The 57,671-nt window shown below is 49.8% G+C and carries 50 protein-coding genes and 2 pseudogenes (1 of these 52 running past the window's edge); 39 read left to right on the forward strand and 13 right to left on the reverse strand.

All coding sequences use genetic code 11. The annotated features are described in order from the left end of the window. Positions 1 to 256: 256 nt before the first annotated feature. From ACW9SV_RS04925 to ACW9SV_RS04940, 4 genes and pseudogenes are all read left to right on the forward strand, one after another. A pseudogene (locus ACW9SV_RS04925) lies at positions 257 to 1,405 on the forward strand (M16 family metallopeptidase); the annotation flags it as partial. A gap of 447 nt (positions 1,406 to 1,852) precedes the next feature. Further along, positions 1,853 to 3,193 (forward strand): annotated as a pseudogene (locus ACW9SV_RS04930) (M16 family metallopeptidase); the annotation flags it as partial. 153 nt (positions 3,194 to 3,346) lie between these two features. Further along, entirely contained in the window at positions 3,347 to 4,243 is an 897-nt protein-coding gene (locus tag ACW9SV_RS04935) for a DUF2268 domain-containing putative Zn-dependent protease (protein ID WP_479555624.1), read from the forward strand. A 122-nt stretch (positions 4,244 to 4,365) separates the two neighbouring features. Next, positions 4,366 to 5,031, forward strand: coding sequence for a hypothetical protein (locus ACW9SV_RS04940; RefSeq protein ID WP_479555625.1), 666 nt, complete (start codon positions 4,366 to 4,368; stop codon positions 5,029 to 5,031). Positions 5,032 to 5,474: 443 nt separating this feature from the next. Here the strand turns inward: ACW9SV_RS04940 and ACW9SV_RS04945 are convergent, their stop codons facing one another. Continuing rightward, positions 5,475 to 7,739 carry a TonB-dependent receptor gene (locus ACW9SV_RS04945; RefSeq protein ID WP_479555626.1) on the reverse strand — a complete coding sequence of 755 codons (2,265 nt, stop codon included), beginning with the start codon at positions 7,737 to 7,739 and terminating at the stop codon, positions 5,475 to 5,477. A gap of 402 nt (positions 7,740 to 8,141) precedes the next feature. Between ACW9SV_RS04945 and ACW9SV_RS04950 the strand changes: the two genes are divergently transcribed. The 12 genes from ACW9SV_RS04950 (at position 8,142) to ACW9SV_RS05005 (ending at position 20,021) form a co-directional block, all read left to right on the forward strand. Continuing rightward, positions 8,142 to 8,705, forward strand: a complete 564-nt coding sequence (locus ACW9SV_RS04950; protein ID WP_479555627.1) for a Crp/Fnr family transcriptional regulator — start codon at positions 8,142 to 8,144, stop codon at positions 8,703 to 8,705. Positions 8,706 to 8,771: 66 nt separating this feature from the next. Beyond that, positions 8,772 to 9,098 (forward strand): DMT family transporter, encoded by a 327-nt coding sequence (locus tag ACW9SV_RS04955; RefSeq protein WP_479555628.1) that lies wholly within the window; start codon positions 8,772 to 8,774, stop codon positions 9,096 to 9,098. 127 nt (positions 9,099 to 9,225) lie between these two features. After that, positions 9,226 to 9,726, forward strand: coding sequence for a DUF1579 domain-containing protein (locus ACW9SV_RS04960; protein ID WP_479555629.1), 501 nt, complete (start codon positions 9,226 to 9,228; stop codon positions 9,724 to 9,726). Positions 9,727 to 9,928: 202 nt separating this feature from the next. Continuing rightward, positions 9,929 to 10,309 (forward strand): RidA family protein, encoded by a 381-nt coding sequence (locus tag ACW9SV_RS04965; RefSeq protein ID WP_479555630.1) that lies wholly within the window; start codon positions 9,929 to 9,931, stop codon positions 10,307 to 10,309. 66 nt (positions 10,310 to 10,375) lie between these two features. Then, the gene (locus tag ACW9SV_RS04970; protein ID WP_479555631.1) at positions 10,376 to 11,764 is read left to right on the forward strand and encodes an AGE family epimerase/isomerase; all 1,389 of its coding nucleotides are present in this window, start codon (positions 10,376 to 10,378) and stop codon (positions 11,762 to 11,764) included. 13 nt (positions 11,765 to 11,777) lie between these two features. After that, the gene (locus ACW9SV_RS04975; protein ID WP_479555632.1) at positions 11,778 to 12,779 is read left to right on the forward strand and encodes a glycosyl hydrolase; all 1,002 of its coding nucleotides are present in this window, start codon (positions 11,778 to 11,780) and stop codon (positions 12,777 to 12,779) included. 114 nt (positions 12,780 to 12,893) lie between these two features. After that, a complete protein-coding gene (locus ACW9SV_RS04980) occupies positions 12,894 to 15,401 on the forward strand; it encodes a glycoside hydrolase family 9 protein (RefSeq protein WP_479555633.1) in 2,508 nt (835 codons plus the stop codon). Positions 15,402 to 15,902: 501 nt separating this feature from the next. Next, on the forward strand, positions 15,903 to 16,355 hold the full coding sequence (locus tag ACW9SV_RS04985; protein WP_479555634.1) for a hypothetical protein: 453 nt from the start codon (positions 15,903 to 15,905) through the stop codon (positions 16,353 to 16,355). A 77-nt stretch (positions 16,356 to 16,432) separates the two neighbouring features. Continuing rightward, positions 16,433 to 16,858: a hypothetical protein gene (locus ACW9SV_RS04990; RefSeq protein ID WP_479555635.1), complete on the forward strand. Its 426-nt coding sequence runs from the start codon at positions 16,433 to 16,435 to the stop codon at positions 16,856 to 16,858. A gap of 794 nt (positions 16,859 to 17,652) precedes the next feature. Continuing rightward, complete coding sequence (locus ACW9SV_RS04995; RefSeq protein ID WP_479555636.1) at positions 17,653 to 17,973, forward strand: hypothetical protein; 321 nt, start codon at positions 17,653 to 17,655, stop codon at positions 17,971 to 17,973. Positions 17,974 to 18,041: 68 nt separating this feature from the next. Next, positions 18,042 to 18,470, forward strand: coding sequence for a hypothetical protein (locus ACW9SV_RS05000; protein WP_479555637.1), 429 nt, complete (start codon positions 18,042 to 18,044; stop codon positions 18,468 to 18,470). Positions 18,471 to 18,602: 132 nt separating this feature from the next. Next, positions 18,603 to 20,021, forward strand: coding sequence for an SDR family oxidoreductase (locus ACW9SV_RS05005; protein WP_479555638.1), 1,419 nt, complete (start codon positions 18,603 to 18,605; stop codon positions 20,019 to 20,021). 54 nt (positions 20,022 to 20,075) lie between these two features. Here ACW9SV_RS05005 and ACW9SV_RS05010 read toward each other — a convergent pair whose 3' ends face one another. Beyond that, on the reverse strand, positions 20,076 to 22,091 hold the full coding sequence (locus ACW9SV_RS05010; protein ID WP_479555639.1) for a cation:proton antiporter: 2,016 nt from the start codon (positions 22,089 to 22,091) through the stop codon (positions 20,076 to 20,078). 339 nt (positions 22,092 to 22,430) lie between these two features. On the opposite strand from ACW9SV_RS05010, the gene ACW9SV_RS05015 reads away from it, so the two are divergent. The 5 genes from ACW9SV_RS05015 to ACW9SV_RS05035 all read left to right on the forward strand — a co-directional run bounded on the left by ACW9SV_RS05015 (position 22,431) and on the right by ACW9SV_RS05035 (position 27,123). Beyond that, positions 22,431 to 23,750 carry a gluconate:H+ symporter gene (locus tag ACW9SV_RS05015; RefSeq protein WP_479555640.1) on the forward strand — a complete coding sequence of 440 codons (1,320 nt, stop codon included), beginning with the start codon at positions 22,431 to 22,433 and terminating at the stop codon, positions 23,748 to 23,750. A 124-nt stretch (positions 23,751 to 23,874) separates the two neighbouring features. Beyond that, positions 23,875 to 24,912 carry a hypothetical protein gene (locus ACW9SV_RS05020; protein WP_479555641.1) on the forward strand — a complete coding sequence of 346 codons (1,038 nt, stop codon included), beginning with the start codon at positions 23,875 to 23,877 and terminating at the stop codon, positions 24,910 to 24,912. A gap of 395 nt (positions 24,913 to 25,307) precedes the next feature. After that, positions 25,308 to 26,003 carry a DsbA family oxidoreductase gene (locus ACW9SV_RS05025; protein ID WP_479555642.1) on the forward strand — a complete coding sequence of 232 codons (696 nt, stop codon included), beginning with the start codon at positions 25,308 to 25,310 and terminating at the stop codon, positions 26,001 to 26,003. Between the two features lie 27 nt (positions 26,004 to 26,030). Continuing rightward, positions 26,031 to 26,711 (forward strand): type 1 glutamine amidotransferase domain-containing protein, encoded by a 681-nt coding sequence (locus ACW9SV_RS05030; RefSeq protein WP_479555643.1) that lies wholly within the window; start codon positions 26,031 to 26,033, stop codon positions 26,709 to 26,711. 7 nt (positions 26,712 to 26,718) lie between these two features. Then, entirely contained in the window at positions 26,719 to 27,123 is a 405-nt protein-coding gene (locus tag ACW9SV_RS05035; protein ID WP_479555644.1) for an ACT domain-containing protein, read from the forward strand. Between the two features lie 127 nt (positions 27,124 to 27,250). Here ACW9SV_RS05035 and ACW9SV_RS05040 read toward each other — a convergent pair whose 3' ends face one another. The 4 genes from ACW9SV_RS05040 to ACW9SV_RS05055 all read right to left on the reverse strand — a co-directional run bounded on the left by ACW9SV_RS05040 (position 27,251) and on the right by ACW9SV_RS05055 (position 33,097). Beyond that, positions 27,251 to 29,881: a glycoside hydrolase family 3 C-terminal domain-containing protein gene (locus tag ACW9SV_RS05040; RefSeq protein WP_479555645.1), complete on the reverse strand. Its 2,631-nt coding sequence runs from the start codon at positions 29,879 to 29,881 to the stop codon at positions 27,251 to 27,253. A gap of 298 nt (positions 29,882 to 30,179) precedes the next feature. After that, positions 30,180 to 30,860, reverse strand: coding sequence for a TetR/AcrR family transcriptional regulator (locus tag ACW9SV_RS05045; RefSeq protein ID WP_479555646.1), 681 nt, complete (start codon positions 30,858 to 30,860; stop codon positions 30,180 to 30,182). 13 nt (positions 30,861 to 30,873) lie between these two features. Then, positions 30,874 to 31,506, reverse strand: a complete 633-nt coding sequence (locus ACW9SV_RS05050; RefSeq protein ID WP_479555647.1) for a carbonic anhydrase family protein — start codon at positions 31,504 to 31,506, stop codon at positions 30,874 to 30,876. A gap of 28 nt (positions 31,507 to 31,534) precedes the next feature. Further along, the gene (locus ACW9SV_RS05055) at positions 31,535 to 33,097 is read right to left on the reverse strand and encodes a SulP family inorganic anion transporter (protein WP_479555648.1); all 1,563 of its coding nucleotides are present in this window, start codon (positions 33,095 to 33,097) and stop codon (positions 31,535 to 31,537) included. Positions 33,098 to 33,593: 496 nt separating this feature from the next. On the opposite strand from ACW9SV_RS05055, the gene ACW9SV_RS05060 reads away from it, so the two are divergent. Together ACW9SV_RS05060 and ACW9SV_RS05065 are read left to right on the forward strand one after the other, a co-directional pair. Beyond that, complete coding sequence (locus ACW9SV_RS05060; RefSeq protein WP_479555649.1) at positions 33,594 to 34,154, forward strand: cupin domain-containing protein; 561 nt, start codon at positions 33,594 to 33,596, stop codon at positions 34,152 to 34,154. Between the two features lie 122 nt (positions 34,155 to 34,276). After that, positions 34,277 to 36,307 (forward strand): S9 family peptidase, encoded by a 2,031-nt coding sequence (locus tag ACW9SV_RS05065; RefSeq protein WP_479555650.1) that lies wholly within the window; start codon positions 34,277 to 34,279, stop codon positions 36,305 to 36,307. Between the two features lie 166 nt (positions 36,308 to 36,473). Here the strand turns inward: ACW9SV_RS05065 and ACW9SV_RS05070 are convergent, their stop codons facing one another. The 3 genes from ACW9SV_RS05070 to ACW9SV_RS05080 all read right to left on the reverse strand — a co-directional run bounded on the left by ACW9SV_RS05070 (position 36,474) and on the right by ACW9SV_RS05080 (position 38,367). Beyond that, positions 36,474 to 37,103: a hypothetical protein gene (locus ACW9SV_RS05070; RefSeq protein WP_479555651.1), complete on the reverse strand. Its 630-nt coding sequence runs from the start codon at positions 37,101 to 37,103 to the stop codon at positions 36,474 to 36,476. A 166-nt stretch (positions 37,104 to 37,269) separates the two neighbouring features. Continuing rightward, entirely contained in the window at positions 37,270 to 37,860 is a 591-nt protein-coding gene (locus ACW9SV_RS05075) for a Crp/Fnr family transcriptional regulator (RefSeq protein WP_479555652.1), read from the reverse strand. Positions 37,861 to 38,232: 372 nt separating this feature from the next. Next, entirely contained in the window at positions 38,233 to 38,367 is a 135-nt protein-coding gene (locus tag ACW9SV_RS05080; RefSeq protein ID WP_479555653.1) for a hypothetical protein, read from the reverse strand. A gap of 33 nt (positions 38,368 to 38,400) precedes the next feature. On the opposite strand from ACW9SV_RS05080, the gene ACW9SV_RS05085 reads away from it, so the two are divergent. The 3 genes from ACW9SV_RS05085 to ACW9SV_RS05095 all read left to right on the forward strand — a co-directional run bounded on the left by ACW9SV_RS05085 (position 38,401) and on the right by ACW9SV_RS05095 (position 39,871). Then, positions 38,401 to 38,832 carry a hypothetical protein gene (locus ACW9SV_RS05085; protein WP_479555654.1) on the forward strand — a complete coding sequence of 144 codons (432 nt, stop codon included), beginning with the start codon at positions 38,401 to 38,403 and terminating at the stop codon, positions 38,830 to 38,832. Between the two features lie 64 nt (positions 38,833 to 38,896). After that, positions 38,897 to 39,484: a c-type cytochrome gene (locus tag ACW9SV_RS05090; RefSeq protein ID WP_479555655.1), complete on the forward strand. Its 588-nt coding sequence runs from the start codon at positions 38,897 to 38,899 to the stop codon at positions 39,482 to 39,484. 42 nt (positions 39,485 to 39,526) lie between these two features. Then, positions 39,527 to 39,871 (forward strand): TfoX/Sxy family protein, encoded by a 345-nt coding sequence (locus tag ACW9SV_RS05095; protein ID WP_479555656.1) that lies wholly within the window; start codon positions 39,527 to 39,529, stop codon positions 39,869 to 39,871. A gap of 110 nt (positions 39,872 to 39,981) precedes the next feature. On the opposite strand, the gene ACW9SV_RS05100 is transcribed toward ACW9SV_RS05095, so the two are convergent. Next, entirely contained in the window at positions 39,982 to 41,697 is a 1,716-nt protein-coding gene (locus ACW9SV_RS05100; protein WP_479555657.1) for a serine hydrolase domain-containing protein, read from the reverse strand. Between the two features lie 61 nt (positions 41,698 to 41,758). Further along, a complete protein-coding gene (locus ACW9SV_RS05105; RefSeq protein ID WP_479555658.1) occupies positions 41,759 to 42,649 on the reverse strand; it encodes a LytR/AlgR family response regulator transcription factor in 891 nt (296 codons plus the stop codon). A gap of 410 nt (positions 42,650 to 43,059) precedes the next feature. Here ACW9SV_RS05105 and ACW9SV_RS05110 point away from each other — a divergent pair, with 410 nt between their 5' ends. The 8 genes from ACW9SV_RS05110 to ACW9SV_RS05145 all read left to right on the forward strand — a co-directional run bounded on the left by ACW9SV_RS05110 (position 43,060) and on the right by ACW9SV_RS05145 (position 50,458). Continuing rightward, on the forward strand, positions 43,060 to 44,058 hold the full coding sequence (locus ACW9SV_RS05110) for a PDDEXK nuclease domain-containing protein (protein ID WP_479555659.1): 999 nt from the start codon (positions 43,060 to 43,062) through the stop codon (positions 44,056 to 44,058). 169 nt (positions 44,059 to 44,227) lie between these two features. Continuing rightward, positions 44,228 to 45,091 (forward strand): hypothetical protein, encoded by an 864-nt coding sequence (locus ACW9SV_RS05115; protein WP_479555660.1) that lies wholly within the window; start codon positions 44,228 to 44,230, stop codon positions 45,089 to 45,091. A gap of 101 nt (positions 45,092 to 45,192) precedes the next feature. Beyond that, positions 45,193 to 45,729 (forward strand): hypothetical protein, encoded by a 537-nt coding sequence (locus tag ACW9SV_RS05120; RefSeq protein ID WP_479555661.1) that lies wholly within the window; start codon positions 45,193 to 45,195, stop codon positions 45,727 to 45,729. Positions 45,730 to 45,820: 91 nt separating this feature from the next. Next, a complete protein-coding gene (locus ACW9SV_RS05125; RefSeq protein WP_479555662.1) occupies positions 45,821 to 46,558 on the forward strand; it encodes a HEAT repeat domain-containing protein in 738 nt (245 codons plus the stop codon). A gap of 57 nt (positions 46,559 to 46,615) precedes the next feature. Next, positions 46,616 to 47,197: a Crp/Fnr family transcriptional regulator gene (locus ACW9SV_RS05130; protein WP_479555663.1), complete on the forward strand. Its 582-nt coding sequence runs from the start codon at positions 46,616 to 46,618 to the stop codon at positions 47,195 to 47,197. Positions 47,198 to 47,351: 154 nt separating this feature from the next. Next, entirely contained in the window at positions 47,352 to 48,227 is an 876-nt protein-coding gene (locus tag ACW9SV_RS05135; RefSeq protein WP_479555664.1) for a pirin family protein, read from the forward strand. A 213-nt stretch (positions 48,228 to 48,440) separates the two neighbouring features. Then, positions 48,441 to 49,040, forward strand: a complete 600-nt coding sequence (locus ACW9SV_RS05140; RefSeq protein WP_479555665.1) for an NADPH-dependent F420 reductase — start codon at positions 48,441 to 48,443, stop codon at positions 49,038 to 49,040. 374 nt (positions 49,041 to 49,414) lie between these two features. Further along, positions 49,415 to 50,458: an MAC/perforin domain-containing protein gene (locus ACW9SV_RS05145; RefSeq protein ID WP_479555666.1), complete on the forward strand. Its 1,044-nt coding sequence runs from the start codon at positions 49,415 to 49,417 to the stop codon at positions 50,456 to 50,458. A 291-nt stretch (positions 50,459 to 50,749) separates the two neighbouring features. On the opposite strand, the gene ACW9SV_RS05150 is transcribed toward ACW9SV_RS05145, so the two are convergent. Further along, positions 50,750 to 51,556, reverse strand: coding sequence for an SDR family oxidoreductase (locus tag ACW9SV_RS05150; RefSeq protein WP_479555667.1), 807 nt, complete (start codon positions 51,554 to 51,556; stop codon positions 50,750 to 50,752). 24 nt (positions 51,557 to 51,580) lie between these two features. Beyond that, the gene (locus tag ACW9SV_RS05155) at positions 51,581 to 53,389 is read right to left on the reverse strand and encodes a glycoside hydrolase family 15 protein (RefSeq protein ID WP_479555668.1); all 1,809 of its coding nucleotides are present in this window, start codon (positions 53,387 to 53,389) and stop codon (positions 51,581 to 51,583) included. 344 nt (positions 53,390 to 53,733) lie between these two features. On the opposite strand from ACW9SV_RS05155, the gene ACW9SV_RS05160 reads away from it, so the two are divergent. From ACW9SV_RS05160 to ACW9SV_RS05180, 5 genes are all read left to right on the forward strand, one after another. Continuing rightward, on the forward strand, positions 53,734 to 54,315 hold the full coding sequence (locus ACW9SV_RS05160; protein WP_479555669.1) for a hypothetical protein: 582 nt from the start codon (positions 53,734 to 53,736) through the stop codon (positions 54,313 to 54,315). Between the two features lie 71 nt (positions 54,316 to 54,386). Next, positions 54,387 to 55,019 (forward strand): DUF5025 domain-containing protein, encoded by a 633-nt coding sequence (locus ACW9SV_RS05165; protein WP_479555670.1) that lies wholly within the window; start codon positions 54,387 to 54,389, stop codon positions 55,017 to 55,019. A 130-nt stretch (positions 55,020 to 55,149) separates the two neighbouring features. Beyond that, positions 55,150 to 55,740 carry a hypothetical protein gene (locus tag ACW9SV_RS05170; RefSeq protein ID WP_479555671.1) on the forward strand — a complete coding sequence of 197 codons (591 nt, stop codon included), beginning with the start codon at positions 55,150 to 55,152 and terminating at the stop codon, positions 55,738 to 55,740. A 265-nt stretch (positions 55,741 to 56,005) separates the two neighbouring features. Then, positions 56,006 to 56,515, forward strand: coding sequence for a hypothetical protein (locus ACW9SV_RS05175; protein ID WP_479555672.1), 510 nt, complete (start codon positions 56,006 to 56,008; stop codon positions 56,513 to 56,515). 80 nt (positions 56,516 to 56,595) lie between these two features. Further along, positions 56,596 to 57,671, forward strand: partial view of a serine hydrolase domain-containing protein gene (locus ACW9SV_RS05180; RefSeq protein ID WP_479555673.1) — the 5' portion only. The gene runs 118 nt beyond the window's last position; 1,076 of the gene's 1,194 nt are visible here — the first part of the coding sequence; its start codon is at positions 56,596 to 56,598; its stop codon lies beyond the right edge, outside the window.

Genomic DNA, 57,671 nt, shown 5'->3' on the forward strand with positions numbered 1-57,671 from the left:
AGAAAAACTGGCAGAAAGCAGGGACCCCTGTAATAATCTACGCCCCACAGCGACTCATTCTGCATCTTTAACAAATCTCTGTTGCCTTGTACCTTCCGTTGAGCCTCCCTTGTTTTCACTTACCGCAGTGAACCTTTTTTAAACAAGGATTGTGCAACAGGTTCCTCGGTAATATCCTCTAAACCGCATAACAAACCCTAACAAACCTATCTTCATGTCAAAAAAGAGCACACTGGCCATTTTGTTGGCCGCCGCGATGCTAACCCAAGCACAGGCGCAGACAAAAGCCACTCCGGCCAAGAAAGCCACCACTACCACTAAGTCGCAGCAAGGTACCCGCAAACTGGAGACCGTTACCCGCAAAAGCGGCGAACTGGTGATTCCTTACGAGAAGTACCAGCTAGCCAACGGCCTTACAGTGATTGTTCACGAAGACCATTCTGACCCAATCGTGCACGTAGACGTGACCTACCACGTAGGCTCAGGCCGCGAAGAGGTAGGCAAGTCGGGTTTCGCGCACTTCTTTGAGCACATGATGTTCCAGGGATCAGACAACGTAGCCGATGAAGAGCACTTCAAGATTGTATCGGAGGCCGGCGGAACCCTAAATGGAACCACCAACCGTGATAGAACGAACTACTTTGAGACTGTTCCTTCCAACCAGTTAGAGACGGCGTTGTGGTTAGAGGCTGACCGTATGGGCTTTTTGCTGGATGCCGTAACGCAGCAAAAGTTTGAGGTACAGCGCGAGACCGTGAAAAACGAGCGTGGCCAACGCGTAGACAACGCCCCTTACGGTTTGTCTTACGAGAAAGTAAGCGCCGCTTTATATCCGTATGGTCACCCGTATTCCTGGACCACCATTGGGTACATTGAAGACCTGAACCGGGTAAACGTAGATGACCTGAAGAACTTCTTCCTGCGCTGGTACGGCCCTAACAACGCCACGCTTACCGTGGGTGGCGACGTAACCCCAGCCCAAGTGGTGAAACTAGCCGAGAAATACTTCGGCTCTATCCAGCGCGGACCAGAGGTGAAAAACCAGAAACTGCCGGCTCCGGTACTAGCCCAGGACCGTTACATCTCTTATGAGGATAACGTGCGTTTCCCATTGGTGCAAATGACCCTGCCAACCGTGCCGGCCAATCACCCAGATGAGCCTGCATTGGATGTGCTTTCTGACATCATTGGCGGTGGCAGAACGTCTATCATCTACCAAAACATGGTAAAAACGCAGAAAGCCAATCAGGCCGGTGCGTACCACTCTACTTCAGAGTTAGCCGGTGAATTCACGCTTTCAGCGCGGGTGCTGCCTACCCAGAACCTGGCTGATGCCGAGAAACAACTGCGCGAGGCCATTGCAGAGTTCGAGAAAAAAGGCGTGACCGATGAAGACATCGCCCGTTACAAAGCTTCTTATGAGGCCAGCATTATCAACCGTCTGTCCAGCGTATCTGGCAAGACCTCTACCCTGGCCGCTAACCAGTTTATGACCGGTAATGCGAACCACCTCGTGAAGGAAAGACAAGCGGTAAACGCGGTGACCAAAGCTGATGTGATGCGCGTGTACAATCAGTATGTGAAGGGCAAAAAAGCCGTTATCCTGAGCGTGGTACCAAAAGGCAAGTCTGAGCTGATTGCCAAAGCCGACAACTTTAAAGTTGACCCAAGCGGTTACAAAGCCCCGGCTGACCAATACTCTGGCTTGAAATACGTAAAAGCCAAAGACACTTTTGACCGTAGCAAGCGTCCAGCCGCGGGTGCCGTTCCGGCCATCACCGTGCCTCCGTTCTGGAAAGAAAGCCTGGCCAATGGCATCAAAGTAATTGGTGCCAAGTCTGACGAAGTACCAACCGTGACCTTGCTGTTCACCCTGCAGGGCGGACACAAATTGGAGGCCAATGATCCGTCTAAAGCCGGTATCGCTTCATTGACCGCTTCTATGCTGAACGAGTCTTCGCAAAAACTTACTGCCGAGCAAATCAGCACCGAACTGGAGAAATTAGGTTCCTCTATTGGTTTCGGTAGCGGGGCAGAAAGCATGACTGTATCGGTGTCTTCTCAGGTGAAGAACCTGGATGCCACTTTGGCCCTGTTGGAGGAGCGCATGTTCCGCCCTCGTTTTGACGCCGCTGAGTTTGACCGCATCAAGAAACAGCGCCTGGAAGCCATCAGAAACCAGAGCACTCAGCCTACCGTGGTAGCCGATAACGTGTACAACAAAATGCTGTACGGCGAAGGCAATATCCGCGCGATTCCGGTGGTAGGTACTGTAGCCACCGTAGAAAGCATCACCTTGGATGACGTGAAGAAATTCTACGCAAACTACTTCTCGCCCAGCGTGACCAACCTGGTGATTGTAGGTGACGTGGAGAAAACTCAGATCATGCCTAAACTGGCGTTCCTGAACAAGTGGACTCCAAAACAAGTGACTATGCCGTCTGACTTCAAAGCGGCCAGCATTGACAAGACCAAAATCTTCATCGTAGACAAAGAGAAAGCCGCCCAGTCTGAGATCAGAATCGGGTACATGGCGCTTCCGTACGATGCCACTGGTGAGTACTACAAGGCCAACCTGATGAACTACGTGTTGGGCGGGGCCTTCAACAGCCGCATCAACCTAAACCTGCGCGAAGACAAAGGCTACACCTATGGCGCCCGTTCTGGCTTCTCCGGCACCGAGGAGGCTGGTCCGTTCACCGCTTCGGCTGGCGTTCGTTCCAACGCGTCTGATGCCTCTGTAGTGGAGTTCATGAAAGAGATCAAGCGCTTTAGAGAAGAAGGAATCACCGATGCTGAATTAGCCTTCATGAAGAACGCCATCGGGCAGTCTGATGCCCGCCGTTATGAGACTTCGTTCCAGAAAGCGGCCTTCCTGAACAACATCCTGCGCTACAACCTGACGCCTGACTACGTGACGAAGCAGAACGAGATCCTGCAGAACATCACCAAGGAGGAAATCAACGCGCTGGCTAAAAAGTACCTGCCGGTAGACAACATGAGCATCATGCTGGTGGGCGACAAAGCCGCCATCAAACCAGGCCTGGAGAAACTAGGCTACGAGGTGGTGGAACTGGATTCTGACGGAGGCCCAGTATTGGCCAAAGCAGATGCGCCGGCTACCCCGGAAGTGAAGAAAGAAGAGCCTGCCAAAAAAGGCCGCAAAGCCAAAGTGCAAGGCCGCGTTTTCTAAGCTAATCCTCACCGGTTTACCTGCATAAAGTAAATTCATTTTAAAGGCGTTTTCGGGAAAGCATCCCGGAAACGCCTTTTTTTATTACCTATTGTTAATACAATATATAATTGTAATTTATCTAACCTTCTCTAACAAGTTTAATTCTAGTTTATGAGGATTCCGTTGGGATTGTTTTTCGTTTTTTTATCAACCTTCTGCAAGGCACAAAATTTGACAACCCAAATTCCTAACGATCCAGACTCAGCTGTCATCGTCTATAAAGACATAATCAATTTTTGGAAAGCATTTGACCGGAGTAGCCAAGAGGGAAGCCAGGCGTTTGAAAAGTACTACATCAGACCTGGAAGCAATGGTGTAAAGCATTTTATTGACCATAATAGAATAGTGAATGCAGATTCCCTTTTTGGAACGGTTCAAAGAAAGCGGACGGATTATCTCAGGGTTCGTGACCAAACCCTAAGTATAGAGAAAGCAGTGCCACAGTGTAAAGCAGCTTATTATGCCTTTGAGTACCTATATCCTAAGGCAAAATTCCCACCGTTGTATTTCGTTATCGGACGGTTTAACACTGGAGGAGTTTCCCTTAAGACTGAGCAAATAATTGGCGCTGAAATGAATGAGCTTTCAAATATCCCTTATTTAGTTGCTCACGAACTTGTTCACGCAAACCAGAATATTCCATACAAGTATAAAATCTTGCTGGAGCAATGTATTATAGAGGGAAGTGCAGATTTCCTGGGGGAATTGATTTCCGGGAAAGTTGCTTCTCAAGAACCTTACAGATATGCAGAAGGCAGGGAAGCAAGCCTGAAGAAGGACTTTCTGGGAGACATGGAGTTAGGCGAAAATGATGATTTTGCGAATTGGTTATATGCCGGGAAAAGAAAGGATGACAGACCTGCGGATATGGGTTACTATATTGGTTATGCCATTACCAAAGCATATTATGAAAAAGCGGCCGACAAGAAGAAAGCGGTTTATGACATCTTGAACATTCAGGACTGCAAAGAATTCCTAAAAAAGAGTGGGTATCAATTTGATAAATAAAACCTCAAGCAATAGAAGTTAAAGCACACCAAAGCGCGCCCTAGCCTAGGCATATAATTGAAACCGAACGGGTAACTTCTATCTTATTTCAGAATTAAAGAGTACCTAAGCTGCACTCTGTTATGGCAAGACTTCTCCTTTTCTGCGCCTTTGTTTTTCTGGTGGCCGGGCTCAACGCCTGTTCCTCAGACCCGGCTTTGCAGTTTGAGCAGCCACAGCCTTTGACCGGCACGGAAGAAGCATCCTTCCCGAAGGCGCTTTGGGGACAGTATTTCAACGCCCAGGACTCCACCACCCTCCTGCTCACGTCCTCGGCGCTGGTCCAGAAAATGCAGTTTGTTTCGCCCGCGGCGATTCAGGAGCTAACAGATGACTCTATTCCCTACAGACTGGAAAATGGCCGGCTCTTCCGCAAAGATCTCCCCGAAGGATTGCCCATCGTGCGCCGCACCCCAGACTCGCTTTACCTGCAGGTGACCATCCTGGATACGCTTTTCGCACAAAACGCCACCCACCAGCTACGGTCCTTCAAAGGCATGTATTTCCTGAACCAACAGATTGAGCCCAACCGCTGGAAGGTTTTCTGCCTGAGCAGCCAGGGCCGCAAGCACATTAGGCTGCAGTACCTGGACGACTCTGTGGACCGCGCGAAACTGGAGGAGATAATCCCCCTGCGCGAAACCGACAAAGTGTTCCTGGCCAATCCCTCCCCAAAGGACCTCCGCAAGTTTCTAAGGCAAGGCGGCTTCCGGCAAAGGGAAACCTACACCCGCGTGGCCCAACTTTAGAAAAGTTAATCTGTTTTCCGCTTCGCTGTCTTGCCAAAAAATTCCTCTAACTGGTTTTAAAGCCGATTTAAAGAAAACAGGCTAAAAACCTTCACGCAGTTGCATTCCCGCTGGCGCGAGCTTGCAGCTTGTGTCCGCACGCATTCCCAATCCTCTAGTGTTCCTTGCTTTTAAGAGTCTTGGCATGCTGGTCAACTTCAATAAAGCTCCCCACCAATTGTCATCTTGGAAAGACCTTGTGGGCGAAGAAAAGCAGTGATTTACCGCCATTACTGTTGGCCCACAAGATCCTTTCAGGATGACAGAAGAGAAAAGTTTATTTTCTGGCATGCGTGCGGAGACGAGCTGCAAGCTCGCACCAGCGAAGGTTTGTCTTAACCTGCGTGAGTGATTTGCTACAAGAGAAGCCTGCTTCGCTTTCGGTCTATTTTTCAGAAAACACCTTAAAAGCTCTTACGCAGTTGCAGGCCCGTATAGAAGTTGCGGCCGGGCGCGGCTTGGAAATAGCGGTTCCCGAAGGCGTTCAAGTCATTGCCCAAGCTGTAATCACGGTCAGTGGCATTCTCTACTCCACCGTACACATCCAGGTGCCAGGTCTTCGCGAACGTGCGCCGGAAACCTGCTCGGCTGCCCAGGATAAAGTAATCTGGCGCATAGACCATATTGGCATCGTTCAGGGGGATTTCATCTGAGTAGTTGGTGGTGGCATTGAGGTAAAGGCCTAGTTGGCTTTCCACGTCAAGACCAGCCACCGCCACGTGCGGCGCGGTGCCGGTGAGGCGATTACCCGAGAAGTCGTTCTCATTCTGCTGGTAGTTCAGGAACCGGAAACGATTGTAGGTGTAGGTTCCCCAGAGCCGCAGTAAGCTGAGCGCCTCTTTGGGTGCCTGCACAAGCGCATATCCGGCTGCTACTTCCACACCCTGCTGTCTGGTGGTGCCGGCGTTTGCGAACACGGCTACGCCGGAAGGGGTGGTGCGGCTCACGATGGTTTCCTTCAGCTTGAAATGGAAGGCAACCACATCATACGTGAAGCGCTGGTTGAACAGGCCTCCTCTTACCCCAGCTTCATAGTTAGTTCCGCGCTCGGGTTGCAAAGAAAGGTTGATGCTGGCATCTGACGGACGCACCTCGGCCTCGGTGGGTGGCGAGAACCCGGCGCTCACGCTAGCGTGCGCCGACAACGAGGGTGAGATCACTTTCACCAGGCCTACTCGGGGAGAGAACTGCGCATCAATCTTGCGAGTCTGCTCATAATTTGGGTTGGTAGCGGCCTCTGATACCCGGGCGATGTCATAGCGCAAGGAGTTTAGGCTGGCTCCCAAGGTAAGCAGGAAGTTGGAAGGCAAATCCACTTCGGCCTGGCCAAAGACAAAGCCTTCTTTCACGGTTACTTCATCGTCATAATTCAAAGGACCGGGGGTACCGGCGTTATTCACGTATTGGCGCGCGTTGATGAAGCGGCGCTGTCCTTCGGCGCCCAGAGTGAAGCGGGTGGGCAGGCTGGCGACCTCGGTGCGGTACGTGGTGCGGGTACGCGCTCCGAAACTTTGGTTCACGTTCCGCTCATAATCGGTGACGAAGGGGTGGTTCAGGAAGCTGAACACGCCGAACAGAGAGGTGGTGTTGCTCCAGCGTTCGTTGAACTGATAGTTATGCACAAAGCCCAGGTTCAGCCCTTCCACATTAAGTGAGGCGTTCTGGTCTTTGTTCAGCTGGCGCGCTGCCCGCGGGTTGGCCGCAAACTGTTCCCGCGTAAGGGCACCAGGTAGCTCATAGAACAGGTCAGAGTACAAGGCGTGAAAAGAGAGGGTTTGCTTCTGGTTTGGGAAAAACTGCCCCGAAAGGAGCACGTTCTTGCGGTCCAGGGCACTTTGCTCTCGGTAGCCGTCCAGTGTCTGCCGGTCGTAGCGCAGAAGTAGATTCGATTTCTCGGAGGCCACGCTGGCGGCGGCAAATCCCCGGCGCAGGCCGTAAGAACCTACTTGCCCACCCGCCATGACACTGCTTTCTATGGGTTTTGCCGTTTCCAACAGAATGGTGCCGCCCGTACCGGCACCGTACACACTTCCGGCTGGACCTTTGATGACTTCTATGTTCCCGATCATGCCCGGGTCCAGCATGTTCAGCGGAATGGTACCGTTTGCTTCCACCAGCGGCACTTCGTTCAGGTAGACCTTCACGTTTCGCACGCCATAAGGTGCCCGCAACGAACTTCCCCTGATGGAGATGCGGTAACTGGCAGTAGCCCGCTCTTCCATGCGCACTCCGGGTAGAGTATTGAGGGCCGGCACCAACGTAGTTTGGGAAAACCGTTCCAAGTCACGAGTAGACAGTAGTCCGATGGCGCCAGCGGTTTCCTGCAACGGTCTCCGGGTCTCGTAACCCCTCACCACTACTTCCTGCAGGTTCACAGCCAGAGGCTCTAACAAGATCACCAACTGCTTCCGGCTCTGCGGTACCACCAATTTCTGCAAGCGGTGGCTTGTGACGCGCTGCACCAGTAGCGTATCAAAGCGGGAAGCCAATACAATCCTGAACTGCCCCGAAGCATCCGTTAGAACCTGGCTCCCGGTGATGGCCTCACTTACCAAGGCACCCTCCAATGGTTGCTGGCTACGCGCATCCAGTACGCGTCCGTTTACAGTTACTTGCGCAAAAGCGGGCAGAAAAGAGATTAGGAGAAGAAAAGAGAAAAGATATTTCATGGGTAAAAAGAAAGAAAGACACAGGGCTTAGGAGTTCAGGAACAACCCTCATCCTACTCGTGCCTGGCATTTGGTACGTTGCTTACGAAATCTGCGACTAACAGACGGTACAAACCTATGAAAAAAGTATCATCCGGTTTTCAGCCATTGGGTTGGAGAGCACCAACTGTCTTATGCCCGAGGAAGAGGCTTAACTCAGCGCCCTCAATGTCCACTTCTACATACTTTGGGTGATAACGGCTTATCTCCTCTTGCAAAAGCCAGTTCTGTTATCTGTTAAAATCAGTGATAAACCGTATGTTTAAAGATATAGAAGCTCGGTAACTGGAGTGCTTCTGTTTAGAAAGTGGGCCGCTGCATCCAAGAGGTTGTTTCGTGAAATGTATAGTCAAGCAGAAATGAATGAATTTAGACCAGATTATTGATAACATCTTTTTGCTCCCTAATGCCTCAAAATCTGCCCTCAAAGAGAATTTTGTAGAAGTACAGTACCCGAAGGGTTCCATTTTGTTGAGAGCCGACAAGGTTGAGAAGAACATCTATTTTATTAAACAAGGGATTGCCAGGGCTTTTTCAAACCTAGGAGACACCGACATTACCTTTTGGTTTGGCAGTGAAGGGGCTCCTATTCTTTCCATGAGAAGCTATGTTGAGAACAGGAAAGGATATGAAAACATTGAGCTGCTGGAAGACTGTATCTTGTTTGAATTGAAAACCGCAAACCTGAAAAAGCTCTTTCTTGAAGACGTGCATATCGCAAATTGGGGGCGGAGATTTGCTGAGCAAGAGCTGATCAAAACAGAGGAACGCCTCATTTCAAGGCAGGTCCGGACCGCATCAGAGAGATACAGGCAATTGATCAAAGATCATCCAGATCTAATCCAAAGAGTTCAGCTAGTACACATTGCCTCTTATTTGGGCATCACCAGAAACAGCCTGAGCAGAATCAGGGCAGAAATTGTTTAGTCTTTCGTTTTTTACCATTTGGTAAATGTACCGCCAGCCTAAATCCAGACCTTTGTCGAAAAAAGTATGAACTGGATTATTCTGATCATTGCAGGAATGTTTGAAGTAGCTTTTGCTTCCTGTTTAGGAAAAGCGAAAGAAACCACCGGAAGTACCATGTATATGTGGTATGGTGGTTTTTTAGTTTCGTTGACAATGAGTATGTTACTGTTGATGAAAGCTACCCAAACCCTACCAATAGGTACCGCTTATGCCGTCTGGACAGGGATTGGTGCGGTAGGCACGGCCATCATAGGAATACTGGTTTTTAAAGACCCAGCCACCTTCTGGAGAATCTTCTTTCTTGCCACCCTTATAGGTTCTATCATTGGCTTGAAGTCAGTATCTCACTAGATTTAAGCTCCACATTTACCTTGTATGAGCCCCAGCCAACAGATGGCCTCATGCACAAGGAAAATGAGCAGCGCATAAAGGCACCTTCAAAATGCTATAACTGTGTAAACTATATAAGATTACTATTATGAGCGAGAAACTTGAAACTTCAAAAACATCGGGTGCCCATTACCAGCTAAGTAGGTTAATAGGGGAATGGGAAGGCACTACCAAAACTTGGTTTGACCCTAGCAAATTAGAGGACGAATCGCCGGTAAGCGGAACAATGAAACCCATATTAGATGGAAGGTTCATCCTGCATGAATACAAAGGCAGCTTTGGTGATCAACCTATTACGGGCATGGCCATTTATGGCTACCACCTGGAACTAGGTAAATTCCAAAGTGCCTGGATTGACTCCTTCCATAACGGGTCGGCCATTATGTTTTCAGAAGGCCAGAAAGCCGCAAAAGATATGTCTGTCTTGGGCAGCTATGCTTACGTGACGCCAGAAATGGAACAGCACTGGGGATGGCGAACAAGTATTGAGTTCCCCAGCGATGAGGAAGTAGTGATTACCGCCTATAACATCTCTCCGGATGGCCAAGAGTCCAAAGCCACTGAAACTGTTTACAAAAAGGTAAATTAACTCCGGAGTAAAAGCCGATCTCAAACCCTGTAAGGCATCAAACACCTTTACCTTTTTCGTTCGTGGAGAAGAAAAACTCCAGCTTCTACCTATGCGGACAAAGGGGCGAACAGTAAGAGAAAGGCGGTAAAGTAGGTACACTGGTAACCTTTCTCGAAAAGAAGTCTTCTGTAGTGATTTAGATATCCTAAAACCTCAAACTATGCAAAGGAAAGCGTACACCGCTGAAGGAGCCGTTTCTGTTGGGCCCTACTCACATGCCGTTGAAGCCGGAGATCTGGTTTATTTATCTGGCCAAACTCCCATAGATTCAACTACCGGAAAGTTGGTACAAGGAGACATTGGGGCACAGACAGAGCAATGCTTTAAGAACCTGTTTGAGGTACTACGTTCCGCCAACTTAACGCCCGAGCACGTGGTAAAAGTAAATGTATTCTTAACAGACATGGCCAACTTTGAAGCCATGAACCAAGTGTATGCTCAGCAGTTTTCAGCGCCTTTTCCGGCCCGTACCACTATTGGCGTAGCAGGGTTGCCCTTGGGTGCGCAGGTTGAGATAGAAATGATAGCCAGAAGAAGCTAACAGAACCCTTCTGGCTATCTAAAATGGTGTTATATTTATAGGAAATAGTCTTTCCACTTCTTTCCTATGTCGCTACTTTACGGTCTCAGGGTTCTGCACTTTTCTCTGGTTTTGATAGCGGTTTCGCTGCTTTCGTTTACGGCCCTGGGCAGGCAAAATCGGGCGAAAATAGCGGCAGAGATAGAGCAGTCCATGCGCACTAAGTTGCTGAACGTGTGGTATCCCAGAAACATAGACAAGCAGCATGGCGGCTTCCTGAGTTCTTTCGCCTATGACTGGCAACCCACCGGATCTCAGGACAAAATGATCGTTACCCAGGCGCGCCATACCTGGTCCAACGCCATCGCCTCACAGCTTTACCCCAAAGAAGCGCATTATAAAACGGGGGCCCGTCACGGCTTCGCTTTTCTCCGCAATGTTTTCTGGGACAAGAAGAACGGAGGCTTTCACACGCTGGTAAACCGGCAGGGCCAGGTTATCCGCCGGGGGGTTGCGGAGAAGGAAGCCTACGGAAACGCCTTTGCGTTGTATGCCTTATCGGCGTACTACAAAGCTACCGGTGACAAAGAGGCCCTGGCACTGGCGCAGGAAACGTTCCGGTGGTTGGAGAAGCAAAGCCATGACCCGGTCCACAAAGGCTATTTCCAACACCTTAAACTGGAGGGAACGCCCATCGTTCGGCCCGATACCATTCCCTCCACGGCAGACCTGGGCTACAAAGATCAGAACACCTCCATCCATTTACTGGAGGCTTTCACCGAACTCTACCAAATCTGGCCCGATCAACTGGTACGCCAGCGGCTGGAGGAAATGCTATTCCTGATCCGGGACAAAATTACCACGCCGCAAGGGTACATGGTGCTATTTTTCCACCCTAACTGGACGCCCGTCTCTTTCCGGGAAGCTGATAAAGAAACCATTCTGCGGCACCGCTACCTGGACCACGTGTCCTTCGGGCATGATGTGGAGACCGCTTACCTCATGCTGGAAGCCTCGCACGTGCTGGGCCTGAAAAACGACACCACCACGTTGCGGGTAGCCAAACGGATGGTGGACCATGCGCTGCGCACTGGCTGGGACACGGAGAAAGGCGGCTTCTATGACGAGGGTTATTATTTCAAAGGAGACACCCACCTCACCATCATCAAAGACAGCAAGAACTGGTGGGCCCAGGCCGAGGGTCTCAACGCGCTCCTGCTCATGGCCGATCTCTTCCCCCAAGACCAGATGCAGTATTACCAGAAATTTGAGACGCTCTGGCGCTATATCAACACCTACCTCATTGACCAGGAACACGGCGGCTGGTACGCGGGCGGCCTGGACAAAGAGCCCCAGCAGAAGACGGCCCTGAAAGGCCATATCTGGAAAGGCAACTACCACCAGCTCCGCGCCATGGCCAATTGTGTGGCGCGTTTAAAGCACGAAAACCATAAAATACCCCAAAAACAGAAATAGCGATACTACCTGTATGAGAAAAACCTTACTCTTTTCTTTCCTGATCTTCAGTCTGCAATGCTTGGGCCAGGGCTTCGCGCCGGTGAACCCCAATGCCACGCCCGAGGCTAAAAAGCTTCTTGCGTATTTATATGAAATCAATGGGAAGTACCTCCTGTCTGGGCAGCACAACTACAACGAGACACCCAACAAGTTCTCAGAAATGGTGGTCGCCCGCACCGGCAAACAACCGGCCATTTGGGGGACTGACTTTATCTGGCGCGGCACCCAAGACCCCGGCGCGGAGATCGTGCAAGAGGCCATTCAGAAACATCAGCAGGGGCATATTGTCACGCTGATGTGGCACGCCGGTCGGCCCATTGACACGCCTCCTTTCCGCTGGAAAGAAAGCATCCAGGGCGAACTCACGGATCAGCAGTGGAAAGAACTCACCACGCCCGGCACCGCGCTGCACAAGGTGTGGTTGGCGCAGGTAGACCAAACCGCCGAGTACCTCAAGCAACTGCAGGCGGCCAACGTACCGGTGCTTTGGCGTCCATACCACGAGATGAACGGCGTCTGGTTCTGGTGGGGCGACAAGAAAGGCAAAGACGGCTACCAGAAACTCTGGACCATGCTCTATGACCGCTACACGCACCACCACAAACTCAACAACCTGCTCTGGGTCTGGAACGCCAACGCCCCGCGTGACATCCCCAAAGACGAGGCCTTCTCCTACCACCTCTTCTATCCTGGCGCCAAATACGTAGATATTCTGGCCACCGATGTCTATAATTTCGATTACGAGCAGAAAGACTATAACGAGCTGCTGGCCCTGGCCAAAGGCAAACTGATCACCCTTGGGGAGGTAGGCGAACTCCCCAAACCCGAAATCCTGCAAGTACAGCCCAAATGGTCCTGGTTTATGGTATGGGCCAACTGGATAGAAACCCACAACACCCCTGAGCGGGTGAAAGAAGTTTACAACCTACCCCAGACCCTGACTTTGGATGAACTGCCTGCTACCAAAAAGTAAGCCCCTATCAAAGGATTCTCTCTTGACGGGAATGCATACCCTCGCCTTAATCAAAGCCTGCGTTTACGCACTTATTTTCAGAAAACAGACCCGAAACGAACCTTCTAAAACCCAATGATCAAAAAACTACTCAAAAGAGCCTCCTGCCTGACAACTGTGGCGGTGCTGACCCTGCAAGCACCCGATGCGCTCGCCCAGGCCAACACCAGCGGTGGCTTACGACTGAACGAACTAGAATACCTGGAGATGCCAGGCTTGAACGTGATGTTGGCCCACGACTTCTACCCCGAAAGCCACCAAGGCGGCGTGGGCATTATCCAGAACGGCTTGCGCATTGGTACCAACGGCGATCTTCGCCTAGAGCCTACGCCCGGTCAATGGCAACCAGTGCCCAAGGTAGGTCCGCGGGTGGTGGACAAAGCCACCCAAACCATCAGCGTGCGGATGCAGTACCCAGACCCTGACAAAAACCGCAAAGGCTTCAACCCCATCATCTACCCCGATCTGAATTTCGCCTACGAGGTGAAGGTGCGGCCTGAGGGCAAGAACTTCCGCATCATCGTGGATTTAGACCAACCCCTGCCCGATGCCTGGATTGGCAAAGTGGGCTTCAACTTTGAGTTGTTTCCGGGCATTTTGTTCGGGAAGAGCTATTATATGGATAAGCAGTTCGGCATTTTCCCGCGTCAACTGAACGGCCCCGGTTTTTACGATGCCTCCAAAGAATACCAGACCACGCCGCTGGCAACGGGTCAGCAACTGACCATTGTGCCCGAAGACCCTCGGCAAACGCTCACCATACAGAACGTGACTGGTGAAAGTCTACAATTGATTGACGGACGGGCGCAGCACAACAACGGCTGGTTTGTGGTTCGGTCACTGGTGAAGAAAGGCGCTTCTAAAGGCGCCATTGAATGGCTTGTATCGCCTAATGCCATCGTTGGTTGGAAGTATGATCCGGTGGTGCAAATCTCGCAGGTGGGCTACCATTCCAAGCAGCAGAAAGTGGCTGTTATTGAGCTGGACAAAACCGAAACGCAGCGCCATCCGGTGACCTTGTACCGCATTAAGGAAACCGGCGGGCTGGAGAAAGTGCTAGAAACGCAGCCCAAAGAGTGGGGCAAGTTCCTGCGCTACCATTACCTGCAGTTTGATTTCACTAAGGTAGAGCAGCCGGGCATGTACAAAGTGCAGTACGGCACTTATGAAACCAGTCCGTTCCAGATTAGTGACCAAGTATACAAACGGCACGTATGGCAATCGGTGATTGAGACGTTTTTGCCGGTGCAGATGTGCCACATGCGCGTGAACGACCGCTACAAAGTATGGCACGACGCCTGCCACCTGGACGATGCCCGCATGGCGCCCCTCAACCACAACCACTTTGACGGCTACATCTCCGGACCTAGCACCTTGACCAAATTCCAGCCCGGTGAGCACGTGCCCAACCTAGCCGTGGGCGGCTGGCACGATGCTGGTGACTATGACATGCGGGTTGAATCTTTAGCGGATGAAATACGGATTTTATCGCTCGCTTTTGAAGAATTCAAGGTAAAGTACGACAACACCAGCATTGACCAGAATCTGAAAATAGCCGAACTGCACCGCCCTGACGGCAAGAACGACATCCTACAGCAGGTAGAACACGGCGCCCTTTCCATCGTAGCCGGTTACCGCAATCTAGGCAGATTGTACCGCGGTATCATTGAACCATCTTTACGCCAGTACACCTTGCTGGGCGAGGCCTCCACCCAAACCGATGAAGTAGTATTTGATCCTGCCAAGGCTCCTAAGCCACTCCCGGAGATCGGGCAGAAAGGCGCCCCGGATGACCGTTGGGTGTTCACCGAGGAAAACCCCGGCCGGGAACTGCAAGTGGCTTCCTGCTTAGCCGTAGCTTCCCGCGCCCTGAAAGGCTACAATGATTCTTTGTCTACCCACTGTCTGCAGATTGCCCAGGAACTGTGGGACCGCACCATAGAGAAAGACAAAATGCAGCGCGTGAATGCCGCCGCCGAGTTGCTGCTGTCCACCAAGGATAAGAAGTACGCCAACTGGCTCGTAGACAACACCCAGGACATTACCAAAAACATCGGCCGCACGGGCTGGGTGATTGGCCGCACCTTGCCGCTCATCAAAGACAAGAAATACAAAGCCTCGGTGTTGGCGGCAGTGGCCAGCCACAAGAAAGTAGTAGAAGAGCAGGAGAAAAAGACCCCGTACGGTATGCCATATGAGCCCGACATCTGGGGTGCCGGGTGGGGCATTCAGAACTTCGGGGTACAGCAGTATTTCCTGCATGCCTCCTACCCCACCATCTTCCCGAAAACCTACATGCTGCACGCCATGAACTTCGTGCTGGGCGTGCACCCGGGTTCCAACGTGTCGTCCTTCGCCTCGGGCGTGGGTGCCAAATCGTTGACCACCGCCTACGGAAACAATCGCGATGAATGGTCTTACATCCCCGGAGGCGTGGGTTCAGGCACGGCCCTCATCCGTCCAGACTTCCCCGAGTTGCTGCACTGGCCGTACCTCTGGCAACAAACCGAATACGTGATCGGTGGCGGTTCTTCTGATTACATGTTCCTGATTTTGGCCGCAGACCATTTATTGAGCAAATAACCTTTCATATCTTTCTACCACAGAAAAGCCCGGAGACACGTCTTCGGGCTTTTCTGTTTTGCGGCTGTTTTCTAAAAAACGAGTAAGAAACCAAACATCGTACAAAACACTCTTGCTAAATGTGAGTTTTTGATACCTAGCTTTGATGTACCCTCCTGCTGGCACGTCTTCTTCCCTCGGCATGCACAAAAAGCAAAAGTGGAAAGCTGTTTTAAACACCTTTTCATCAAACAAGCTCTAAAACAGGTGCTAGCCTTTACTTAGTTTTAAGTAATTAACAGATTATCAGCTAAATATAACTAACATCCAAAAATATTTAGGTATATTCAATGATCAATTTCAACCTCCCCCTCTGGTTCATCAAACGAGTTAAAACAGCCCACAATCCCTCCATCAGCTGCTTTTAACCCGGTATTTCCCTATGACTCAGGCATTCTCTACAAAACAATCGCAGAGAAACTGAAAACAGCATTTCTAAGAGTAGGCATTGACCAGATCACCATGAAAAAGATTATCCTCGCCATGACCTTATTGTTCCTGGCTTCAACTTGTTATAGCCAGACAATCATAACTCCTAAGCCTACCCAGGAGACTCCTCCCAAAGGCACGAAAGAGTATTACCTCTACAAAAGCAAAGTAAAGAAGATAAAAGGCTTGATTTTTACCCCGGTAGGAGCAGGCCTCATAGTACTTGGGGCAGGGATGGCTTGGGCAGAAACAGCCAATGCCATTACTACTATCGGTCAGGATGAAGCAAATGGTACTGCTGCCGGATTTGTGGTAGTAGCAGGACTAGTATCCATGATTGGTGGCACTATCTCTTTTATTTCCGCCGGTCAAAATAAGAGGAAAGCCAGGTCTTTGGCGGTAGGGTATGAACAGGTTCCCTCACTACAACCAGGAAATGCCATAACCAAGAGAGTGCCCACCGTGGGCTTAAAGGTTGCTTTTTGAAGTTTCTATTTCAAGGTAGGTTAAGATAGAAAGGTCTAAACAGTATTTTGAAAGACTAGGCGCTTAAAGACCGCATTATGAAAACAATTATCTTTTCTATAGCTCTTCTATTTTTAGCCTCTACTACTTACAGTCAAACTCAAAAAGGAAGGACGCTTGCTCAAGAGTATTATTTGCAGAAAAGTAAATCAAAAAGGTCGGGCGGCTGGACCCTTACCGGACTTGGCTTGGGATTGATGGGCGCAGGGATAGTAGCCGCCACCAGTAGCTCCTCCCTCTTTGGCAGTTCTAGAGATGGGGAAGGTGATATTCTCTTTGGGGGCATACTGGCAACTACTGGGTTTCTTTCTCTGGTTGGAGGTGGCATTTCCTTTATCTCTGCCGGACACAACAAAAGGAAAGCGATGTCTCCCGAGTTCAGCCATACTTCAATTCCTGTGCCCCAACATGGGGCATTAATGACCACGACGGTCCCCACAGTGGGTGTAAAGGTTAAATTTTGAAGCTTCTACTTCAAGTTGAAGAACGCTAGAGAGAACTTGACATTTCCCAGGTATGAAAACCATCTTTCTTTTCATAGTTCTTTGCCTTTTGACTATGGAAGCCCATAGCCAGGTAGCCCCAGATTCCACTCTCCGAGATGTGTACACCCCTTCTCAGGAACAAAAATTAGCCAAAAGTAAGTCGCAGAGAACCTTTGGCTGGATTCTGTTAACCGGAGGTGTAGGACTGATAATTGCAGGAGGTTCCACTTATGATTTGAATATTAACTTATATGGAGGAAAGGCAGATAAGGTGGACAACACACTTCCGGGAGCACTACTAGTGGCGGGTTTAATCTCCACTATTTCGGGGGTGGTTCAACTAAGAATTGCAAGTCGTAGTAGGGAGGATGCCTTGTCTTTGATACTACACCAAGAGAGAATTCCTACTCCTCAACAGAGTGCTTTATCTTCAAAGGCGGTTCCAACAGTGGGCTTACAGGTAAGATTTTAAAGGTGGAACATCTAGAAAGGTGATATAAACAATGTAAGAAGTGCGACACGACAGAAAAGCGAATCTGCCAAGGTTAACTATGATTTGATACCTCTTACCCCAATAAGAGCTTGATAGCCAAAATACCCTCACCGGTAGGTATTGAAATTGCTTCTGAAGCTTCCCCCTGGGCTTAAACATTGTTTATACACCTAACAGGCATGCCATGAAATCTATCCTCTTCTCCACGGTTCTTCTTTTTGTAATAACAACTTCCTATTGCCAGAGCGTTACAGAAAAAACATATTCTCAAGAATACTACTTGCAGAAAAGTAAATCTCAAAAGAAGCTTGGCTGGATACTTACAGGAGGTGGTCTTGGTTTGGCAGTTGGCGGATTTATAACGCTCACCGCTCATAATTCCCTTTGGAACCCTAAAGAGCCCCAAACTACCATTGGGGCTACCATGACCATGATAGGGTTGACCTCCATGGTGGTAGGAGTGTTCCCCTTTATTTCTGCCAAATCTTATAAGCGTAAAGCCAGGTCTGTAACAATAGGCCCTACCCATATATCCTTACCTCACCCAGGGACAGCAGTCACTAAGGCAGCTCCAGCGGTAGGCGTGCAGATTTCTTTTTAAAGCTTAAATCACAAGTGGGCAAATAGGAGCATAATTCTTACTCCAACAACTATACTGAGCAAACGCATATGAAAACAGCTATCATTTTTCTTCTACTTTCATTCATAGTCACTACTGCTTACAGCCAGGCAAGTTCCGCTCCCGTCTTAATCCCAGACACTGCTAGCCATACAAAAGAGTACTATCTAAAGAAAAGTGAATCGCAAAGAGCTGTTGGTAGGACCTTAATCATTGGAGGAGCGGTATTACTTGCGGTAGGTTTTGGAGCATCGGTAAGTACAGGATTGAATGGAACTGGAGATAATGGATTTTCAGGCCTGCTACTCGGAGGTAGCCTAGTCTCATTTCTGGGTGGTATCGCCTATGCAGTTTCTGCAAAAAGCAACAGGGAAAAAGCACTATCTGCCACAGTGGGCCATGTCCGGTATCCCCAGTCCTTGCACGGAGCTCTTCCTACCCAATCGGTACCTACATTGGGCCTGAAAATCACCTTTTAAGTTCCTGATAGCTTCTATCGGCTAATTCACTGAAGCACCTATTCTACCGCAGAGCACCCCAGAACAAAAGCAAAACAAGGCTGTTACGATAACACACCTCTTTCCCAAAGAAAGGCATCATCGGCAGACAGCATGAAAATCTTACTCACCGGCACTACAGGGTACATTGGGCAGAGCTTGCTGCCGGCGCTGTTGAAAGACGGCCATGAAGTGGTGTGCTGCGTGCGCGACCGGAACAGGTTTGATGAAAGCAAATACGCCTCAGAAAAGCTGCAGGTCATTGAGGTGGATTTCCTGGACCAGGCCTCGCTGGCGGTGATCCCAGATGACATTGACGCGGCGTATTATCTTATCCACTCCATGTCGGCGGAGGGCGAGGACTTTGAGAAGTTGGAGCGCACCACGGCCCTTCATTTCAGGGACAGAATTCAAAAAACGGCCGCAAAACAGGTCATCTACCTGGGTGGCATCACCAATGACGAAAAGCTGTCCAAGCACCTGCACTCCAGAAAAGCGGTAGAGGAAATCCTGGCCTCGGGCACGTATCACCTGACCACGCTGCGGGCCGGCATCATCCTGGGCTCGGGTAGCGCCTCGTTTGAGATCATGCGCGACCTGGTGGAAAAACTACCCGTCATGATTACACCCAAGTGGCTCAACACCAAATCACAGCCCATTGCCATCCGGAACGTCATTGAGTACCTGGCTGGGGTGCTAGGCAAAGAAGAGTTGTATGACCAAAGCTTTGACATTGGCGGGCCCGATGTGCTTACTTACAAGGAGATGCTCCTGGGTTTTGCGAAGGTGCGGGGCTTGAAACGGACCATCATCATTGTGCCGGTCATGACGCCCAAACTGTCCTCCTACTGGCTGTATTTTGTCACGTCCACCTCGTACACGCTGGCCACCAACCTGGTGCAGAGCATGCGCGTGGAGGTCATTTGCCAGGACAACCGGCTGAAAGAAATCTTGGGCATCACGCTGCTACCCTATGATACCGCCATCAAACTGGCTTTTGACCGCATCCAGAACGAGGGCGTGATTGCCAGTTGGAAAGACGCTTTGTCCAGCAACGTGCTCAATGAGGGAATCTCCAAGCTGCTTACCGTGCCCACCTTTGGGTGCTTCACCGACAAACGCGAGGCCGAAGTAACCCAGGTAGACAAATCGGTGCACAAGATCTGGTCCATCGGGGGCGAGAACGGTTGGTATTACGCCAACTGGCTCTGGAAACTGCGCGGGTTTATTGACAAGCTGTTTGGCGGCGTGGGTCTGCGGCGCGGCCGAAAGAACAGCACCATGATCCACGCCGGTGAGTCGCTGGATTTCTGGCGCGTGCTCTACGCCGACCGCGAAGAAAAACGCCTCCTGCTCTACGCCGAGATGAAGCTTCCCGGCGAGGCCTGGCTGGAGTTCAAGATCATCGGGCAGACGCTTTACCAAACCGCCACCTTCCGGCCCCTGGGGTTGTGGGGTCGGTTGTACTGGTACTCGGTGCTGCCGTTTCACGCCTTTATTTTCAGCAACATGCTCAAACGCATTGCCGCCTGAACAAACCCAGTTTTAAGCCCGAATCCGGGAAAACGGGCCTAAAACCACTTGAACTTATTTCTGCTCAGGGTACAGAATGGCGTAGCTCACGTCCTGGAAATAGCGGGATAGGTAGCGGGGCACCACGTTGAACTCAGGGCGGTATGAGACGGTATGCGGCCTGCCCAGCACCACGGTGAACAAATCATTCTGGGTGACCTCCTTGGCCAGCGTTGGGAAATTGTCCCAGTTCTCGTACAGCTCGTAGCTGATGTTCACGGTGTAGCGGTCCTGGTCCTGCACAAATTTCTCCAGCGTTTGCAAGGTCCCTTTCGCGCCCAAGATCCTGATTCTGGCGCCGGCTCCTTTGGCGAGTTGCAGAATGGTGTTCACCCAGTAGGGGAATCCTGCCTCCCGCTCAGAGTTGCGGGGCACCACCACCACAATGGTCTGAATGGTATTCAAAGGGTCGCAGAACTTACAGAAAATGGTCTGCACGGTGGTGTGGTTTACCACTCGGTTCAGGATACTGCCCCAAAACCACTCGCGGGCGCTCAGTTTGCCGTTCCAGGCCATTACCACCTCCGTGATCCGCAGCTCCCGCACCGCCCTGATGATGCCGTTGCCCACGTTAATATCTACCCGGTACACCGGCCGGATGATTTCGGGGTCCTCGGTCACTTCATGGATGACGGAGGCCACATCGCGTTGGTGCAGCTTGATCTTATCCTCGGGGTTATGGTGCTCTGAGACCACCACCAGCGGCAGCAAGGGTTCCGGCGCAATGGGGTTCTTGATGAGCAGCGAGAAATCCAGGAGGCGTTTCAGGTGCTCCATGTTTTCCACCGGAATCAGGATCCGCTCGTCGCCTTCGGTACCTTCCGGTACTTTGTCAGCCATAGCAATGGCAATCTTCCGGCCGGCTTTCTCGGCCACAATACTACTGACGAGACAGGAAACCAGAATCAACAGAATGGTACCGTTCAAAGCCCGTACATCTAAAATTCCCAGGTTATACCCAATGAGCACCACCGCAATGGTAGCCGCCGCGTGGGCACTGCTCATCCCGAAAATCAGCCTGCGTTCATCTGGATTGAAGCCGTAGATTTTCTGGGTACAAAAAGCGGCCAGCCATTTCCCCGCGAACGAGATGACAATGATCACGGCCGCCACAAACAAGGCCTCGGGACCTTCCAGCAGCACCCGCACGTCTACCAGCATGCCCACACTGATGAGGAAGAACGGGATAAACAGCGTGTTGCCCACAAACTCGGTGCGGTGCATCAAAGGCGAGGCTCTGGGAATAAGCTGGTTTAAGGCCAAACCTGCCAAAAACGCCCCGATGATAGGCTCGGCCCCGGCCAAATGCGCCAGAAACCCCGACAGAAACACCACGGCCAGCACAAACAGGTACTGCGCATTGCCTTCGCCTTCCAGCGCCCTGAAAAACCAGCGGCTGATGCGCGGCACGCCCCAGAGCACCACAAACACAAACACCGCCAGTTGCGCCGCAAACTGCAACCAGAACAAGGGCGATAGATCCGGTTTCTGCAAGTTGGTAACCACCGCCAGAATGATCAGCACGGCGGCATCGGTGATAATGGTACCGCCCAGAATAAGCGTCACGGTCCGGTGCTGCGTGATGCCCAACCGCCCAATGATGGGGTACGCCACTAGGGTGTGCGTGGAGAACATACTGGCCAGCAGAAACGACGAAAGCGGACTATACTTCAGAATAAAGTGGGCGCCCAGAAAACCCAGTATCAGCGGGATAATGAAGGTGAGCGTCCCAAAGACGATGCTCTTGTTCTTGTTCCGCTTGAAGTCATCCATGTCCATCTCCAGACCGGCCAGGAACATGATGTACAGCAACCCGATGGTACTGAACAGTACCACACTTTCGTCGCGCTCCAGCACGCCCAGGCCGTGTGGCCCTAGCAGCACCCCAGACAAGATGAGGCCCAGAATACCCGGGATCCCCATTTTGTTGAACAACATGGGCGAGAACAGGATCACCAGCAGAATGACGGCAAACACCAAAACCGGGTCCTGAAGGGGAAGTTTGAAAAGAGACAAGGACGATAAGACCATGTTGGTATAGCTCAAAGAATAGATTACAACTAGGTACGGCGCATCTGAACGGATGTTCCTGTCCTCTTTCTGCCCTTACTGGATACGCGTCAACTAGTTTTGGCAACTGCCCTGTCACTTTGCATTATCCGTACATTTTCAGAAAACAAAGTAAAAACCGCTACTAGAAACGCCTCTCCGGGGCAGCAACTCTCAACTTCATGCGGCGGGTACCCGAAACTTTTCTACATTTAAGAAGCCAATTCTGCCCTTCGTAGGCTTACTGGCCCAACACTTTTCTTTAAACACGCTTACCGCCTTTTTTTGAAAACCCCTTAAAAATCAAACCGCTTCTGGCCTATGCCCCTCCTGCTGATTGCCCTTGCCGTGCTTGCCTTGCTCATTCTGATGATCGTCTTCCGGCTGAATGCCTTTTTGGCTTTGATTCTGGTAGCCTTGGGGTTAGGCATTGCCGAGGGAATGCCCGTGAAAGACGCCATCACCTCGGTACAGAACGGAATTGGCAGCACATTGGGCTCCATTGCCTTGATCATTGGTTTCGGGTCTATGCTGGGTAGCCTGATTTCGGACAGCGGCGCGGCGCAACGCATTTCTTTGAGCCTCATCAAAAAGTTTGGGATACGGCATATCCAGTGGGCCATGATTCTGACGGGGTTTGTGGTGGGTCTGCCCATGTTTTACAATGCCGGTTTCATCCTGCTCATCCCGTTGGTGTTCAGTATTGCGGCCTCCACGGGGTTGCCGCTGTTGTTTGTGGGCATTCCCATGGCCGCAGCGCTCTCGGTTACGCATGGTTATTTGCCGCCACACCCCGGCCCTACTTCCATTGCCGTCATCTACAAAGCAGACATAGGGCTGACCCTCATCTACGGTCTCATTGTGGCCGTGCCTGCCATCATCATTGCCGGCCCAATCTTCACCCGCTTCTTAGGCAAATTCAAAGCCAGTCCGCCGGTTGGTTTGGCTGCCCCCAGAGTCTTTACCGATGAAGAGATGCCCAGCTACGGGGTCAGTTTTTTCACGGCAGTCTTCCCGGTTTTGCTTATGGCCCTGGCCACCCTTGCCAACGCGGTCCTCCCCGAGGCCTCGATGCTCCGTCAGTCCCTCGATTTTGTAGGTGATCCGGCCATTGCCCTGCTCTTGTCGGTTTTCCTGGCCATCTACACGCTGGGCTTAAGAAGAGGCCGCAAGATGGATGATATCATGGCGCTTTTAGGGGGCTCGGTGAGCAGTGTCGCCATGATCATGCTTATCATTGGCGGCGGTGGGGCCCTGAAACAGGTACTGGTAGACAGTGGCGTGGGCGATTACATCACGGCGCTGGTACGCGACATGTCCTTATCGCCTTTGGTGCTGGCCTGGAGTGTGGCCGCTATTTTGCGGGTTTGCCTGGGATCGGCCACGGTAGCCGCCATCACCACCGCGGGCATCACCCTACCCGTCATCGCGGCCACTGGCGTCAGCCCCGAGCTCATGGTGTTGGCCACCGGTGCGGGCAGCCTCATGTTCTCGCACGTGAATGACCCCGGCTTCTGGATGTTCAAAGAATACTTCAGCCTGAGCATCCCAGATACCATTGCCACCTGGTCTATCATGGAAACGCTGGTGTCAGTGATAGGGCTGTTGGGCGTATTGGGCTTGAACGTGTTCATCGGGTAAGGGTGAAGCATTTCAATAACGCTGCGAGGGATGGCGCTTTGATAAGGCTTCAGGGTTCTCGTATCTTTGAGGAAGTAACTAGCCAATATCCCACCTCTATTTGATTCTATTTTACTTTTCCTCAATGCCTTTCTTCTTTAAAACCGTAACGGTTGCCCTTCTCCTGCTGCTTTCCGCGGCCCCCGCGTTCAGCCAGGCGACAGTTCATCTTCAGGCTGAGCCCAAAGGAGGCCTTAATGCTTTAGCGTTAGAATACTATAAGATCAAGTTCACCAAAGACCAGCGTAAAAAGCTGGAGAACAAAGAGCTTGAGTTCATTTTCGCTTTGGACTCGGCCGGCGTGCCTACGTTGGAGGCCATCCACGGGATTTCTGAACAAGATATCCTGGACAGTTTACGGGCTACCTCGGCCAAACTACCCCGGTTCACTCCTCAGGAGCTGAATGGCGTGAAACAAGCGTCGGTTTACTCTTTTAAGATGCAGTATCCCACGTACGGGGCTCCACACAGAATCATGGCCCAGCAGGAAGCGTTCAGGTATGCCGAGACCAAGTACGAAGACTTTGAATACATCCATAAATCAGGGCAACGGCTGGACATTGTTTTTGGAGGTATGGCGAATACCTTCACTGGAAAAGCCGGCGACTACCTGAGCCCAGGCGGCGGCATCAAAATGGAGCTGCTCTACAAAGGAAAGAATGGAATGGGTGGTGGTTTATTGATGAGTTTCTACGGAAACAAATTAAAGCAAGACTATCCCATTGCCTCAGACCGGAAACAGAATACCGCCCCACCTACTCTCATGCTAGGGGTAGGGCTGAACAAAGCCTTGCTGGAAAAGGAAAGAAAAGAATTTGTGGTACAACTGGAACTGAACTACACCCTTCAGAACGTCACCGCCAGAGCAGGAGAATTTGATGAAGACTGGACACAATTGAAGGGTTTCAGCCCTGGCCTGGTTGGCCACTACTTTCTCCAGTTAGGCAAACCCAAAACGTACTATTCCTACGGCGCACCTTCGGTCTACGTCAATTACCTCAACCTGCATGCGGGTGTCAGACCGGTTTTCCTTAACCTGAAAGAAGCCTCCGGCGTCATGCTAGAACTTGGGGTTTCCTACAGATTTGGTTGCCATTTTGTGGATGCATATAAGATAAAATAAGCAAATCCCGTAGCCCTGCTCGGCTGTAAACTTTCCAATAAGATTCCTGGATAGCTTTCCACTGCTGATCCTGGCTTTCCTGTGTAATAAAACCGGACATCTTCTGCGGGGTTCAAAGCAGCATGCCCTTTTGGCAGCTTCCGGTTACCTGAAAGATACCAGAAGGCTTCCTCTGCCCTTCTCATCTAAAAAAGTCCTTACTGGTTTCCTAACGCCATTTTCTGGGTAGAACCTTTTCATATTCCTGGCGGTTGCTGACTTCTCCGTGCCCCTTCAGGAACATTTAAGCAGGTTCTTAGTATAAAATTTGATGCAACTGCTTGGGCTTCGGCGGCTAGCAACTAGTCATGCTTTCCAAGCCCGGCCCTGAGTTTTCACCAGAAAAGAAGAGAAAGATGAAAGTAGAGATATGGTCAGATGTGGTTTGCCCTTTCTGTTACATAGGTAAACGTAGGTTTGAGAAGGCGCTGGAAGGTTTTCCGGGCAAGGACAAGGTGGAGGTGGTATGGCGCAGTTTCCAGCTGGACCCCGATATGAAATTCGTTCCCGGGCAATCGGTACACGAGTACCTGGGTAAACGCAAAGGCTCCACCGCCACCGAAGGCAAGAAAATGAACGACTACATGGCCCAGATGGCCAAAGAAGTAGGCCTGGAGTATGACTTCGACAAAGCCATTATCAACAACACCTTTGACGCGCACCGCCTTCTGCATTTGGCCAAAAAGCACGGCAAGCAGAATGAGATGAAAGAAAGGCTGTTTGCTGCTTACTATACCCAGGGCAAAAACGTGGGCAACCTGGATACCCTGGTGCAGTTGGGCGTGGAAGTGGGTTTGAACGGAGCCGAGATCAGAGATGTCCTGCAAAACGACACCTACGCCCAGGAAGTGCAACGAGACATGTATGAGGCGCAACAGGTAGGCGTGCGGGGCGTGCCGTTTTACGTTTTTAATGACAAGTACGCTGTCTCTGGCGCGCAACCCACCGAACTGTTCCAGGAAGTGTTGGACAAGGTTTGGGAAGAGGAAAAGCCGCAGCTGATCTCCGGCGAAGGCGCAGGCTTCTGCACCCCAGACGGCATTTGCGAGTAGTTTTTAACCTATTTCAAGGAAAACGACATGAAAGTACTAATTGTATTGACTTCGCACAGTGAGTTAGGAAACACGGGTGAGAAAACCGGTTTCTGGATTGAGGAATTCGCCGCCCCCTACTATGTGTTTAAAGACGCTGGCGCCGACATCACCCTGGCTTCTCCCAAAGGCGGGCAACCACCCATTGACCCTAAAAGCGACGCCCCCGAAAACCAAACCGAGGCAACCAAACGCTTCAAAGGAGACCAGGCCCTACAAGAGCTGCTAGCCAGTACCAAAAAGGTTACGGAAGTATCAGCGGATGACTTTGACGCAGTATTCTACCCTGGGGGCCACGGCCCACTGTGGGATTTATATGAAAGTCCTGAGTCTGTGCAGTTGATTGAGGCTTTCTGGAAAAGCAAGAAGCCGGTAGCCGCCGTTTGCCACGCCCCAGCCGTGCTGTTGAATGTGAAAGACGAGAACGGCGATCCGTTGGTGAAAGGTAAAAACGTGACTGGTTTCGCCAATACTGAAGAAGAAGCTGTGGGCCTCACTGAAATTGTTCCTTACCTTTTGGAAGATGAGCTCAAAAACAAAGGCGGCAACTATTCAAAAACCAGTGACTGGGGCGTGCACGTGGTGCAAGATGGCTTATTAATCACCGGCCAAAATCCGGCATCGTCTGAAGAAGCGGCTCACCAACTGCTGCAACTTCTAAGAAAATAGCCCTTCCATGACAGGTGAGATACATCTGAAAACATTGCTTCAAACCATGGAGCCAGAGTTGAACCCCGAAGAATATGTCTTTGGCACCGTCTCCCCTGCATCCTCTACAAGAATTCCATCAGAGGAGATCCTTGCCTTTTTCAGGGAGCAGGAAGGTGTTACGCTGGTTTTAAGAAGAGCTGTGGCAGATCACTATCAGGTGCCTTACAGCTTTGTGGCAGCTTGGATTACCTTAAAGGTTCACTCTGCTTTAGAAGCCGTAGGCCTGACGGCTTCTTTTTCAAGAGCCTTAGCAGACCACCACATTAGTTGCAATGTGATAGCAGGCTTTTACCATGACCACCTCTTTGTAGATAGAAAAGATGCTGATAAAGCCCTTTTGGTATTAAAGCAACTATCCAGCGCTTCGTAAAAGCATGGTCTAACCGGGTTCAAAAACCATCAAAAGAAGAAAGCCCCTCTTGCCAGCTGAAACTGACACGAGGGGCTTTCTTTTTGGACTTGCTTTTGTCTAAACAAGCCCTAAACGCTGCAAAAGCTTACTTTAAAGCCAGCGTTCCTTCTACCGTTTTCTTGCTTTTCTTGGTAGTTGCATCTGGCTGACTACCACCTACGCTGATGGTGACGTTACCCGGCACGTGCTTGGCGGTACCATCCTCGGCAATCAAATGTAGGTCTTGCGGACGCAGAGTGAAATTGACCACTTTGCTTTCGCCGCGTTTCAGGGAAATGCGCTTAAATCCTTTTAGGGCTCTGATCGGGGTTTTAAACCCGTTTTGCTGGCGGGTTAGGTATAGCTGTACTACTTCTTCGCCGTCCATTTTACCGGAGTTGGTCACGCGTACGCTCACCTGTACCGGGCTGTTCACCTGAATATTCTTAGGCATATCCAGTTTGTCATAGGTGAAGGAGGTATAGCTCAGGCCATATCCGAAACCATACAGAGGTTGTCCTTTGAAGTAGCGGTAGGTGCGGTTTTCCATGGAGTAGTCCCCGAAGGCAGGAAGATCCTGATCACCTTTGTAGAAGGTCACCGGCAGACGTCCGGCTGGGTTGTAATCGCCAAACAGCACATCGGCAATAGCCGTACCCGCCGATTGGCCCGCGTACCAGGCGTTCACAATGGCCGGGATGTTCTGGGCTTCCCAAGGCATGGCAATGGCGCTACCGGTCATCATCACAAATACTACTGGTTTGCCAGTAGCTTTGAGCGTCTTCATTAAATCAGTTTGTACTTTAGGCAGTAAGATGGAGGTACGGTCACCGCCGTTGAAGCCAGGCTCATCTACCTTCATTTCCTCGCCTTCCAATTGTGGCGAAATACCACCTACATAGATGATAACATCAGCGTCTTTCACGCGGTTCGCAATGGCTTTGAAATCTGACTTGGCGAAGTTACCGGCCCGCAGTTGGATAGAGGCTTTGCCGCCGTCTTGGTTGTACTCCACTACCAAACGGTATTTCTGACCAGCCTTAGTAGGCAGTTTGTAGCTTTTCGCGCCCCAACGGTTACGGGTCCAGGCATTGAGTTGCTCTTTGCCATCCACGAAGAATTTATAGCCATCATCGCCTTCCACCTCAAAGGTGATAGAGCCGGTGGTGGCAGCGGTATAATCTGTGGTGTAGCGGGCCGAAAAGTTGTAGGCTTTCATGTTGCCTACTACGGTTTCGCCTTCCTGCCAGAAATTGTTGATCCCCGCTTCCTGACGGGTGGCTACATGTTGGCCTTTAAGCTCCATGTTATTGAAGTACTCGGCTTGCACGCCGGGCTTGCCTCCAAAGCTCAATTGCGGGGCAATGTTGGTGTACACCAACAGGGTGTCTTTGGTGAAGGTTGAAGCGCGTTCATAGACTACCTCGGTACCAGCCCCTACTTTGTTTTTGATGCCCTGCAAGGCCGTTACAATCTCAGACGGCAAGCCGTTGTAGTTCCCCAGCACCGCAATCGGGTTATCAGCGTTAGGGCCTACCACGGCAATTTTCTTCAGGTTCTTTTTTAGCGGCAGGGTGTTCTTCTCGTTTTTCAAAAGCACCATAGACTGTTGCGCCATTTTGAGCGAGTGGGCTTTGTGCGGCGCGCTTTCCAGTACGCTTACCGGGGTCTGCGCATATTTCACCATGGCCACCGGGTCAAACATGCCCAGCTTAAACCGGATGGTAAACAAACGCTTCACGGATACGTCAATCATGCGCTCTTCAATTTTGCCTTGCTTCACGGCTTGCACCAGGGCTTTGTAGGCATCAGTACCGCAGTCAATGTCGGTGCCGTGCATCACGGCGTCAGCTGAGGCTGAGGCAGCATCTGGGTGAGTTTTGTGGTTCTTGAAGAAATCGTCAATGGCCCAGCAGTCTGAGGTGACGTAGCCGGTGAATTTCCACTGATTGCGCAGGATGTCGTTCATGAGCACATCTGAACCGCAGCACGGCTGACCTCTAAAGGCGTTGTAAGCACACATCACGCCGGCTACTTTGGCGTTTACCACCAGTTCTTCAAAAGCGGGTAGATAGGTATCCCACAGGTCATAGTTGGTGGCAGTGGCGTTGAACACGTGGCGCTCGGGCTCAGGACCGCTGTGTACGGCATAGTGCTTGGCGCAGGCAGCGGCTTTCAGGTATTTGGGGTCATCACCTTGCAAACCGCGCACGAATGCCCGACCCAGCATAGCCGTCAGGAATGGGTCTTCGCCGTAAGTTTCCTGTCCGCGGCCCCAGCGTGGGTCCCGGAAAATGTTGATGTTGGGCGTCCAGTATGTCAAGCCTACGTAGCGCTGCCCGGACTTGCCATCGGCAATGGCTTTGTTGTAAATGGCACGGCCTTCCAGGGCGGAGTAGTCAGCCATTACCTGTAGAGAAGTGGTGTCAAAGGTAGCGGCCATCCCGATGGCTTGCGGGTAGACGGTCACCTTGTAAGGCGTACGGGCCACGCCGTGCAGCACCTCGTTCCACCAATCATAGGAAGGAATGCCCAGACGGTCAATGGCGGGAGCAGCGTTCAGCATCTGGGCTACCTTTTCTTCTAAGGTAAGACGCGATACCAGGTCATTCACCCGGGCTTCAATGGAGAGCGAGGGGTCCTGAAAAGGATAGGCATATTTCTCTTTTTTATTAGCGGTGAAAGCCGCTATGCCAACGATGGCACAAAAAGAGAGTAAAAGATAGACTTTTTTCATGAATTCCGGGAAAGTGTGGTTATGGAGTCTAAATTGGAGAAAAAATCCAACATTTCTGTAAAAAGTAGGCAAGTTTTAGATGACGCATCTTCATTTAAAGGAATAACTGACGAGAAACTGATGCGGGCAAAACAGAAGCATTTGAGCAGTTTAAACCTACTTTCATAAAAACGGCCCCAAAGGGCTACCTACTATTTCACGCACAAAATGAAAAGCCCCTCTTGCTGATTGCAAGAGGGGCTTTGTTTAATAGATGAAGAACCAACCAACAGGTAGATCAATAACACCTGGAAACTGGCTATCCCTTGATAGTCTTAAAAACAAGTTCTGTTAAAAAGTCTACCAACTGGTTTTCCTGTTTCAAATCCAGGTTGGTGAGCGAAGGCAGATGCTTGGCGAAGAAAACCTGCTGATGGGCACTTTCTGAGATGGTAGACACCAAGGACGCCGGGTACTGGTATTCTGGGTTGATTTCCAGAATAATGCTGGCAATGCGCTTGTTCAGTCTCTTATAGCTCAGAAAAAAACCTTCTTTGTTGTTCTCATCCACTTCTTTGGTGAGATATGCCTTAGCAGACTCTGAGATCACAATTTTCTGGAGTGTTACCTCATCAATGTGGGCAAAATCCATGTCATTCTCTATCCTGCCAGATAGAATCCGGATGGCGACCCGTAGTCTTTCCTCTGGGGAGGCAATGTTAGAGGTAGCAAACACTAGGCGGTACTCCAGCCAACTCCAGTACCAAGAGATCAGGTACACCAGCAGGTTGTGCTTGCTTTCAAAGTACCGGTATATGGTTGCCTCTGTAATGCCGGTTCGCTCGGCCAGCTTTTTGAACGTAAATGCCTCAAGACCCAGCTCCTCGATCAGCTTGATGCCATGTTCAATGATCATCTTGCCTTTGTCTGAGCTTTCCGGGTCTTTGAGGTATACTTTCTCCTCTACTGTAATCTTAATGTTAGCCAGCAGATTCTTCATGGTGTGTGTTTCCCTAGGCGACTTCTTCGCTGTAGAACTCTACTGCGCCAGATTTTACATCGTACATGCCACCTACGATGCCAATTTCGCCATTGTTAATCATTTCATCCAAAATTGGGCTTTTTTCTTTGATGAGTTGCACCGCACGTCTCACATTTTCCTGTGCCACCAATTCAACAAACTCCTTGTTTTTAGAGCTTTTCTCCCCTTCGTAATCAATAGCCTCTACAGATGGGGCAATCTTGTTTACCAATCCGGTGAGGTTACCCAATTCTACGTGGTCGCAGGCCCCTTTGATGGCTCCGCAGCTAGTGTGCCCTAACACGACAATGAGTTTAGAACCGGCCACTTTGCAGGCAAATTCCATACTGCCCAGAATGTCTTCGTTCACTATGTTTCCGGCAATTCTGGCATTGAAGACATCGCCTATTCCCAGGTCAAAAATGAGCTCTGAGGAGGTGCGTGAATCTATACAGCTCAGGATGATAGCGAAGGGATTTTGGCCCTCAGCAGTCTCCTCTACCTGCTGCAACAGGTTACGGTCTTCTCTTTTGCTATTTACAAAGCGGGTATTACCCTCTTTTAGAATTTGAATGGCATCTGCGGGAGTTAGCTTTTGCTGAAGCTCTTTGGTGTACGTTGTCATGTTTATTTTTTGTGGTTAATGTAAATTACTAGCTTATGTTGGCGGCACTTGCCCGTTGCCGCTCTCCGGCCTCTTTGAAGGTGAGGTGGATGTTTTTTAGGTGGGCATTCTCTTTGAAGTCCTGGATCAACTCCTTCACGTCATGGTCCACCACGGCCGATTTGGAATAATCAATCACCAATTCTGCCCCGTCTGGAATCTTGCGCAGGGCTTGCATGATGTTGCCTTTGTTCAGGAACGTCACCTCCTCTGCCAGCACCAAATGATATTGCTCTTTGCCCTCAGGAGTTTTCTCGGTATGCAACAGGTGAGACACCTCGTAGCTGTTTTTCAGGATGAAGAGCACGGCTACCGCCATACCAATGCCAATACCGGTGAGCAGGTCTGTAAAGACGATGGCAATGATGGTGACAATAAAGGGAAGAAACTGCATCATGCCGGAGCGGTACACACTTTTGAACAACGCCGGTTTGGCCAGTTTATACCCTACTGTGAGCAAAATGGCCGCTAAACTGGCCAACGGAATCATGTTCAGCACGCCCGGGATAGAAATCACACAAATAAGGATAAGCACCCCGTGGGTGAAGGCGGCCAGCTTGGTTCTACCACCAGACTGGATGTTGGCAGAGCTACGCACAATTACCTGGGTCACGGGCAGGCCACCTACTAACCCAGCCACCATGTTGCCCACGCCCTGGGCCTTGAGCTCCTGGTTAGCGGGGCTTATTCTTTTGTAGGGGTCTAGTTTGTCAGTGGCTTCCAGGCACAGGAGGGTCTCCAGACTGGCAACGATGGCCAGCGTACCCGCCAGGAAAATCACTTCATAGCTGAAAATACGGCTGAAATCTGGTCGGGTGAATTGTCCAAAGAAGCCGCTAATGCTATCTGCGACAGGCAGCGTAACCAGGTGATTGTCACGCAGCGCTAACTGCGGATAATAGTTCTGGAATAAAATATTCAACCCGATGCCCAGCAGCACCACTACCAGCGGTCCCTGAATGAGCTGGAAGATTCTGCCTTTTTTAGAAAGTACCTGATCCCAGAAAATCAGAATGAACAAGGACAGCACACTGATAATCACGGCCGAAGGTGACACGTAATTGAGCATGTGAAACAACTCAGAAAAAGTATTTTGCCCGTCTGGCTGGACAAAGTGCACATTACCTTCATAATTACGGTCATAGCCAAAGGCGTGCGGCAGCTGCTTCAGAATGATGATCACCCCAATACCGGCCAGCATTCCTTTGATCACCGAGGTAGGGAAATAGTACCCGATGTTTCCCGCTTTCAAAAAACCTAAAGCCAGCTGCATGAGCCCGGCCAGGAAAACCGCCGAAAGGAAAACTTCAAAACTACCCAGCTGGTCAATGGCGTTAAGCACGATCACGGCCAAACCCGCCGCTGGCCCACTTACCCCCAACTGCGAACCGCTAATCAGACTGACTACCACCCCACCAATGATCCCGGAGATAATACCGGCAAACAAAGGAGCCCCAGAAGCCATGGCAATGCCTAGGCACAAGGGTACTGCTACCAGGAAAACGACCAGCCCGGCAGGAAAATCGTTTTTAATTTCTTTGAAGCTTAGCATGTTTTTAATACCGTTTTAATGTTTATTAAAAGTAGTTTAATGTATATTAAAAGTATTACTATAGCTATTCAAAGTAAAACTATATACTCCAGATTTCCAAGAGAAGTTTAGGGTAAGGCAGCAAGTAGACAAGAAGTTCAGCCTTATTGACCTTTAAAGCGGGAGTACTTCAGAAGCCGAACCGTTGATGGAAATTTTAGAAGTGGCAAGCCTTAACAAACCTTGTTTTGGTGCGATAGGACACAAATACGCGTTCACCTGCTTGAGATTCAAGTAAAAGAATTCCATTTCAGGCTTGTTTTCAGGAAAACTGCCCAGAATCATTGAACTGCGTTAAGAAGTAGCGTCACATATTATCTTCATAAGCTTTGATACGCAAAAACAATTGCTAACTTCGTTCACCACTCGTAGTTATCTCCTGTCTCCCAATCAGATAACCAGAATATCCCTCTGCGCTCACGCACTAGTACTTCCAGCTTTCTAACTTTCATTACCCATGAAAAGAAGCAGGTTTTTAGGTATTCTTCTGGCATCAACTCCCCTTCTTTCTTTTACCTCTTTTGGGCAAAACACCCCTAAAACCGGGAAAGGCTTTAAAGTAGCCTCCGGCGAAGGAAGGTACCACGGGCACCTTAAACTGAGGGGCGTGAATGCCAATGTGCTGGATGTGAAGGTATCTGGCAAGGATACCAACGGGGCACTGGCCATCTTTGAACAAACCAGTTTGTCTCCCCGCCGGGGTACGCCGCTGCATGTGCATCCTTCACAAGACGAGATTTTCCAGGTGCTGGCGGGCGAGTACCGGTTTCAGGTGGGGCAAGAGAAGTTCAGCTTAACCGCCGGCGAATGCATTTTTCTTCCCCGGCAAGTGCCGCACGCCTGGACCCAGGTAAGCCAATCAGGCAAAATGACCGTGACCCTGCAACCCGCCGGCAAGCTGGAAGAATTTTTCGTGGCCATGGCAACTTTGCAGCAAGAACCCACCCAAGCACAAATCGCGCAGCTTTTCAGAGAACATGAAATGGAGGTAGTGGGTCCGCCCCTGGCGGTGGACTAAGCCCTGCTTTGTGCTCCGTTTACTTTTTTCTGTAGCAAGCTTCTGTTGCCCTGTCATAGCCTTCATCTCCAAAGGCAGATTCGCTTCTAGTATTCTTTCATTTCACCTAACCCAATACTACCATGCTTAGAATTACTCGCTTATTTTTTGTGCTGGTTTTGCTGCTGGGGTCTTTGCCCATAGCGGCGCAAACAAACAAGTTAACCGCGCTGATTGACCGGGAAATCTTCTTCGGGGACCCGGAGATTGTAAATGCCCAAATCTCGCCTGATGGCTCTTTTATTGCCTTTATCAAGCCTTACAAAGGCACCCGCAACATTTGGGTAAAGAAGCGCGAAGAACCTTTTACCGCCGGCAAGCCTATGACCGCCGACACTACCCGCCCTATTATCAATTATTCCTGGTCCAGAGACGGGAAAACCTTGCTGTACGTGCAAGACAAAGGTGGCAATGAGAACTTCCATGTGTATGCGGTGCAGCCCTCCCAGAAGTTGGAGGCCGGACAAGAGGTACCCGCCGCCCACAACCTCACCAACGTACCCAACACCAGAGCCATCATCTACCTTGCTCCCCGGTCAGAACCCAACATCCTCTATGTAGGTTTGAACGACCGCGATAAGGCCTGGCATGATTTGTACCGCTTGGATCTGACCACCGGCGAAAAGACGTTGGTGCGCCAGAACACCGACCGTATTACCGGTTGGACCTTTGACTGGAACGACAAACTGCGCCTGGCTACCCGCTCTAAGCTAGATGGCAGTTCTGAGATTCTGCGGGTAGACGAGAAAGAGCTTCAGCCCATTTACAGCGCCACTGTTTTTGAAACCAGTGTTCCCATAGGGTTCCACAAAGACAACAACCGTTTCTACCTGAGAACCGATAAAGGCAACCGCAACCTGCAGCAACTGGTGCTGGTAGACCCGGTTACCTTAAAAGAAGAACTGGTGGAAACAGACCCTAAAAACCGGGTAGACGTGGGCCAGGTGCTCCTTTCCGAAGTAACCCGCGAGCCTATCTTTATCGCCTATCAGGATGATAAAATGCGCCGCACCTGGAAAGACAAAACCTATGAAAAAGACTTCAGCACTATAGAGAAGAAGTTTCCGGGCCAGATGGTGCTCCTGGGTTCTTCCACCAAAGATGAGCAGTATTGGATGGTAAATATCCTCAGCGATGTGAACCCCGGAGAGGTGCATCTCTTTGACCGCAAAACCAAGCAGCTCACGTTTCAATACCGCCCCAGGCCGAAGTTACCGGTGAAGGATCTGGCTACCATGCAGGTCATCCGGTACAAGTCTTCTGACGATCTGGAGATACCCGCCTACCTTACCTTGCCTAAGAATTCTACCGGAAAAAACCTGCCTTTAGTAGTGGTACCGCACGGTGGCCCTTGGGCCCGTGATGTATGGGGATTTAACAGTTATCACCAGTTTTTGGCTAACCGTGGGTATGCGGTGCTATCACCTAACTTCAGGGGCTCCACAGGCTTCGGGAAAGAATTCCTGAACGCAGGGAACAAAGAATGGGGCCAGAAAATGCAGGACGATATTACGTGGGGCGTGAAACACCTCATCTCGCAAGGCACCGTTGATCCTAAAAGAGTAGGCATTATGGGAGGTTCCTATGGAGGCTATGCCACCCTGGCCGGCTTGGCCTTCACCCCAGACGTGTATGCCGCTGGCGTTTCTATTGTGGGTCCGTCTAACCTGCACACTTTGCTGAACACCATTCCGCCGTACTGGGAAGCTGAAAGGAAAAAGTTTGCGGAGCGCATGGGTGATTTGAATACTCCAGAAGGCAAAGAACAGCTCGCCCGGCAATCTCCGTTGAACTCCGCTGACAAGATCAAAGCACCCTTAATGGTAGTGCAGGGCGCCAATGACCCGCGGGTGAACAAAGCCGAATCTGACCAGATTGTGATCGCCCTCCGGACCCGCGGTTTTCCGGTAGAGTACCTGGTAGCTCCAGACGAAGGCCACGGCTTTGCCCGCCCCGTGAACAACATGGCCATGCTGGCTGCCGCCGAGAAATTCCTGGCCAAGCACCTGGGAGGCCGCTACCAGGAATCTATGTCACCTGCCGTAGCCGCCCGTTTGAAGGAGATTACAGTTGACGTGAAAAGCGTAGCCACAGCGGCTCCTAAAAGCGAGTAGAATAAACGGTTAAGCACCTTCTAACTTATCCATAAAAACAGGTTCTGGTTTCCTTTGGCAGTCCTTCCATGTAATTGGAATAGCACTTATTCAGAGAAACCAGAACCTGTTTTTATTTTTAGCTATCTGTACAAACAACCTATTTGTTCCTACCTAGTCACATTCGTCACTCAGCCTTCAAGTGCTGTTTCAGAAACGCTTTGCTGATAGCAGTATATGTAACACTAGCCGGAATAGTGATGATAAACCAGAGCACAAAGTCACTCACAAGGGGTTGCATGTCTTTTATAAAAACATTGTACGCTCCAAGGCCAGCTGCTATGCCTACTATGGCCCCAATCAGGAGGGTTATTACACTTTGCCATGCCCACTTATTACTATTGGTAAAGTATTGTCTCAACCGGAAAGCATTAATCCCCCCAATGGCCAGGTATAGAAATAAAATATCGAAAGGAATGTACAGGGTATAATATCCTAACCAAAAAGCGGCCGGAAGGATGACCAGGAAGTACCCTAAATCGGTGAAGTTGCCCCGGTCAAATTTGAGTTGCAAGGCTTTGTTCTGCAACAGATTCAAAATAAGAGCAAAAATCAGGAGAGAGACAGTGTGGGCAGCAAATTGCACCGGTGTTAAAACAACGCCGTGGGTACCGGTAGTGCCGTGCGAAATAGCAGTGTGTAACAAACCCATACCCAGCACATTGGCCCAGACATGGTTGGTTTGCCAGGTTTTCAGGAAAGCCTGGTTGCGGTTTACTTCTGTTTTAGCGGAAGTGAAAGGGATGGTAGTTTCCATAGTGTATCAATAAGTTAAAGTTAATGACCGTCATGGTCAACAACCGGAACCTGGCCCTTGAGCGCTTCTACTTGTATCTTCCAAATGGGTAGAGGTAGATAGCAGAAGGTTTAAGTTGCTGATTACCTGACAAAACTACAGAGGACTCACCCCTAAACTCGTTGACTTAAGTTAAGATCTTGCGGGGCGTTAAAATTCTTTTCCGGATGCGGCTCAAACTTTCTGGACTGATGCCCAACATGCTGGCAATATACTTTTGCGGCACGCGCCGGAATAATTGCGGGTTCTGTTCCAACAGGGTCAGGTAGCGCTCCTCGGGTTTATCTGAGGTAAGCGAGGCCGCCCTAGCCGAGGCCGCTTGGGCAGATTTCTCGGCCATCAAACGGCCCAGTGATTCGAAAAGCGGACTCTCCTGGTAAAGTGAAGCGAGGTTGGGTTTGGTGATGGTTAACACCAGCGAGTCTTCCAGTGCCTGCGAATTGCTGATGGTAGGAAGACCGTTGTAGAAGCTGTCATAATCTGTGAAAAACATGTTCTCCAGCGAGATGCCGCAGGTTTTCTCTTCGCCGTCTTTGCAGAAGAAGTGGCGGATGGCACCTTGGCTAAGAAACCCAATTACCGGGCAGATCTCCCCTGCTTTCCATAAAAATGCTTTCCTACGCAGGTGTACCGGCTTAAAGTAAACATCAATCAAAGCCAGATCCTGCGCGGGCATGTTAATAGTCTGGCGGCAAAATTGTTTCAGGACCTCGGTCATAGCTAGAAGGGGTTACAAATGACAACAAGCAGTAAGGCTACAGCAGCAACAGAGACAAAGACACCTCACTTACAGTAAGTTATAAAAAAGACAAGATTGATACAAGGCTTGCCTTTTCATCCCAGAAACGGAATTGTCACCAGCTAACTAAAACCTGACCAGAGCCTGGCAATTCTCCTTTAGCCTAAAAACAGGGAGCCGTTGGCGAATCACCCCTTGGGAACGCGTGTTTCAGGCCTCATTTTTTACAAAGAGGCCAAAATCACTTGAGAATCAGAAAAAATAGACAAAGCTGATGGTGGAAACCCGTTTCTGGGCTGTCTTTCAGAAAGCAGGGTTAAACTGGTAGAAACAAAACGGGCGATCTGACACCTAGCGATAGCGCTCCTGCAAGCTTGCTCCGGCTACCACCTGCTGATCAGACAAAAACTTTACGCTTCTGCGCTGGTACTTTCCGCGCAAAAGCTCTTCTGGCCACTCCCCCCCAAGTGCGCCTTTCGCATTCATACCTTATTTCATCACAGATTAACTTCTAGGATTATGCAATTGAATCTCATTTTCACGAAATGGACCAAAGTAGCGGCTCTCTTGCTCATGGCGGGCGCTTTGGCCTGGATTATCAAACTGGGGGTCATCATCTCCACTGATGGAAGAATTATAGACACCGGAGCCGCTGCCTTGCTAATGAAAGTCGGGATTATTCTATTGGCCGTGGGCTCCACCGGCATAGGCCATCGGCTGAGCCTTCATCGGCCGGCCTGGGTGAAGGTGATTGCGATCCTTCTTTCCCCCATTGTGGCGTTTGGCTTGTTTCTATTGTTTGCCAAAATGGCTACGCCGCTGGTAACCCCTCTGGTAGAAAGCACCAATGCCTGGTACGCGCAGCAAGAGGCCCCTATAGCCATGGCGGTGTTGTTTTTCCTTACCGTAGGACTCCTGCTGTTCAGAAGCTATCCTTCCGTTGCGCGGTAAGCTTATTCAGTTTTTATCCAAAACTCCCTAAAACATTCTATCCGCTAAAACCCAATACACGACCATGTTCCTTAAAATCCTGAAGTGGACCACTCTTGCCTTGCTGCTCCTTATTGGGGGCGTCTCCATTGCCGCCATGTTCCGCCAACACCTGACCTACGACGCCCCTTACCCCAACATCAAAGCATCTGCCGACCTGGTGATGATTGAGCGAGGGAAAAACCTGGTGATGGTAGAAAGAGGCTGTGTGCAATGCCATAGCCCGGTGCAAAACATAGATTCGGTATTGAAAAAAGGACAAGAGCCTTCCCTGGCCGGGAACAAGAAAGTGGAAACACCCTTCGGGACCATTTTCACCACCAACCTTACCCCAGACCCTAAAACCGGCATTGGCAAGATGACCGATGCAGAGATTGCCCGCGTCTTGCGCTACGGGGTGAAAGCGAACGGCGAGGCGGTTCTGCCCTTCATGCAGGGTCAAAACATGAGCGACGAGGACCTGACCGCCGTCGTTTCTTACCTACGATCTATAAAACCAGTTGAAAACAAAGTGCCAGATCATGAATTCACCTTACTGGGTAAGCTTGCCAGAGCTTTCATGCTAAAACCCACCCCGCCTGAACCAACCGGAGGCAACCTGGCCCAGAAGTAAGAATTAGGGATCAAGGCCATTACTTTTTAGCTTAACGCCGCTATGGCCTACAATGAGAAACTAGCCGATAGAATTCGGGAACACTTGATGGACCTTCCCAGCCTTGAAGAAAAAGAGATGATGGGCGGGATCATCTTCCTATACCATGAGAAAATGCTGGTAGGGGTCATGAAAGATGAAATGCTCTGCCGCATAGATCACGGCCTTTACGAAGAGGCGGTTGAAAGAAACGGCTGTCGGCCCATGGAGTTCACAGGCAAGCCCCTCAAAGGCTGGGTTCTGGTAGACCAGGAAGAAATCAAATCTAAAACGGAGTTTGAGTACTGGATTAACCTGGCCCTGGAGTTCAACCAAAAAGCCAAGAAGGCTAAAAAGAAATCGGCTTGACGAGGGATTCGATCCCCCTGCCCGAACCTACAATCCATTAAGCAGTCACCTCCTTTCAGCTTGCTTTAGGCCTGTTTTCTCAAAAACCAGCCTAAAGCAAGCTGTTCTTTTTACCTTTTTATAAATTTAAGCTTCGTCACTCCTTCCCGGCTAAACGTAAAGCCGTTCACCTTCCCAGCAGCATCTCTTTCAAAGGCAAGGCAATTATTTCCCTGCAAATTAAACAGGAACCGGTTATCAGTGATAGGCAAGAACGGCACGTGCAGTAACCGGTACAGACTCAACCGAAGCTTGCCTTTGCGGCTGGTGATCCTGAAACGTTGCTTCAGTTCCGGGGAGTAGTAGGTGCCGGTAAATGCTTTCAGTTCCTGGGAGCTATAGTACACCGAGTCTACATTCTGCATGGTTTGACGGGTGGCCCAGGTCTTGTATTCCAACGTTACGGCGGATGTTTCAGGCAGCGCCGAGAAGGCGTAGAAGCGGCTGGGCAACCATTCATTGGCAAACACCCCAGGGCTGAACGGCTTCAAAGTTTCCTTGTAGCCCTGCGGGGAAGTAGCCGCCAGTAACTTTTCGCCTTGCACAGTCACATAGCGGGCATCCGCCAGGTTCTCCTGGTCCAGGTAAACTCCAGCCAGCTTTTCCAATTGGGCGGGGGAAGCAGCGGTGGGCACCTGGCCGATAGACGCAATTTGGGTAAGCCTAGGCAGGAACCACTCACCTATCTGCTGCAACCGTTGCGTGAGGCTATACAGGTTGCCCGTATTGGCAAGGCAGATGATGCTAAGCTCATGCTCGGGGAACCGTACCAGTTCGGCCATGTAACCGGGGTCTACGCCCGAGTGGGTGATGGCTTTCATGCCTTTGTACCTGTCCACCTCCAACCCCATGGCATAAGGCAGAACCTCGTCGTTATTCAGCCTACCTTCCTGCGTGAGTTGCCGCACCAAGACGGGGCTTTTCCTGCCCAGCTGGTTCTGGTAGAAATTCTGGTTCCATTTGGAAAGGTCTTCCAGGGTGGTCACCAAACCCGAGGAACCTACCGTATTGGCTTTGAAGCGCACGGGTTTGTAGCGGGTTTTACCTTTTTTATGGGTCACCCTGTAGCCTTGTGCCAGGTGCGGGATGTGGGAGGAAATCTTCCCATAGAAATGAGTTTGGTTCATGCCTAAGGGCTTGAAAATACGCTCCTGCGCAAAGGTGGCGAAGGACTGGCCCGAGACGCGCTGCACCAACTCGGCGAGTAAGACGTAGCCCCCGTTGTTGTATTCATGCCGGGTGCCGGGCGCAAAGTTCAGTTCCTGTTGGGCATACAGCTTTTCCAGCACCTGGACGTTGGTATAGTGTTTCTCGCCTTTGAGGGTAAGTCCGATGAGGGTGAAGCCATCGCGCAGGCCGCTGGTATGATACAGCAGGTGCTCAATCCTGATGGTGTCTTTGAACGCGGGAAGCTCAGGCAGGTATTTCCGGATGTCGTCTTGCAGGTGCAGTTTGCCTTCTTCCAACAGCAGGGCCACGCAGGCGGCAGTGAATTGCTTGGCCACGCTAGCTACCCAGAATTGGTGCTGCACAGTAAGCGGTTCCCGTCTTTGCACATCGGCGTAGCCATAGGCTTTCTGATACACAATCCTCCCTTGGTGCACCACGCCAATAACTGCCCCCGGCGAGGTATTCTTTTCCCAGGGAGCAAACACAGAATCTATCTTGCGGAAAATTTCGGGGGAAAGGTTTTGGGCCGAGATTCTGGAAAAGGAGCCTAAAAAGAGAAAGCTAAAAAGGGGAAAAAGAAAGTAGCGCATGGCGGCATTTGATTTGGTTAACGCCACAAAACAAGCCTCTGCTGCTTTATTTCACGCTTTTCCCGCCAAGTGATTTACCCAACCGCCCTTATTTTAGCGACGAATGGTAGGTCTTGAGCCATTGCCGGAACGCGGGAGCGCGGTCTCTGCTGACAAGGATTTGGTCGGGGAGTTTGGGGAAGGGCTTCAGGAACACGGCCAGTTTTCCGTTGGCCTCAGACTGTACCATAGCCACGGCCTGCAACGCCAGGATGTACTTGCGGTTGGCCCTGATAAAGAGCGGTGCGGTGAGTTGGGTTATGACTTTTTCCAGCGAACTGTCTAAGGGGTATAGTTTACCGGCTGTGGTGAGCAGAAACGTTTCCTTCTCTTCAGAATACACGCAGAGAATTTCCTGATACGGCAGCAGCACTTCGCGTTTGCCTAGCTTCACCAGGTAGGCATTGGTGACGGGAGTTGCCCCTGCTTCAAGATTTGTGTCCTGTATTGGCGGGGTAGTTGCTACTTCCTGGCTTTTGGTGTGCAGGGCATCATAGTAATACAGCCCAATGTAGATGGCGTTGATGAACAGGAGAAAGATGAGGGCAATGACCAGATCAAAACTAAAAAAGTTCTCTAAGGGGTACGGGCGCACCAGGGCGTAGTCTAGCCACACCAGCCCTGTGAACACTGCCAGGCACACCACACAGGTACTCACCACCTGCACGCCCAACCTAGGCAGGAACCCCTGACTCCAAGGTAGTTTCCGGTCTAAATACCGCAAAAGTACCTTAAACGTCTGCCACACCAGAAAAATCTTAACCGCATCACTTACCAACTCATACGCCAGCATCCAGTTCAGCCTGATATAGTTGTAGGTGAGGTACTGCCCAAAAAGGGTGATCACAGGAATACCTACCGCCTGAATCCAGGTATCACGGTACCTCGGCAAGGCCGAGGCGGCTTGTGGTTCCGTAACCGTGGCGTTTAGTGTTGTCATTCTGGAAAAGATGGCAAAAGGGATACAGTAAAGATACAAGAGTAACCGTTTTGTGCACAGAACAATCCTTTAGAAGATCTTCGGTACAAAAAGCGCAGCCCTAAAAAAGCCAGACTTTCTGGTGAAAAACTAACTCCCAGACTGCTCTTAGGCCGGTATCTCTAATAAGTCCGTTCACGGGAGAGACGTTGTTTTATACCTTCTCCACTAAGGCAACGTCAAACCGAACGAAATCTGTAAGGAGTTGCTAAGGCCTCAGGCTTATTGATAGGCATCGCTGCCAGATTTAGTAAAAGAATATATTTTTGACCCCGAATAGAAGATGTAACTTGCTAATCAACTAGTGAATGGATGAGCCAGTAAATGCAAACCTGCTGCTTATTCTTTTCTAAACTGGGCAAAGAAGCTAAATGAAAGAGCTGCAACCATACAATGGATTAATCAAGCAAATTGGTGAGTTGCTCCAAGCGGGGCGTGCCCAGGCGGGACGGGCCATTAATACCATTCTGGTGCAGACCTATTGGCAGATTGGCAAACACATTGTAGAGTTTGAGCAAGGCGGAAAAGCGAAAGCTGAATATGGTTCTGAGCTGCTAGACCGTCTGTCCAAAGACCTGACTCTGGAATTCGGCAAAGGCTTCAGCCGGTCAAACCTGTTTCAAATCAGGCAATTCTACCTCCGGTTTCCAAAAATCCAGACGCTGTCTGGACAATTAAGCTGGAGCCATTACACTGAAATCCTGAAAGCGGACAATGACCTTGAAATCAGCTTTTATGCCAAGCAATGCGAAAAAGAAAACTGGAGCGTGCGCGAACTGAAACGCCAGATGAAAAGCATGCTGTTTCATCGGTTAGCATCAAGCAAAGACAAAGCAGGCGTTTTGCAGATTGCAGAACAGGGAGCCGACATTCAGAACCCAGCTGACATCATCAAAGACCCGTATGTTTTTGAATTCTTAGGCATTCCGCAGCAATACCAGTACAAAGAAGGCGAACTGGAAGAAAAACTGATTCGGAATTTAGAGGAGTTTCTGTTGGAGCTGGGCAAAGGCTTTGCTTTCATTGGCCGGCAATACAAGATCAGCCTGGCTAACCGGCACTTCTTTGTAGACCTGGTTTTCTACCACCGCATTCTTAAGTGTTTTGTCTTGATAGACCTCAAGCGCGGCGAAATAGAACACAACGACATCGGGCAGATGAACCTGTACCTGAACTACTTTGCCAAAGAAGAAAACGTGGAGGGCGACAATCCGCCCATCGGGATTGTATTAGGCGCTTACAAAGACCACATTTTAGTAGAATACGCCACAGAGAATATCAGCAACCAGCTTTTTGTAAGCAAATACCAATTGTACCTCCCTGATAAAGCATTACTTTCAGCGGAGTTGGAGAAACTGTTAGAAGGATAGTAGTAAACCAATCCTTTAATGGCCAATTATACTTCAACCACATACTGTGTTTGTTAACCCGACTCCGGTCATTAGGCATTTTTGGTTGTAAACAGGATGTTTTACTCTATTCATTGTGCCAATAACCGGAACAGTTCCCTATACACAGTAGTTGTGACAAATTTTAAAGATGAAAAAAGCTATAAGTGTATTATTCCTATTCTATGCTTTCCATTTTGCTAACGGACAGAGTTGGGATTACAGTGATGTTAAATTTGATGGTAAACAAATTGTTGAGGTAATCAAAGTTAAAGCAGGAAGTAGGGATAAGCTAAATGAAGACCAACTGATAAATGTTCTAAGCTTTGACGAGAGAAATAAGCAAATAGAGGAGGTAGATGATAAAGGCTTGTTCTTGCGCTACGTCTACAATGCTGAGGGCAATGTGCTAGAACAACAGTTTTTCGAAGAATTCAATGAATATGGCAGGAGAATCCCTTCAGACAAATGGTTGTACTATTACGAAAGGGGCTTGCTCACTAAAACAGTAATGCTCCGATTCATCGGTAACAACTGGGTAAAAGAAGACTCAACACGCCAGCAGTATCGCTTTAATTCTAAGGGGCAAATAACTGAGGAGAGTTTCTATAAAGAAGAACTCCTATGGACTAGGTTCTCATTCTATGATGGGGTCACAAGCCCAAACCGACTTCATTATTACGACCATTTAGGTAACCTGTATCAGCCTGGTGTAAAGAAGCAAATTACTATTGGGGCAAAAGGAGATACAATGAGCATCAAAACCTACACCCATGATGCTCTTGGCAATACAATAAAATATACTCTATCAAAACCAGGCAATAAAGTTGAGCAAATAAAGACTTTCAAGTACAATGAGAAGCAACAATTACTCGAAGAGACACAGCTTTTGGGAGACGGCACTTTATTCCTTTCAAATACCTATGAGTACAATACTAAAGGATTATTGAAGAGGAACAAACGCTTTGGTATTGACCCAAGCCTAACAGCAGAAATTTTGCACAAGCACTTGTAAGAAAAACTTGTCACAACGGCCTCGTGCATAAGCCATGCTACGGCCGACGGCCTTGCACGCCTCATGCACGAGGCCGTTGTAGTTAATTTTAAATAGGAAAATTGGAAAAGAAACAATCAGACCTTAAAGATAAGATATACTGGAAGTGGTTCTTTGGTGTGACCATTTTCACAGGCATGATTTTAATGATTTTTCAGATTGAAATCTACAGAAGCACGATTATTGACTCTGCCATTCCGCTCTCAATCATACTTGTTTTCGGAGTACTCACATATTTACTTATACAGAGAAAATATAAAGAGGTCTATAATGTAAAAGGGGTCTTTTACCCATTGATGCAGAGCCTTCTCTCTTTCGGATTTATAGCTTGCTATGTCTTCATGGCAGGAAACTTCTACTTGGCTGGTAGGGACACAAAGCGATTCACCTTCCCGATTAAAGAAAAGTCTTCGATGCCAGGAACGTCTAACAAAAGTAAAAGAATGCCATTGGTCAGATTTGATTACTTCGGGAAAGAAAAAGAATTAGTTTTCGGCTACAGCAGTACTGCGAAAGTGGAAAAATCGGATTTTGTCACCTTGACAATGAAAGAAGGGGCCTTTGGCTTTATGGTGTTAGACAATTACAATGTGAAATAAAAAAACTAACTACAACATTGTGCATAAGCCATGCTACGGCCGACGGCCTTGAACGCCTCATGCACGAGGCCGTTAGCAGGAATTTGAAAGTATGTTAGATCTCTTTAAGAGTAGAGAAAAGAAGCTTAAAGAAGCACGTTTGAAGCTAGAGCAGACTTTGGAATCTAACGGCATGGAGTTTCTGGTAAAGGCTATGGCATCTGAGGAGATATACTCTCCGCTACTTGAAAAACAAAGAAGGGAGGTGATTAGCGGAACTGATGATGTTTCTTGGTATGCTTACCGCAGAGCTGAGAAGTTAGAGAGTGATGCGTGTAAGGCAGAACTCCTTGCTCTCCTTGAAACATATGCCGAGTCACCCATAAGAGGTCATGTCTACTTTGCACTTGCTCATTTAGCTAAGAACAGAAAAGACAACGAGCTCTTTAGCTTTTTGATGGAGAAGCTACAATCAGAAAAGGATAAAGAAAGTAAGCTGTTGATTCTGATGGGAGTAAAGGAAATGAAAAAAGATGCTGCGCTGAACATCAAGCCTATTGAGCAACTTACCAGGTCCAGGAACCTTAAATTAAGAACACAGGCAATACTTGCTCTTCAAAAAACTCAAAATGCTGAAGTGGAGCCTTTACTGCTCGAGCTATTCCAAGAGTCGAAAGACAGCCATACGAAAAGTATGATTTGCACTCCTCTTGAATCTGTGGGAACTTTTGAATCAGTACCTATTCTCGAAAGTGAATACAAGATTACAAGAGACCAAGGGTTGAGAAGCAGCATAGAGCTTACGTTAACTACAATCAAGGAAAGAAAATCTGCTGCTAACCCAAGCTAAATCACACCAAGGTGTGCTTTAGCCAAAAGTTGACCATAATAATATCAAACTCTCCCTATGCATTCCTCTCTCTTTACCTACATCACTCAGTATACCCAAACCACGCTCACCGAGGAGGAACAGGATTTGATTCAACGCGCTTTCCAACCGAAGAAGCTCCGGAAGAAGCAGTACCTGTTACAGGAAGGAGATATTTGCCGGTACCTGGGGTTTGTGGTGCGTGGGGCCATGCGGCAGTACAGCGTAGATGACAAAGGCGCAGAGCACATTGTGCAGCTGGCGGTGGAGAACTGGTGGGTGGGCGACCGGGAAAGCTACCTTATGCTCACGCCCTCGGCCTACAACATTGATGCTTGGGAAGACACCGAGGTCCTGCTCATTGAAAAAGCCGACCTTCTGCAACTCTACCAGCAAGTGCCCACCATGTTGCAAATGGCCCGGCAGATGGATGACCGGCACTCTATGGCTACCCAACGCAGGATTAACGCCGCCATCAGCTTCCCCGCCGAGAAACGCTATGCAGAGTTTGTAGACTGCTACCCCGAGTTTCTGCAGCGCTTCCCGCAACACCTCATTGCCTCATACCTGGGCATCACCAAAGAAACCCTCAGCCGCATCCGGAAGCAACAGGCACTGTAAGGCAGCGCGCCACTCCCCTGCCCCAATTTGTTGACATTTATCAACGGTTTATTTTATCCTACATCATCGTTTGGCGGCGGGTCTTTGCCGCACCTTTGTATCGTTCGGAAGCGGAAAAAGAAAGCCCTTCTACCATCCTTAAAACGATACAGCCATGAAAAAAGAAGTAAGTTTCTCAACCAGAGGCCAACGCGCCGATATAGGTGATTTAACCATCTACCGCATTGTGCCTAACCGTTACGCCCAGGCAGTGGGGCCCTTCGTGTTCCTGGACCACATCGCGCCCAAAGTACACGCCGCAGATGCCCCCCGCATGAAAACCGGAACCGGTGCCCACCCGCACAGAGGCATTGCCACGCTCACCTATTTGCTGCAAGGCGAAGACGAGCACTTTGACAGCGCCGGGCACCACGCCAAAGTGACCTCGGGCGGTATCCAGTGGATGAAAGCGGGCAACGGTATCATCCATGACGAGAACCTGAACCCCGATCCGGCGGATGACAGCCGCACCACGCACGGCCTACAGTTCTGGGTGAACCTTCCATCTAAAAACAAAGCTGAAGCCCCGGCCTACCTCGCCATCCAGGCCGAAGAAGTTCCGCAGAAAGCCCTGGATCAGAACCGAGGCTGGGTGAAAGTAGTGGCCGGACGCTACGAGGAGTTGGTTTCCCAGATCCCGAGCTACTCTGAGCAGTTCATTTATCACCTGCACCTGGAAGCTGGTCAAACGTTCTCCTTGAACACCACGCCCGGCCTGGAGTACGCCGCCTTCTTACTGGAAAGCAGCTCGGTACTCAATGACACGCCCTACCACGCCGGCGAGTTTTTGGAGTTTGACCGCAAAGAGGGTACCATTGAACTGACGAACCCATCTACCGAGGCCATTGACGTGATCGTCTTCGGCGGCGAACGCTACCAGGAACCCATCGTGGCGGAAGGCCCCTTCGTGATGAACTCCAAAGCCGAAATTGCCGAAGCCTACCGCGACTTCTTCAACGGCAAGTACGGCCAGATTGTGTACCCTAACTAAGCCGTAGAACAAGGGGTTTCCTACATCTCACTTTTATGAAGGAAACCCTACTCCTGTCCTCCTGAAAGGAACTTGTGGGCGAACGGTAATAGTGGTCAGCAGCGCTATTTTGGTTCGCTCACAAGATCTTTCCAAGATGACAAAAAGAGAAATGCAGCTCGTTTCTGAGCCATTTTCACAAACAAACCATCAATTCAAACAAAAATCAAAACCATGAAAACCATAGGAATCATAGGAGCCGGAAAAATAGGAAAAGCGTTTGCCCAGCACGTAGCCAAAGCGGGGTATGACGCTATTATCAGCAACAGCCGCGGGCCTGAATCGTTGCAGCCGGTAGTAGAAGCCATTGGCCACGGCATTAAAGCTGGGACAGTAGCCGAAGCCGCCGCCGCAGACATCGTGTTTTTGGCGGTGCCCTGGAACAAATTGGAAGAAGCCGTTTCTGGCGTGGAGAGTTGGAAAGACCGTTTGGTCATAGACGCTACCAATGCGGTGTTGCCCGGCTTTGTGCCCGCCGATTTGGATGGCAAGCCTTCTTCTGAAGTAGTGGCGGCTCTGTTACCCGGCGCCAAAGTGGTGAAAGCGTTTAACACCTTGCTAGCCGCAGTGCTGGCAGCCAATCCCCAGGAAGAAGGAGGCAGCCGCGTAATTTTCTATTCCGGCAATGACGAGGAAGCGAAAAAGACAGTGCTAGAGGTGATTAACCGCATCGGGTTTGCGGGAGTAGACTTAGGCAAACTAAACGAAGGCGGACGATTGCAGCAATTCCCCGGTGGACCGTTGCCAGCCTTGAATCTGGTGAAACTGAAGTAATACTCTTACTGCCAACAGCCTTATCCCCAAAGACCTTCTTTTACATGGATATATAAAAAACATATAACCAATACAGAAGCAATTCTAACACCCTAACCTATCTTTTTAAAGGAACAGAAACTAAAATAGCTCTTAATTAGAATCTAAAACCACATTTTTGAGTCCCTGTGTTAGTTTTAAACAGAACTAACACAGGGACTCAAAAATCTTTATCTCCTACTAACCCACATTTCTACTACATTTATAGATCTTGGTATATATTAGCGAAAACACATTTCTTTCAATTGATATTTCTTATCTTAAATCGATTCATTATCTGACTATACCATTAAACGATTGTTTAAATATTCTATCCTCTATATCCCCCATTTTTAATGAAAAGAACACTTTTACTACTTACTTTTTTATCTGTTCTGAGTGCTTGTAACAAAGAAAATATTGAACCAGACAAAAACCTTACTGATCCGGTTGAGCTACGTACCGACGACAGAGTCACTGTTACTAATCTAAGTTCTGACCCACCTGCAACTTCTATTATAGCAGGTGATTATAATGTACTTGGGTACGGATATGATGTAACCGGAGAATTCGCAGATATAAGCGCTACGAGAAAGCAGATTGTAGATGTTATCAAACTAAAGAATACCAGACCTGGATATGTTGATTTAGGCAGGTCAAGTACAAGTAGTGGTCCATCTCGCCTATTTGCCAAAAATAGCGAAGAACTTTCATCGCTTTTATCTTCAAGACTTGAAGAAACAAAGGGGTTGAATTCCTTCAAGGGTGCCCTCACCTCTTATTTCCCAAATCAGAATCCGTTGTCCGAAAAATATATCTATGCAAGCCATACCTGGTACATAGAGTATAGTCAGCTTAAGTTTATGTCTCTCCCCCAAGACCTGATGGGGTACCTAACAGATACTTTCAAAGCAGACCTACAAAGTAGCTCTCCCCAAGATATAGTAAAAAAATACGGCACACATATTCTAAGCGGCATCAGCTTAGGGGCTAAATTGGTGGTAGTATACCAATCGGAAACGGAAAATAGTGACAGGGAAAATGCAGCCAAACTTGGTTCAACGGTAGCCATAAACAAAGTATTTAGCTTATTTTCCGGTGATATGGACAATAGGACAGCTACTTCTGCGAAAGGGAATTTCGAACAAAAACTGAGCTTCAAGGCTACTGGAGGAGACCTTTCAAAACTTACCCCAACTACCGTTTCAGGAAGAGATTACCCCACGTATGACATAGGAAGCTGGTGGAAAACTTGCACGAAAGAAAAAGCGGAGTTCATAAAAATCAAAGACAATCAAGGATTGATTCCTATTTATGAGGTGGTCGAGGATATTATCAAGAAAGAAGAGCTAAAACAATACATTCAGAGATACTTGGTGGAAAATCAAGTTAAGTTGTAGAGCGACCCATCTTTGACTTGGGATAACTTAAAAGCACAAATCCTGATTTAGAAAATAAAGGCTCCTTCCTTTCTCTCTTAGAAAACAGGACTTCTGCATCCAATATCTTCCCAAGTGGAATTAGATGTCTCTTTTAATTGCTCTAGAAGAAAATTAAAGTGCTTAAGAAGAGATAGAGCGGCGAGAAGTACAAAGCGTGCACTCCCCTGCAAACAAAGCCCGAAGCGCCTCACTAGTAAAGTTGGTGAGGCGCTTCGGGCTTTGTTTGCAGGGGAGTGCACAAAAACAACCTCAACCGTTATCCACGAAACCGGGGTACAGGGTCATGCCGCCGTCTACGTAGATGGTGGTACCGGTGATGTAGTCGCTCTCGGGGGAGGCCAGCCAGGTGGCTACTTTGGCAATGTCCTCGGGCAGGCCGATGCGCTTATAAGGAATCAGCTTCATCAGTTCTTTTTTCTTTTCCTCGTCTTGCCACACATCCGCGTTGATGTCGGTGGCGATGGCGCCTGGCGAGATGCCGTTTACGCGTATTTTTTTAGGGGCCACTTCTAGCGCCAGGGACTTCATGAGCATCAGGATACCGCCTTTGGACGAGGCGTAGTTCACGTGCCCAGCCCAAGGAATAATGTCATGCACCGAGCTCATGAAGATGATGTTGCCTTTGGCTTTGTCCTCAGGAGAAGCAGTGGGTTTCTTATCAAAGATTTTGATGGCTTCGCGGGCACACAGGAAATAGCCGGTGAGGTTGGTGGTCATCACCTTGTTCCATTGCTCTAAAGTCATCTCAGCGAAGGCATTGTCTTTCTGGATACCGGCATTGCTCACCAGCACATCTACGGTGCCGAAGGCGTCCAGCGCCTCCTGGAACATGCGGGTCACGTCTTCTTCTTTGCCTACATCGGCTTTGCAGAGAATGCCTTTGCCGCCTCCTTCTTCCACCTGCTCTAAAGTCTCGCGGGCACTCTCTTCATCGCCGTGGTAATTGATGATGACATTGGCGCCCTGCTGCCCGAAGGCGATGGCGATTCCCTGCCCGATGCCCGAACTGGCGCCGGTCACTAATACTGTTTGTTTGGTTTGTGTTAACATGGTCATCTTGTGTATAGTGGAGGAACTCTCTTATGCTTTGCTTTTATTTAACTGCCGGTCTAGGTTATAGGCGGCACTGATTAAGCCCAAATGGGTAAAAGCCTGGGGAAAATTGCCCAGATGCTCGCCCTGAAAACCCAACTGCTCGGCGTACAAGCCCAAGTGGTTGGCGTAGCCCAGCATCTTCTCAAAGTAGAACCGGGCCTTCTCCACTTGGCCCGAGCGCGACAGGCATTCTACGTACCAGAACGAGCACATGGAGAAGGTGCCTTCGTGGCTCACAAAGCCGTCTGGGGCGGCCATGTCTTGCCGGTAGCGGTACACCAAGGAGTCTGACACCAGTTCTTCCTCAATGCGCTTGAGCGTGGAAAGCCAGCGTGGGTCTTTGGGACTGATAAACCGCACCAATGGCATGAGCAGCGTGGCCGCATCTACGGTTTGGGCTCCAGGGTACTGCATGAAGGCCTGCTTTTCCTCGTCCCAGAACTCGGTGAAAATGCTTTCAAAGATTTTATCGCGTTCTATGCGCCATTCTTCCTTTAGAGGGAAAGACCGCTTCATGCCCATCCTGATGGCCCGGTCAAAGGCCACCCAGCAAAGCAACCGCGAGTACAGGAAATTCTTGCGACCGCCCCTTACTTCCCAGATACCTTCATCGGGCTGGTCCCAGTTCTGGGCAAGCCAGTCCAGGTGTTTTCCCAAGCTTTTCCAGAAATCGTACGAAATCGGGTCGCCATACTTGTCTGAGAGGTACACTGAGTCTAGCAGTTCGCCGTAGATGTCCAGCTGCAATTGGGCGTAAGCATCGTTTCCAATGCGTACCGGCGCCGACTGAAGGTAGCCTTCCAGGTTGGGCAGCTCTTTTTCTTCTAATTGCCGTTCGCCGTCCAGGGAATACATGATGCCCAGCCGGTCCTCGTCTTTCATGCCCTGGCACACGGCTTCTACCCAATGCATGAAGTTGCCTGCCTCTTTAGTATACCCCAACCTAATGAGGGCGTACATGGAAAAAGAGGCGTCCCTGATCCAGGTGAAGCGGTAGTCAAAGTTGCGGGCTCCGCCGATGCTCTCAGGCAGACTGAAAGTAGGGGCGGCCACAATGGAGCCGTATTTGTGCGAGGTCAACAGTTTGAGGATAAGCGCCGAACGGTTCACCATGTCCAGCCAGCGGCCGGTATAGGTAGACTGGCCTATCCAGTTTTTCCAGTAATTCACAGTCTCAAACAGACTCTGCGTCACAAATGCCCCCAAATCCCGGCCCTTGGCGTGCTCCTGGCCCACGTGCTCCAAGATAAAATCAGCGGTTTGGTTCTGCCCTAAGGTGAACTCCGCCACCACATCGTACCCGTCTAGCTGTAAAGGCACTGAGCTCAAGAGGCGCAATACCGTAGAGCCTTCCTCTTGACAAGTAAATAACACTTCCTGGTCTGAGACTTGTTCTACGGTATGTTCGCTTTGGCCATAGTTGAACCTTGGGCGGCACGCCAGGCGGTACTTTGCCTCTCCCCTGATGGTGGCGACCCGCCGCACCAGTTCCTTGCCGCTGTACAGTTCTTCTACGGGCATAAAGTCCGTGATCTCACTCACGCCTTCCGGTGATAAGAAGCGGGTCAGCAACACGTTGGTGTCGGGTAGGTAGAGCTGTTTTGTCTTCCGTTCCGTGAAAAGCGGCTCAATCTGGAAACTGCCGCCTTTCTCGTCATCCAGCAGGGCGGCAAAGATGCTGGGCGAATCAAAGTTGGGGAAGCACATGAAGTCAATGGAGCCGTTCAGTCCCACCAACGCCACCGTGTTCAGGTCCCCTATGATTCCGTAATTTTCTATGGGCTGATAACTCATTCAGGCTAGGCTAGATGATGCGCTGGCCCAGAAAAACAGTACCAGCAGGTGCTAGTAAATACTGCCAATGCAGGAGAAGTGTTGGGTTGGCCGGGTGATTTCTACTTGAAGTGGCAAGACGATTTAGGCCTCGTTCTATGAAAATAGCCTGAAAACGCTCTTTGAAAGGTTCTTTGGCTTACAGCAACAAGACAAATAACAAAAGCATTTCAGCTTAACTTTTTGTAACACAATAATATATCTTAACTTGATTGCCTGTAGGTGGTGCAGCGATTCCGGCTTTGGTTTCTGCGGCATAGAGGGGAAGAGAGTCCATTCAATAGCACGTCTCCTGAAAAACGCCAATGGCTAATAGAAATATAAAGAATCCGGCTCACACCTTCTTGGCGATTCTTCTGCTAGGAGTTGTCAGCCTGCTCCAGGGCTGTACAGAAGAGGAAGATTCGCTTTCCCCTATTGGCGGGTTCTACCGGTATACATCGGCGGAGACAGATAGGGCGGTTGACCTGAACAACGATGGGATCGCCTCAACTGATTTCCTTACCGAAGCGCAGCCATTTGACTTCAGCTTCCCTACTTCAGCCCTTGAGATTACCCCGGTCCACCCCAATGACCTCGGCAGAGACGAGATTTACCTTTTCCTTCCGCATCCTGTCTATTATGAATCTGAGCCTGACCGCCCTATTGCTTACACTGGAATGTCTTTGGGCTACCGATATACCAACGGTCTAAAGCCAGGCGCATTGGACCTGTCGCTGCTGCATCCTCAAAATGCCGGTTCAGAAGCGCATTGGGGCAAACTGAAAAGTCTCTTTGTGCTACCAAATAACCAGGTGGTGGCCAGAGTTGGCAAGAAGTACTATGACTTTAAAACAAGAAGCTGGGTGATGCTGAACATTACAGCCGTGTTTGAGAAAGACCACTAATAACTTCGTCTTATGCTTTACACGCCCGGCAATCCCCACACAAATAACTATCCCTCAATATTTTACATATCATGAAAAACAGTTTAAAGCAGTTTTCCGCCTTTGCCCTCCTGGCAAGCCTAGGTTTTTCCTTTAGCAGCTGCGAGAAAGAAGACCTTCGGGAGGAAGAGATTTCCAAACCCCTTAACACCATGAGCATGCGGGTAAATGGCCAACGGTGGCAACCAGCCCAGATAGGAGAAGACGACTGCATGCAAACATTCACAGTTTCCAGATCAGGCCTGACGGGAAGTGGCGGCATAGAAAAGCCCTATTACACAATCTGGGCTTACCGAGACCCCAAAGCCGTAGCCGATTACAAAAGCGAGAACGTGTTGCGGCTGCAGTTTATGAATGTGGAAGAAACGGGCACTTACCCTATCACCGGTTCTTACAAACAGGATTTCAGTTCCCATGCGGTGTTCAACCTGAATACCCCCGGCGCTGCTACGGTCAGGTACGTCAACAGAACCGACAAAGCTTCTTTCAAGGTAGAGGTAAGTGCTTTCTACCCTATTCCTAATTCATTCGGCACTGGCATTGAAGGCACCTTCTCTGGCACGCTCTACAATGAAAACAACCCTCAGGATTCTATCACCATTGACCAAGGGGCATTCTCGCTCAGAAAGCTAAACCGGAACAACTTCAACCATTGTCCAGAATAAAAAAGAATCGGGTACAAGTAACGGCTCTTCCTTGTACCCGATTCAGAAAAATGGCAACGGGTTTTTACTGGCGTTTGGGGCCAATCAGATGCGTTCATTCACACCTGTAAAGCATTTACTCTATTGTTTCATGAAAATCAGCCTAAAACAGTTTGCCGTTGCCGCCCTCTGTGTCTCTGGCTTTCTTGCCTTCTCCTGCGAGACCGAAGACGATGGGCAGGAGGGCCGTCCCAGCATTGCGGGCTTATACAAATTTGTATCGCTGACGTCTGCCACAGCGGTTGACCTGAACAAGGACGGGATAGCTTCCACCAACCTGATGCAAGAAATGGAAGAATATAACTTCAGTTACCCCGCTGCTAAACTGGAACTAAGGCCCACCAAGTACAACAACACCGAGCACCAGCTCATTGACATCCTTTTTCCGCACCCAAACCCTACCTATGACTATGAACTGGACCCTGACAGAGACGTCAAATATACCAGAAACGCCCTCAACGGCACCGGCTACGCGTATACCTATGATGAACGTACCAAGGTTATTGAGGTAGTGCGGGCCGCCAATCATGTGCAAACCGAGGAAGAGTGGGGCAGGTTGAACAGCCTTACCGTTCAAGGCACAGACCAGTTAGCGGCCAGCGTCACCAAGCAGTACTATGACTATCAGATCAACGGCTGGCAGAAGCTAACCATCGCTGTGGTGTATGAGAAAGTAGAGTAAAGGAAATGAGCTGATTGGAGGTACGTTCAAACCTGCTTTCCTGACAAAGGTTCTTCGCTTTTGGCCCATTTTAAAGAAAATAGGGGTAAAATCAGGCCTGGTGGTCTCTCTTGGGAGGACGCCTGCTCAGGGTGTCACGTTACATCAGAAAATAGACACCCATATGGTCACTCGGTTGCTAAGAGGTTTTGTTTGTGTTGCATCAGGTTCGGCTTTCAGGAAAGTATTGGGCCTTCTTCTTCTCACGGTAGCGCTGCAAAGCTGCATGATTGTGGTTATAGGGAAGAAACCAAGATGGGCAACCGCTGAGAGCAGTATAACAGCCGCTCCAGTTTCTACCGCCGCTGATAAACCCGAGATGCGGGTAGAAGTTGAACCGAACAAATTTGGATTGCCCTTGGGCTTGATAATCACGATCATTGACAAAAAACATTATGACCTTCATTTTTCGGTGAAGCCTACGGCCAACCAGGCCCTGCAGCCAGACTCCATTACGTACCAGTTGTATGATGCGGAAAAGAAGCTCATTAGCCAGGGCCATCGCCGGTTGTATGATCGCCGTCTGCAGATAAAACCAGCCTTGGGCTTGTACTTTCAACCGGCGGGCCAAACCGATAAAAAACTTGTCTTTGATAAAACCCCTCAGGAGAATCTTTCGATCGTTTTGGGGCTTCATTACAAAGACAGCACTGGAACGCTACTGTCAGAACAGTACCAGCAGACGCTTCAGATAGAAACCCCAAAACGCGTGCGTGTTGCCATGGCCCGGAACTAGCCTAACCACTCACAAGAAGTTGGAGGATAGGCCAAATGCGATTTATAGTTCTTTTCACCAGCTCACCTTAGCATTGTTGCATGAAATCTACGTTGGCTTTCCTCGCTTTTTTTGGCTGCTTGTGGCTGGCCTCCCCTGCCCAGGCGCAAACCATCACCCGGCTAGATAAGAGCAAAATCACCGCCCAACAGTTAGATGCCAGAATTCAGCAACTCATGCGGGCGGCCCAAGTGCACGGGTTAGCGGTAGCCGTGTTCAACCAGAACAAACCGGTGTACCAGAAAACCTTTGGGTACAAGAATGCTGTCTCCAAAGAACCTCTTCAACCTAACACCAACATTTACGGCGCCTCTTTGAGCAAAGCGGTATTTGCGGTGCTGGTCATGCAATTGATAGAGGAAGGCAAACTGGACCTGGACAAACCCCTGCAAAGCTACCTGCCCAAACTCATCTACGAATACCCGCCCACCACTAAGTGGCAAGACCATTACGAAGACCTTAAACAAGACACCCTGTACCAGAAAATAACCGCGCGCATGTGCCTGAGCCATACCTCGGGTTTCCCCAACTGGCGCTGGGACTTACCCGATGAGAAACTACGGGTTATGTTTGCGCCGGGCCTGAAATACAGCTACTCAGGCGAGGGACTGGTGTACCTGCAAACAGTACTGGAGAAACTTTTGGGGCAATCGCTGGAGCAAATGATGCGGCAGAGAGTGTTCGGCCCATTGGGCATGACCAATTCTTCCTACACCTGGCAGCCCCGGTTTGAGAAGGACTACAGCGTTGGGCACCGAACCAACGGCGCGCTCTACGAGAAAGACAAAGACAATGAGGCTCGCTCTGCCAGCACGCTGGAAACCACCCTGCAGGACTACACGCTGTTCACCCAAGCCGTACTCCAAAATAAGCTCTTGAAACCTGCTACCACCCAAGCCATGTTCACCCCGCAGATTAGGATCAGGTCTGTGCAGCAGTTTGGCCCTTTGCGCCTGCAAGAATCAGACGCCAACGAGAGCATCAATCTGAGTTACGGACTGGGGTGGGTTTTGCTGAAATCGCCGCACGGCACGGGGGCATTCAAAGAAGGCCATGGCGATGGTTTCCAGCATCACTCCATTCTGTTTCCGCAGACGGGCACCGGCATTGTGCTCAT

This window comes from Rufibacter sp. JT20002 (assembly GCF_056491185.1).

What these genes read in the sequence shown, in the direction of transcription:
- ACW9SV_RS05075 (WP_479555652.1), bottom strand. Translation starts at nt 37,860, where the DNA reads ATGACCGAGGTCCTGAAACAATTTTGCCGCCAGACTATTAACATGCCC.
- ACW9SV_RS05095 (WP_479555656.1), top strand. Translation starts at nt 39,527, where the DNA reads ATGGCCTACAATGAGAAACTAGCCGATAGAATTCGGGAACACTTGATG.
- ACW9SV_RS05115 (WP_479555660.1), top strand. Translation starts at nt 44,228, where the DNA reads ATGAAAAAAGCTATAAGTGTATTATTCCTATTCTATGCTTTCCATTTT.
- ACW9SV_RS04980 (WP_479555633.1), top strand. Translation starts at nt 12,894, where the DNA reads ATGATCAAAAAACTACTCAAAAGAGCCTCCTGCCTGACAACTGTGGCG.
- ACW9SV_RS04975 (WP_479555632.1), top strand. Translation starts at nt 11,778, where the DNA reads ATGAGAAAAACCTTACTCTTTTCTTTCCTGATCTTCAGTCTGCAATGC.
- ACW9SV_RS05045 (WP_479555646.1), bottom strand. Translation starts at nt 30,860, where the DNA reads ATGAAGAATCTGCTGGCTAACATTAAGATTACAGTAGAGGAGAAAGTA.
- ACW9SV_RS05110 (WP_479555659.1), top strand. Translation starts at nt 43,060, where the DNA reads ATGAAAGAGCTGCAACCATACAATGGATTAATCAAGCAAATTGGTGAG.
- ACW9SV_RS04970 (WP_479555631.1), top strand. Translation starts at nt 10,376, where the DNA reads ATGTCGCTACTTTACGGTCTCAGGGTTCTGCACTTTTCTCTGGTTTTG.
- ACW9SV_RS05085 (WP_479555654.1), top strand. Translation starts at nt 38,401, where the DNA reads ATGCAATTGAATCTCATTTTCACGAAATGGACCAAAGTAGCGGCTCTC.
- ACW9SV_RS05055 (WP_479555648.1), bottom strand. Translation starts at nt 33,097, where the DNA reads ATGCTAAGCTTCAAAGAAATTAAAAACGATTTTCCTGCCGGGCTGGTC.
- ACW9SV_RS04935 (WP_479555624.1), top strand. Translation starts at nt 3,347, where the DNA reads ATGAGGATTCCGTTGGGATTGTTTTTCGTTTTTTTATCAACCTTCTGC.
- ACW9SV_RS05165 (WP_479555670.1), top strand. Translation starts at nt 54,387, where the DNA reads ATGAAAAACAGTTTAAAGCAGTTTTCCGCCTTTGCCCTCCTGGCAAGC.
- ACW9SV_RS05160 (WP_479555669.1), top strand. Translation starts at nt 53,734, where the DNA reads ATGGCTAATAGAAATATAAAGAATCCGGCTCACACCTTCTTGGCGATT.
- ACW9SV_RS05175 (WP_479555672.1), top strand. Translation starts at nt 56,006, where the DNA reads ATGATTGTGGTTATAGGGAAGAAACCAAGATGGGCAACCGCTGAGAGC.
- ACW9SV_RS05125 (WP_479555662.1), top strand. Translation starts at nt 45,821, where the DNA reads ATGTTAGATCTCTTTAAGAGTAGAGAAAAGAAGCTTAAAGAAGCACGT.
- ACW9SV_RS04965 (WP_479555630.1), top strand. Translation starts at nt 9,929, where the DNA reads ATGCAAAGGAAAGCGTACACCGCTGAAGGAGCCGTTTCTGTTGGGCCC.
- ACW9SV_RS05150 (WP_479555667.1), bottom strand. Translation starts at nt 51,556, where the DNA reads ATGACCATGTTAACACAAACCAAACAAACAGTATTAGTGACCGGCGCC.
- ACW9SV_RS05130 (WP_479555663.1), top strand. Translation starts at nt 46,616, where the DNA reads ATGCATTCCTCTCTCTTTACCTACATCACTCAGTATACCCAAACCACG.
- ACW9SV_RS05145 (WP_479555666.1), top strand. Translation starts at nt 49,415, where the DNA reads ATGAAAAGAACACTTTTACTACTTACTTTTTTATCTGTTCTGAGTGCT.
- ACW9SV_RS05025 (WP_479555642.1), top strand. Translation starts at nt 25,308, where the DNA reads ATGAAAGTAGAGATATGGTCAGATGTGGTTTGCCCTTTCTGTTACATA.
- ACW9SV_RS04985 (WP_479555634.1), top strand. Translation starts at nt 15,903, where the DNA reads ATGAAAAAGATTATCCTCGCCATGACCTTATTGTTCCTGGCTTCAACT.
- ACW9SV_RS04945 (WP_479555626.1), bottom strand. Translation starts at nt 7,739, where the DNA reads ATGAAATATCTTTTCTCTTTTCTTCTCCTAATCTCTTTTCTGCCCGCT.
- ACW9SV_RS05155 (WP_479555668.1), bottom strand. Translation starts at nt 53,389, where the DNA reads ATGAGTTATCAGCCCATAGAAAATTACGGAATCATAGGGGACCTGAAC.
- ACW9SV_RS05065 (WP_479555650.1), top strand. Translation starts at nt 34,277, where the DNA reads ATGCTTAGAATTACTCGCTTATTTTTTGTGCTGGTTTTGCTGCTGGGG.
- ACW9SV_RS05010 (WP_479555639.1), bottom strand. Translation starts at nt 22,091, where the DNA reads ATGGTCTTATCGTCCTTGTCTCTTTTCAAACTTCCCCTTCAGGACCCG.
- ACW9SV_RS05060 (WP_479555649.1), top strand. Translation starts at nt 33,594, where the DNA reads ATGAAAAGAAGCAGGTTTTTAGGTATTCTTCTGGCATCAACTCCCCTT.
- ACW9SV_RS05140 (WP_479555665.1), top strand. Translation starts at nt 48,441, where the DNA reads ATGAAAACCATAGGAATCATAGGAGCCGGAAAAATAGGAAAAGCGTTT.
- ACW9SV_RS05090 (WP_479555655.1), top strand. Translation starts at nt 38,897, where the DNA reads ATGTTCCTTAAAATCCTGAAGTGGACCACTCTTGCCTTGCTGCTCCTT.
- ACW9SV_RS05005 (WP_479555638.1), top strand. Translation starts at nt 18,603, where the DNA reads ATGAAAATCTTACTCACCGGCACTACAGGGTACATTGGGCAGAGCTTG.
- ACW9SV_RS04960 (WP_479555629.1), top strand. Translation starts at nt 9,226, where the DNA reads ATGAGCGAGAAACTTGAAACTTCAAAAACATCGGGTGCCCATTACCAG.
- ACW9SV_RS05000 (WP_479555637.1), top strand. Translation starts at nt 18,042, where the DNA reads ATGAAAACAGCTATCATTTTTCTTCTACTTTCATTCATAGTCACTACT.
- ACW9SV_RS04990 (WP_479555635.1), top strand. Translation starts at nt 16,433, where the DNA reads ATGAAAACAATTATCTTTTCTATAGCTCTTCTATTTTTAGCCTCTACT.
- ACW9SV_RS05035 (WP_479555644.1), top strand. Translation starts at nt 26,719, where the DNA reads ATGACAGGTGAGATACATCTGAAAACATTGCTTCAAACCATGGAGCCA.
- ACW9SV_RS05080 (WP_479555653.1), bottom strand. Translation starts at nt 38,367, where the DNA reads ATGAATGCGAAAGGCGCACTTGGGGGGGAGTGGCCAGAAGAGCTTTTG.
- ACW9SV_RS05030 (WP_479555643.1), top strand. Translation starts at nt 26,031, where the DNA reads ATGAAAGTACTAATTGTATTGACTTCGCACAGTGAGTTAGGAAACACG.
- ACW9SV_RS05040 (WP_479555645.1), bottom strand. Translation starts at nt 29,881, where the DNA reads ATGAAAAAAGTCTATCTTTTACTCTCTTTTTGTGCCATCGTTGGCATA.
- ACW9SV_RS04955 (WP_479555628.1), top strand. Translation starts at nt 8,772, where the DNA reads ATGAACTGGATTATTCTGATCATTGCAGGAATGTTTGAAGTAGCTTTT.
- ACW9SV_RS05170 (WP_479555671.1), top strand. Translation starts at nt 55,150, where the DNA reads ATGAAAATCAGCCTAAAACAGTTTGCCGTTGCCGCCCTCTGTGTCTCT.
- ACW9SV_RS05020 (WP_479555641.1), top strand. Translation starts at nt 23,875, where the DNA reads ATGCCTTTCTTCTTTAAAACCGTAACGGTTGCCCTTCTCCTGCTGCTT.
- ACW9SV_RS05135 (WP_479555664.1), top strand. Translation starts at nt 47,352, where the DNA reads ATGAAAAAAGAAGTAAGTTTCTCAACCAGAGGCCAACGCGCCGATATA.
- ACW9SV_RS04950 (WP_479555627.1), top strand. Translation starts at nt 8,142, where the DNA reads ATGAATTTAGACCAGATTATTGATAACATCTTTTTGCTCCCTAATGCC.
- ACW9SV_RS05015 (WP_479555640.1), top strand. Translation starts at nt 22,431, where the DNA reads ATGCCCCTCCTGCTGATTGCCCTTGCCGTGCTTGCCTTGCTCATTCTG.
- ACW9SV_RS05105 (WP_479555658.1), bottom strand. Translation starts at nt 42,649, where the DNA reads ATGACAACACTAAACGCCACGGTTACGGAACCACAAGCCGCCTCGGCC.
- ACW9SV_RS05070 (WP_479555651.1), bottom strand. Translation starts at nt 37,103, where the DNA reads ATGGAAACTACCATCCCTTTCACTTCCGCTAAAACAGAAGTAAACCGC.
- ACW9SV_RS04940 (WP_479555625.1), top strand. Translation starts at nt 4,366, where the DNA reads ATGGCAAGACTTCTCCTTTTCTGCGCCTTTGTTTTTCTGGTGGCCGGG.
- ACW9SV_RS05050 (WP_479555647.1), bottom strand. Translation starts at nt 31,506, where the DNA reads ATGACAACGTACACCAAAGAGCTTCAGCAAAAGCTAACTCCCGCAGAT.